Genomic DNA, 42,320 nt, shown 5'->3' with positions numbered 1-42,320 from the left:
CTAGAGTCAGATTCGAATTTCCTGTCCTGCCCGCCCCATCAAGTCTAAACATACAAGCGAATTCATTCGCGAGGCGGCGGTACATCCGGTTGAGATGTGTCGGATGTACGATCGCATCGCGAATGAATTCGCTCCCCCAGAATCAAAAGCGGGTCGGCAGGCGATGGCTGGAAACCTCAGCGCCCCTGGCTCGCCTCCACCCGCAAGTACCGCTCCAGCAGTTTGAAGCCCTGCACCAGCACGAAGGACATCACCAGATAGATCAGCCCGGCGATGAAGAATGTCTGCTCCGGCATGTAGGTGCGTGCGTTGATGGTGCGGGCCATGCCGGTGATGTCGAGCAGGGTCACGGTGCTGGCCAGGGCGCTGGCCTTGAGCATCAGGATGACCTCATTACTGTACGCAGGCAGGCCGATGCGCGCGGCGCGGGGAAGGATGATGTACAGCAGCGCCTTGCCTTTGGACATGCCCAGCGCGCGGGCGGCTTCGATTTCGCCAGGCGGAACGGCCTGAATCGCGCCGCGCAGGATTTCGGCGATGTAGGCCGTGGTGTGCAGCGTCATGGTCAGCGCGGCGCAGAAGAAAGGCTCGCGCAGGTAGGGCCAGAACGCGCTTCGGGTCACGGCGTCAAACTGCGCCAGGCCGTAATAGACGAGAAACAGCTGCACCAGCAGCGGCGTGCCACGAAAGAAAAAGATGTACGCGTAGGGCAGGGCGCGCACGTAGGGGCTGCGCGAGGCGCGGGCGATGCCCATGGGAATCGCCAGGATCAGGCCGAGCACCACGGCGACGGCCACCAGTTCCAGCGTCAGGGTCGCGCCCTGCAGCAGTTTGGGCAGCCATTTGACGACGAATTCCCAACTCATGACGCGCTCCTTGTGAAGCCGACCGAGGCGCGTCGTTCGAGCCAGGCCAAGCCGATCATCGACAGCGCGGTCATCCCTAAGTACATGAATGCCGCGACCATATAAAAGGTGAAGGGCTGTTTGGTGGTCGTGACGGCGATCTGCGCGTGACGCATGACTTCCTCAAGGCCGATCACCGACACCAGCGCGGTGTCCTTCATCAGGATCATGAACAGATTGCCCAGGCCCGGCAGGGCGATGCGCCACATCTGCGGCATGACCAGCTTGATGAAGATCCGCGAGCGCGACATGCCCAGCGCCAGACCGGCTTCGCGATGGCCTTTGGGAATCGACAGCATGGCCCCGCGAAACACCTCAGTGGCGTACGCGCCGAAGCACAGGCCCAAGGCGATCACGCCTGCGGCAAACGCGCTGAGCGACAGGTTGGGAATGCCGAACACATGGCCGATGGCGCGCATCGAGCTGACAGTGCCGAAGTAGATCAGCAGCACCCAGAGCAATTCAGGAATGCCGCGCACCAGCGTCGAATAGGTCCCGCCGATCCATTGCAGGGCGCGATTGGGCGAAGTTTTCGCCAGCGCCCCGAGCAGGCCCAGAACCAGGCCCAGGCACAGGGCTGACAGCGCGAGTTGGATCGTCATCAGCACGCCAGCCGCGAGGGCAGGGCCGAATCCTTGGAGATCGAAATTCATGGCTTTGCTTGGTCACAGATGAGCCCTGCCGCAAGCGTCTCGGCAGGGCGGGTCAGGCAGGTCAGAGGATGCTGAACGGGAAGTACTTGTCGTTGATCTTCTTGTAGGTGCCGTCGGCGATGATTTCCTTCAGCGCCTCGTTCAGCTTCTCGCGCAGGGGGTCGTCCTTGCGCACGGCGATGCCGATCTTGTCGTCGCCCGGCAGGGGTTCGCCCTTGAATTCGAAGGTCTCGCCTTCCTTGCTTTTCAGCCACTCGTAGCTGGCGTATTTGTCGCCCAGCAGCGCGTCGACGCGACCGGAGGTGAGGTCCAGGAAGGCGTTTTCCTGCGAGTCGTACAGCTTGACGGTGACGTCGTCGCCCCAGTTGTCTTCCAGCCAGGTGCCCGACAGCGTGGCGCGTTGGGCGCCGATGGTCTTGCCTTTGAGGGCTTGCTTGATGGCGTCGTTGGTGGCGCCCAGGTTGCTCGCCTTCGGCGCGATGAACTGCAGCTTGTTGGAGTAGTACGGATTGGTGAAGTCCACGGCCTGCTGGCGTTCTTCGGTGATCGACATCGAGGAGATGATGAAGTCGAACTTCTGCGCGTTCAGCGCCGGGATGATGCCGTCCCAGTCGGAGGTGACCACTTCGCAGGTGGTTTTCATCTTGGCGCACAGGGCGTTGCCGATCTCGACGTCGAAGCCCACGACCTGGCCGCTGGCGTCCTTGTTGTTGAACGGCGGGTAGGCGCCTTCGATGCCCATTTTCAGGGTGTCGGCAGCAACGGCGCTGGAAGCGACGACCAGAAGAGCGGTCACCAGGAGTTTTTTCAGGGTCTGCATCGATGTTGCTCCGTTAGCGATTGCTGGACATGAATTGTTTGCAGCGCGCCGATTGCGGGTTGTCGAAGACCTGCTGCGGCGATCCTTGTTCCTCTATCAGCCCTTGGTGCAGGAAAACCACTTCACTGGATACCTGCCGGGCGAAATTCATTTCGTGAGTCACCATCAGCATGGTCCGGCCTTCTTCGGCCAGCCCACGAATCACATTAAGCACTTCCTGCACCATCTCGGGGTCCAGCGCGGACGTCGGCTCATCGAACAGGATGACTTTAGGCTGCATCGCCAGCGTGCGGGCGATGGCCGCGCGCTGTTGCTGACCGCCCGACAGCTGCGCCGGGTAGGCATGACGTTTATCGGCAATGCCCACTCTGGCCAGCAACGCTTCGGCGACTTCAATGGCCTCGGCTTTGCTCTGACCCAACACGCGGCGCGGGGCCTCGATGATGTTGTCGAGCACGGTCATGTGTGGCCACAGATTGAAGTTCTGAAAGACGAAACCGATCTCGCTGCGCAGGCGATTGATCTGACGATTGTCAGCGGCAATCAGTTCACCCTTGCGCGTGGCTTTGAGTTTGAGCGCTTCGCCGGCGACGAGGATTTCACCGTTGTGCGGATTTTCCAACAGGTTGATGCAGCGCAGCAGCGTGGACTTGCCGGAACCGGAGGAGCCCAGGATCGAAATCACGTCGCCATCGCGCGCGGTCAGGGAGATGCCCTTGAGCACTTCCAACTGACCGTAGCGTTTGTGCAGGTTGCGGATTTCCAGGGCGGGCGCGGCCTCGGCCATGTCGGGTCCTCATGTGTTCGGTGCAGATAACGCACGGCAATCGAGCTGACGATGCGCAAAAAGGGCGCGATGGTGCCAGCTTTAAACGCCGTGGGGAAGGGTGTTTCGGCCAGGCTGACGATGGGATGTCGGATTTATGCGCTGAATTGGTGTCGTTTATCGGGGAGTGTGTATTTTCGGTGCGGCAAAACGTCTCTATCCTGTTGCGCTTGGTAACGTTTCTTACAGAAATGGCAAAACGCTATTTTTCTCAAACACTTACCGAACGCCTCTGTCACGGGCATATCCGCGTACGACGTCGCTTTTGAAATATCTTGGCGCACTTCTTGCGTAAAAAATAAATAACAGGACCGTTGTTATCTTTTTACGAATGATCACAAACCGTCCTGATCCGTATAAAAATCCTTAAAGGTTGCTTACATGAGCAGTACCCCAAATTCTTCAAACCTCGACCAAGGGCTCAAGTCGCGCCACATCACCATGCTGTCCATTGCAGGTGTGATCGGTGCGGGCCTCTTCGTTGGTTCCGGTCATGCCATCGCCGAAGCAGGCCCCGCCGTCCTGATGGCTTACGCTGCAGCGGGCACGCTGGTGGTGCTGGTGATGCGCATGTTGGCCGAGATGGCGGTTGCCTCCCCGGACACCGGCTCGTTTTCGACCTACGCCGACCGCGCGATCGGTCACTGGGCAGGCTTCACCATCGGCTGGCTGTACTGGTGGTTCTGGGTGTTGGTGATTCCGCTGGAAGCCAACGCTGCCGCTACGATCCTGCACGCCTGGTTCCCGAACGTGGCCATTTGGGTCTTCACGCTGGTGATCACTCTGGTGCTGACCGCGACCAACCTGTTCAGCGTGAAAAACTACGGTGAATTCGAGTTCTGGTTCGCGCTGATCAAGGTGCTGGCCATCATCGGCTTCGTGATTCTGGGCATTGCTGCGGTGTTCGGCCTGCTGCCAAACAGCCAGGTCAGCGGCGTCAGCCACCTGTGGGACACCAACGGCTTCCTGCCGAACGGCATGGGCGCGGTACTGGCAGCGATGCTGACCACCATGTTCTCGTTCATGGGGACTGAAATTGTCACCATCGCGGCGGCAGAATCGAAGAACCCAGGCCAGCAAATCACCAAGGCCACCAACTCGGTGATCTGGCGGATCTGCCTGTTCTACCTCGTCTCGATCTTCCTGGTCGTGGCACTGGTGCCGTGGAATGACAGCCGTCTGGCGCAGGTCGGTTCCTACCAGACCGTGCTCGACCTGATGGGCATCCCGAACGCCAAGCTGATCGTCGACATCGTCGTTCTGGTAGCCGTCACCAGCTGCCTGAACTCGGCGCTGTACACTGCCTCGCGCATGCTGTTCTCCCTCGGCAAGCGCGGCGATGCTCCAGCCGTTTCCCAGCGCACCAGCAAAGCCGGCACCCCGTACTGGGCCGTGTTGCTGTCGACCGCTGCGGCGTTCGTCGCCGTGTTCGCCAACTACGTTGCGCCGGCTGCCGTGTTCGACTTCCTGCTCGCCAGCTCCGGCGCCATCGCGCTGCTGGTGTACCTGGTGATCGCCGTCTCGCAGCTGCGCATGCGCCGTAAACGCGAAGCAGAAGGCCAGGCCATCGACTTCCGCATGTGGCTGTTCCCAGGGCTGACCTGGGCGGTGATCGTATTCATCGTCGCGGTGTTGACCATCATGCTGTTCCAGGAAGGCCACCGCATGGAAATCATCGCCACCGGCCTGCTGAGCATTCTGGTGGTCGCGGCCGGCTTGATCGTGTCGAGCCGCCGCAAGGCAGTGAAAGCCGGGAAGGTTGTGCTCAATTGATGGGTGATTGAGCTGGCGTTGCCAGTGAGAAAAAACGGCTGCCCTCAGGAGTGAGGGTGGCCGTTTTTTTTGAATTTTGATGTGTTATGCAGCGTTGCTTGAGCAGGAGGGTAAAAGGATTTCTCTAGCGCTGATTCAATAGCATTATCACCAGACGAAAAGGAGATTGGAGATATCTCATGGGTAAAGGTTTGGATGGTTTAGAGGGAGGAGGCTCTTGGGAAGATGACTGGGAGGACGATGAGGCATTGGTTGAACTTGTGAAAGCCCGCCGGGGTGGGCCAACCATCCCTGTAGATATCGAAGCGCTTCTGGCTGAGCTCGAACCGCCAGTTATTACCAGCCAAAATCAGTAATAACGGAATTTTTTATGGGGGCGCCTCTAGGGGTGGGGCTTGAAAGGGGTGACTTCAGCGCATCCGCCCCAACACCGACTTCCCCCGCACCTGATGCATTACCACCGCCGCCAGGTGCAGCGCCACCAACCCCGCCAGAATCGCGCACAGCACGTGATGCAGGTCGTGCAGCTCAGCAAGTGCCATCTTCGAGTGAATCAGTTGTGGCAACGGTATGAGGGCCATGAGCGTCACTGGATGGCTCATCATCAGCACACCCGTGATCAACACCCCTGAAACTGCCGCGTAGATCGCCTTGTGAGCGGCTGAGGCGACGCGCTCCTGCGCCGTGGTGCGTTCACGGACAGAAGTGCTCTTGATGGCCAGCCACAGGCGCCAGGCGAAGAAGGGGATGAACAGGCTGGTGATCTGCGGGTTGAAGGACTCGACCCATTGGCGCAGCGGATCGTTCCGGTCCAGCAGCACGACGCCGAAGCCACTGAAGGTGGCCCAGAGGATGATCGCGGCGGACAGCCAGTGCAGGAAAATTCGGGGTCTGGAGTAACCGCTCGCTTCGTCCGCTACGGGGGAGGATGAAGGGGAGGGGTGATGTGTCAAAACGGTAGCCTTATTGAGAAGGAATTGCATTCTCGTAATGGCGAAAAGCTACCGTCTTGATCGGGGTCATGCAAATTAAAGCGCGTGTGTCAGCGGCGGCCCGCGTCTCGCGAGTTCTTTCTGGTCAAGATGTCCGACGCCTGATTGTAGGCATCCTGGAAGGTATCGCTGCCCAGCCACTCGACGGTTACTTCTTCCTCTTCGTCATGAAAGATGCCGCGGTAGACAATCAGCAAGGCCATCAGGAAGTCGGTGGCCGAGTCTTCCTCTTCCTCTGCGATCACCAGTTCCAGCACCGGGTATTGCAGGAACACGACACACATCGCCAGCAGGCTGATCGACTCGGCAGCTCTCATGGCCTGGAACAGGTCATCGTAGTCCGCAGGCTCGAAGCCGTTTTCCATGATGTCCTTGAAATCGAAGGTGCTGAGGTCGATCGTCACGTCATCGAACGGTTCGTTGACAGACGCGTGGTTCAGCACGGGATGCACGACGCTCGGTTTGCCCTTGCCCGAACGGTTCTGCTTGGCTTTGGCTTTGGCGCGCTGGGCACGTTTGTGCTGTTTGTCTGGGGAGGCCATGCGGATCGGTCCTTTTGCAGGCGAGGGTGACGGTGCGGTGGGTTATTGAAGCGCAGCTGCGAGGATTAACCAAGGGTGGCCGAGCAATGATCGGCCCCGAATCGCGCCCAATAAAAAACCCCTGAATCTTTCGATGCAGGGGTTTTTCGGTATTAGTGGTGCCCAGAGACGGAATCGAACCGCCGACACGGGGATTTTCAATCCCCTGCTCTACCGACTGAGCTATCTGGGCAACGGGGCGCATTAAACGTGTTTTTCAGGAGGTCGTCAAGAAAGTTTTTGAAAAAAAATCGAATTATTTCCTCCGCTTACGTTTGACGCCTTCTGAATGGGGTTATTCGGACGGTGGAACGTAGCCTTCGGCCTTGGCGTATTCCTCGCCCGAAAGGTACTTGTCCATCTCGGTCTGCAAGAATTTACGGTCTTCGGCGTTCATCATGTTCAGGCGACGCTCGTTAATCAGCAGGGTCTGGTGTTTCTGCCAGTCGGCCCAGGCTTTCTGCGAGACGTGATTGTAGATGTCTTCGCCCTTGGCGCCCGGATACGGTGGGCGCTCCAGGCCTGGCAGTTCTTCTTTGTATTTGCGGCACATTACGGTGCGGGTCATGACGACTCTCCTGCATTCAAAACGTCGGCTGCGTTTTTCAGCAGCTTTTTCACCGGGGCGGCGAGGCCCAGGCGCGGCGGGGTGGCGAGGTTATACCAGAGCCAGTCGTCCTCGGCCACGTGATGGGCGGACTCCTCGACCCGAACCAGCCAGGGTTCGATGGTCAGCTGGAAATGGCTGAACGTGTGGATCAGCCCTGGCAGCGCCTGGTGTTGGCCCATCTCCAGCGAATGCTGATCGGCGAGGTGTTGCATGTCGTCGAAGGCGTCCAGCTCTGGCAGGCTCCACAGACCGCCCCACAACCCGGTGGACGGGCGGCGATACAACAGGATTTCGCCCTCTCGGTTGGCGAAGATCGGCATCAGTGTGCGCTTTTGCGGAACGGCCTTGCGCGGCTTGGGCACCGGGTAGCGGGTTTCCTGGCCGAGCATGTGGGCTTCGCAGCTGCGCTCCAGCGGGCAGAGCAGGCAGCTGGGTTTGCTGCGGGTGCAGAGCGTGGCGCCCAGATCCATCATCGCTTGAGTGTAGTGATTGACGCGGCTGTGGGGCGTGAAGCGCTCGGCGGTCGCCCACATCTGCTTGGCCACCTTGGGTTCACCCGGGTAGCCCTCTTGGGCGGTGAAGCGCGCCAGCACGCGTTTGACGTTGCCGTCCAGGATCGGCGCGCGCAGGCCCATGCTGATGCTCGCGATCGCTCCGGCGGTGGACAGGCCGATGCCGGGCAGCTCGGTGAGCTTTTCCACATCGCGGGGGAATTCACCACCGTGCTCGGCAACGACGATCTTCGCGGCTTTTTGCAGGTTGCGGGCGCGGGTGTAGTAGCCAAGGCCAGTCCACAGGTGCAGCACTTCGTCTTCCGGCGCATCGGCCAAGGCCTGGACGCTGGGTAGGGCTTCCATGAAGCGGTCGAAGTAGCCGAGCACGGTGCTGACCTGGGTTTGCTGCAGCATGATTTCCGACACCCAGACGCGGTAGGGCGTGATGTCGTGTTGCCAAGGGAGGTCGTGGCGGCCGTGACGGTCGTACCAGTCGAGGACGGCGGAGGAAAACTGCTCGGGTTGCATCAGTGGTTCCGGACTGTGAGAAGTGGCGCATCAATGTGTGGCAACCCGGAACCACTGTGGGAGCGAATTCATTCGCGAGACGCTCGTACAGTCGATGAATGTTTGTCGTCTGTACTACCGTCTCGCGAATGAATTCGCTCCCACAGAGGCAATGCGGGCTGCCAATATTACCGCTTGAACAATCCCTTGATGGCGTCCTTGAGCTCAGGACTGACCTTGTCCCCCAGCTTTTCGTCGATCTTGTCGCCAATGCGATCAGTGGCGAGTTTGGCGGCGACCTTGCCCAAGCCTTCGTTGTCCAGGCGGCAGGCCTTGGCGCCCAGTTCCAGCGGGCCGCGGCAGAGGATCGGCCATTCGACGCCGACGAAGCGCGGGTTCACCTCGCAGGCCGGGTCCGGCATGTCGCTCTTGTCGCCTTCGATGATCACGCCGACGCGGTAGTTCATGCCCATCACGCGCAGGTCGATGTCACCGTCGCCATTGACTGTCAGGCCCGGCGTGCGGACTTTCAGGTCTGGGTTGCTCGCCACACCGTTGCGCAACACCAAGTTACCGTTGAGCTGCTGGAACGGGGTGTCCTTGCCGCGCGGTTCGCCGCTGAGGGTTTTGCGGTTGAGCACCGAAATCCCGCGACATAGCTGCTGCTCAAGGTTGGCATTGACCAACACGCCGTCGTTCAGCGCGAAGTTGGCCGTGCCGTTGAGGCTTTCCACCAGCGCTTTCTGGCTGTTGCCCTTGGCGGTGACGTCGCTGTTCAGCGTCAGCAAGCCGCGCAGGGGTGGCGTGGTGCCCTGGCTCTGGATGAAATGCTCCACCGGCACTCTGACGATCCGGGTCTGTACGGCAGCCAGCGGCACGTCCGGGCGTACATCGAGGTTGCCCTTGACCTCGAAATTGCCGTTGTAGAGGTTGCCGCGCAGGCTGTCCAGGGTGATCAAGCCACCCTGCGCCGAGGTTTTCAGCGCTGCGTTCTGGATCGGCAGTTTTTCGACCGTCAGCTTGCCGAAGCTCACGTCGGCGTCAACGTCCAGCGTGCGAAGGCGCTCTTGAGGCAGCAGCCGTGCGTCGCTCCAGGCGCCTTGAGTGGGCTGGGTCGGCAGGGGCGAAGTACCCGAGGCAACCATGGCTTCAGCTTCACCGCTCTGTACTTCGGACTTGCGCGCAGCGCCAGCGGCCTTGGCCTGATCGCTTTGTGGCGGACGATAGCGGTCAGCGTCGAAGGTGTCGGCCTTGAGTTGCAGGCGCAGCGACTGCTTGGCGAAGTCTTCCACGGCCAAGCGGCCGGTGAAGGTGCTGTCGTCGAGCCTCAGGGTCAGGTCGTCCAGCGACACGCTGTTCTGGGTGGCGGCGATGCGGCTGACCATTTCCAGTTTCGTCAGGCTGTTGTCGCCCAGGGTGGGGGCGGTCTGGCCGACGCTGTCGAGGAATTCGCGCAGGTTGAATTGGGCGATGGAAATGCCGCCGCTCAACTGCGGCGCCTTGTCCAGGTCGCGCACATGCAGCTCACCCAAGGCGCGCAGCTGGTTGGCCGAGAGCTTGAGGTTGGTCCATTCAGCGACGTTGGCCGACATGTCGGCCAGCAACTGGCCTTGGGCGGAGAAGGTCAGGGTCTTGCCTTGCAGCGGGTCGCCCGCCGCTTCGCCCGAAAAGCGCATGTCGTCGAGTTGATAACGCTTGAGCGCGCGGTCGAAGCGCAGCTTGCCGGTCAGTTCGGTCTTGGTGCGCACGACGGGCTGATTGGTGCTGAGGAAAGCGGTCAGCTTGATCGGGATGTCGGTCGCGTTATGGACGGGGCCGGTGCTCAGCTGAATGCTCTCGGCGGTGAATTGCCGGGCTGTCTGCAGATCATTGAAATCGATCCGCGCGTTGTTCACGGTCAGGCTGTCGATGTCCAGCTTGAGCGGCTGCCAGGATTTTTCCGGCTTGGCGGAGCTGTCGGACCCAGGTGTGGGTGCAGGCGCTGGCGGTTGTGCCGGATCGGTCGCGACGACGGGCTTCTTGCCGATGTCTTCCCAATTGCCGTGGCCGTTCTCATCACGGGTCAGCATCAGGTCCAGGCCTTCGACGCGCACGTCGCTCATTTGCACTTCCTTGCGCAGCAGCGGCAGCACGCGCACGGACAGACCGAGCATCTGCAGGTCAGCGAACGGCTTGGTCGGCTCGGTCAGCGTTGCGACGCTGGCGTCATGCAGCTCAAGGCCCAGCCAGGGGAACAGGCTCCAGCCGATGTCGCCTTTGAGGGTCAGTTCGACGTGCGCCCGGTCGCGGACCAGCTTACGAATCTCGTCTTTGTAGTCGTTGGGATCAAACAGATGGGTCAGGGCAAAGCCGAGAGCCACGATGATCAGCAACAGCCCGAGAATGAATAGTCCCAGGATTTTGCCGAACGCTTTCATGGGCGAGTCCTTGTAATCGAGTCGTTCAAAATGTAGCCCGCGAGTATAGCGTTCTCACGCAGGCGCTGGGCCTGCATCGGCCTTGCGCGGCGCACTGGACGGTGCGCAACAACTGGGACAGCGGGAATTTACGGTCATTCCGGAGTGTTCCTACAGACCGTGTTCCGGATTCATACAATGACAGACGGCATAAAAAAGGTAGTAGCAGAATGCTTCCTGTCACGTAGCAAATGCTAATCTCTCGCCGTTCGCAGTAATACCTGCGTCGAACTGTCACGTTATGAGGCTGTTCTGCCGATAAAACTTCCGATGCTTGCGTGCATTAAGAGAGGTGGCGGAAGCGTTGCCGCAGTTCTTGCGTGACACCACTACAAATAGGGGCAAAAAATAATGACTTCGAGCACTGCTCTGAGCGGTTCTGCTGCTCAGCCTGCGTTCTTGTCCAAAGAGCGCATTATCGCCAAGCGTGGCTTCAATCGCTGGCTGGTTCCGCCTGCGGCACTGGCCATCCACCTGTGTATCGGCATGGCCTACGGCTTCTCCGTATTCTGGTTGCCGCTGTCCAAGGCGATCGGCATCAAGACCGCCGTAGCCTGTCCTGCAGACATGGGGTTCTTCCAGCAGATTTTCTCTTCCGCCTGCGACTGGCCGATCTCGATGCTCGGCTGGATCTACACCCTGTTCTTCATCTTCCTGGGCTGCTCGGCGGCCATCTGGGGCGGCTGGCTGGAACACGCAGGCCCGCGCAAGGCCGGTGTCGTTTCGGCGCTGTGCTGGTGTGGCGGTCTGCTGATCTCGGCGCTGGGTGTCTACACCCACCAGATCTGGCTGATGTGGATCGGTTCGGGCGTGATCGGTGGTATCGGTCTGGGCCTGGGCTACATTTCGCCGGTGTCGACCCTGATCAAGTGGTTCCCGGACAAGCGTGGCATGGCCACTGGCATGGCGATCATGGGCTTCGGCGGCGGCGCGATGGTGGGTGCTCCACTGGCGACCGCGCTGATGAGCCACTTCGCAACCCCTGACAGCGTCGGCGTATGGCAGAGCTTCGTGGCCATGGCGGTGATCTATTTCATCTTCATGATCGGTGGCGCACTGTCCTACCGCGTTCCGCCAACCGGCTGGAAACCTGAAGGCTGGACCGCACCGGTCAAGAAAACCAACAGCGCGATGATCACCAACCGCCACGTACACGTCAGCGTTGCGTGGAAAACCCCGCAATTCCGTCTGGTGTGGCTGGTGCTGTGCCTGAACGTTTCGGCGGGTATCGGCATCCTCGGCATGGCTTCGCCACTGCTGCAGGAAGTGTTCGGCGGCAAGCTGCTGGGCACCGATCAGGGCTTCGCGCAGCTGGACGCTTCGCAACTGGCGGCCATCGCGGCCATCGCGGCGGGCTTCACCGGTCTGCTGAGCTTGTTCAATATCGGCGGTCGCTTCTTCTGGGCGTCGTTCTCCGATTACATCGGCCGTAAAGCCACCTACTTCGTGTTCTTCGCATTGGGCTTTTTGCTGTACGCGTCGGTACCGACTTTGGGCCATCTGGGCAGCGTTGCGCTGTTCGTGGCGGCTTTCTGCGTGGTGCTGTCGATGTACGGCGGCGGTTTCGCGACCGTTCCGGCTTACCTGGCCGACCTGTTCGGTACGCAAATGGTGGGTGCGATCCACGGCCGTCTGCTGACTGCCTGGGCCGCCGCTGGCGTGCTGGGCCCGGTGTTGGTGAACTACCTGCGTGAGTATCAGCTGAGCCACGGCGTTGCCCGTGCCGACGCCTATGACATCACGTTGTACATCCTTGCAGGCCTGCTGGTGCTGGGTTTCATCTGCAACATGCTGGTGCGTCCGGTGGCCGACAAGTACTTCATGACTGAAGAAGAACTGAAGGCCGAGCAGGCCATCGGTCACGATGCCGGCGCTGACCACACCACTTCGCTGGAGTGGAAGGCCGACGCAAGCACCAAGCCTCTGGCGATCCTGGCCTGGCTGGCGGTGGGAATTCCGCTGGCGTGGGGCGTGTGGATCACCCTGCAAAAGACTGCGGTGCTGTTTCACTAAGCCGCTCTCGATGTCGGCCTGATTGGGCCGACATCGAACCCGTAGGAGCGCGCTTGCCCGCGATTGCAATTTGTCTGCCATTGATTGGCTGTCTGACACACCGTAATCGCGGGCAAGCGCGCTCCTACAGGGTTTGGCGTCATCTCGTATGTGCTTGTATGCACATGTCTAACGCTCGCGGCGGCGGATTCAGCCCGTCAGTGATATCGCCCTTCGTGTTTCTGTTTCCCCGCCACACGCCTATAATGTCCGCCTTTTCGCCCAATGATTTTGCGGAGCTGGTGATGGCCGAACGTAAGGCGTTCGTCGAGCGCGACACCCTGGAAACCCAGGTCAAAGCCTCGATCAACCTGGATGGCACCGGAAAGGCCCGATTCAATATCGGTGTGCCTTTTCTTGAACATATGCTCGACCAGATCGCCCGTCACGGGTTGATCGACATCGAACTCGATTGCAACGGCGACCTTGAAATCGACGACCACCACACCGTGGAAGACGTCGGTATCACGCTGGGTCAGGCGTTCAGCAAAGCCATCGGCGACAAAAAAGGCATCCGTCGTTACGGCCACGCCTACGTCCCGCTGGACGAAGCGCTGTCGCGCGTGGTCATCGACTTCTCCGGCCGTCCTGGCCTGCAGATGCACGTGCCCTACACCCGCGCCACGGTCGGTGGTTTCGACGTGGACCTGTTCCAGGAGTTCTTCCAGGGCTTCGTCAACCACGCCAACGTCACCCTGCACATCGACAACCTGCGTGGTCACAACACCCATCACCAGATCGAAACCGTGTTCAAGGCGTTCGGCCGCGCGCTGCGCATGGCCGTGGAGCTCGATGACCGCATGGCAGGCCAAATGCCGTCGACCAAGGGCGTGCTGTAATGCAGACCGTTGCCGTTATCGACTATGGCATGGGCAACCTGCACTCGGTGGCCAAGGCGCTGGAGCATGTCGGCGCAGGCCGTGTGCTGATCACCAGCGACGCTGACGTGATCCGCGAAGCCGACCGCATCGTCTTCCCCGGTGTGGGCGCCATTCGCGACTGCATGGCTGAAATCCGTCGTCTGGGCTTCGATGCGCTGGTGCGTGAAGTCAGCCAGGACCGTCCGTTTCTCGGCATCTGCGTCGGCATGCAGGCGCTGATGGACCGCAGCGAAGAGAACGACGGTGTCGATTGTATTGGCCTGTTTCCCGGCCAGGTGCGTTTTTTCGGCAAGGATCTTCATGAAGACGGCCAGCACCTGAAAGTCCCGCACATGGGCTGGAACGAAGTCACGCAGTCGGTGGATCACCCGCTGTGGCACGGCATTGCGGACAAGGCGCGGTTCTATTTCGTGCACAGCTATTACATCGACTCGCCGAACCCTCGGCAGATCGTCGGTCGTGGTCACTACGGCCTCGATTTCGCTGCCGCGCTGGCTGACGGTTCGCGCTTTGCGGTGCAGTTCCACCCCGAGAAGAGCCATACCCATGGCCTGCAATTGCTGCAGAACTTCGCCGCGTGGGACGGTCGCTGGTAATGAGCAAAAAGAACAAGCCGCCGATCCTGACCCTCACTCCCGAGCAGGAGAGCGAGGCGTGTCACAAGATCAAGCGGTTCATGGAGGATCGCTTCGAACTGGACCTGGGTTCGTTCGAAGCGGCCGAAATCCTTGAATTGTTCACCCGCGAAATTGCCCCGCACTATTACAACCGAGCGATCTTCGATGTTCAGGCACACTTGAAAGAGCGGTTCGAAAGCATCGAAAGCGACGTTTGGGCGCTCGAGAAAAATTAAAGGCAGCCACAAGCCTCAAGCTTAAAGCTGCAAGACCGATTTACGCGTGCCTGCTTGCAGCTTACGGCTTGCAGCTTGCAGCTCTTTTGACGAAGGAAAAAGCATGCTGATTATCCCCGCTATCGACCTTAAAGACGGCGCCTGCGTGCGCCTGCGCCAAGGCCGCATGGAAGATTCCACGGTGTTCTCCGATGACCCTGTCAGCATGGCTGCCAAGTGGGTCGACGGTGGCTGCCGCCGTCTGCATCTGGTCGACCTGAACGGCGCGTTCGAAGGCCAGCCGGTCAATGGTGAAGTGGTCACGGCGATCGCCAAGCGCTACCCGAACCTGCCGATCCAGATTGGCGGCGGCATTCGTTCGCTGGAAACCATCGAGCACTACGTCAAGGCCGGCGTGAGCTACGTGATCATCGGCACCAAGGCCGTCAAAGAGCCTGAGTTCGTTGCCGAGGCCTGCCGCGCGTTTCCGGGCAAGGTCATCGTCGGTCTGGATGCCAAAGACGGTTTCGTCGCCACCGACGGCTGGGCTGAAGTCAGTTCGGTGCAGGTGATCGACCTGGCCAAGCGTTTCGAAGCGGACGGCGTGTCGGCTATCGTTTATACCGACATCGCCAAAGACGGCATGATGCAGGGCTGCAACGTGCCATTCACCGCGGCGCTGGCTGCGGCGACGAAGATTCCGGTCATCGCGTCGGGCGGCATTCATAATCTGGGCGATATCAAGGCGCTGCTGGATGCGAAGGCTCCGGGCATCATCGGCGCGATCACCGGCCGTGCAATCTACGAAGGCACGCTGGATGTCGCCGAAGCTCAGGCTTTCTGCGATTCATACAAGGCTTAACGTGCGCTGATCCTGTGGGAGCGAATTCATTCGCGAGAGGCCAGTACAGCCGATAGAAATTCATCGGCTCTCAAGTCCAATCGCGAATGAATTCGCTCCCACAGGGATCCGGTTTCAAACTCAATATTGATGTCGGTCGCGAGTCCGGCAGTTTTCGGAGAATAGGCCCATGGCCCTCGCCAAGCGCATCATCCCTTGCCTGGACGTCGACAACGGTCGCGTGGTCAAGGGCGTGAAGTTCGAGAACATCCGCGACGCCGGTGATCCGGTGGAAATCGCCCGTCGGTACGACGAGCAGGGCGCAGACGAGATCACCTTTCTCGACATCACCGCCAGCGTCGATGGTCGCGACACCACGCTGCACACTGTCGAGCGCATGGCAAGCCAGGTGTTCATCCCGCTGACCGTGGGCGGTGGCGTACGCACTGTGATGGACATCCGCAACCTGCTCAACGCCGGGGCCGACAAGGTCTCGATCAACACGGCAGCGGTATTCAACCCGGAGTTCGTCGGTGAGGCCGCTGCACGTTTTGGTTCGCAGTGCATCGTCGTCGCCATCGACGCCAAGAAGGTGTCCGGCCCGGGCGAAACCCCGCGCTGGGAGATCTTTACCCATGGCGGTCGCAAGCCGACAGGGCTGGATGCTGTCGAGTGGGCGATGAAGATGGAAGGCCTGGGTGCCGGTGAAATTCTGCTGACCAGCATGGACCAGGACGGCATGAAAAATGGCTTCGACCTGGGCGTAACTCGCGCAATCAGCGATGCGCTGGGCATTCCGGTGATTGCGTCCGGTGGTGTGGGCAACCTGCAACACTTGGCCGACGGCGTGCTGGAAGGCCATGCAAGCGCGGTACTGGCGGCGAGTATTTTCCACTTTGGCGAATACACCGTCCCGGAAGCCAAGGCGTTCATGGCCAAACAGGGCATCGTCGTTCGCTGATGGCTTACACGCTCAATGCACACCCCTAACCTGTGGGAGCCAATTCATTCGCGAGGCGGTGGTACATCCGATGAAAATCTATTGGATGTAAGGGCCAATCGTCGGAATGCCGCCCAGAATGAATTCGCTCCCACAGGGTTTGTGCATGGTTAGGCGATCATTGCGCAATCGCCGTCGCAGACACTTCAAGCCACTTCTGTTCTGAAAGCGACCAACCCCCTCTCTGAACTGGACAACGCCCGGCGTTAGCGGCACTCTCTTGCCGTCGTCAGGATCGGGTGCCAGGGATATGTTCAAAGGTGTTTTGCTTGCGCTGATCAGCGTTGCGACATTGCTCTCGGGCGCCGCTCGGGCAGACGATGCGCCAGCGTATTCGATGGTGCTGCTGACCGAGAATTTCCCGCCTTACAACATGGCCATCGACGGCAAGAACTTCGCTCAGGACAGCAATATCCAGGGCATTGCCGTCGAGATCGTCCGTGAGACTTTCAAGCGCGCCGGGATCGGTTACAACCTGACCCTGCGCTTTCCGTGGGATCGCATTTACAAGCTCGCGCTGGAAAAGCCCGGTTACGGCGTGTTCGTGACCGCGCGTTTGCCTGAGCGCGAGAAGCTCTTCAAATGGGTCGGCCCCATCGGGCCGGACGACTGGATCATGCTCGCCAAAGCCGACAGCCCGATTCAGCTCAACACCCTCGAAGAGGCTCGGCGATACAAGATCGGCGCGTACAAAGGCGATGCCATTGCCGAGGTACTCGGGCGTCAGGGCATGAAACCGATCACCGTGCTCAGCGACAAGGACAACGCGCGCAAGCTGGTCGAAGGCCAGATCGATCTCTGGGCGACGGGTGATCCGGCGGGGCGTTATCTGGCGAGGCAGGAAGGGGTGACAGGCCTCAAGACCGTGTTGCGCTTCAACAGCGCGGAGCTGTTTCTGGCGTTGAACAAGGAGACGCCGGATGAAGTGGTGAACAAGCTGCAGACGGCGCTGGATCAGCTGCGCAAGGAAGGGCTGGTCGATAGCATCCTTGGGAAATACCTCTGACTGCACGCTTGGTTACTTGCCTGGGGTGCTGCTGACCCTGTGGGAGCGAATTCATTCGCGAGAGGCCCTTACAGTCGATAAATCCTCATCGGATGTACCGCCGTCTCGCGAATGAATTCGCTCCCACAGGAAGTCTCAAGCCACTCGACCTACCGATAAACCCCATTCTTCCCATGCCGACCCATGGCCTGGTTGCCACGAAGGCTGATCATGTGGCGCAGTTCGATCCAGTCGATGCCCTGAGCCTTGAGTTTAGGCAGCTCGCGCTCCAGCACGTCCATCGTCACCGGATACGGGTGGCCGATCATCACGGCCGAGCCCTGTTTGTGGGCCAGGCGGATCGCGCTTTGCAGCTGACCGTTGATGGCCTCGGCGTTGCGTTCGTCGTCCAGGAACACATCCCGTGAAACACTCGCCAGACCAATCTTCTGCGCCTCGGCAGCGGCGACGGTCTTGGCGCTGGTGCGGCTGTCGACGAAGAACAGGTGCCGACGCTGCAACTCACCGACCAGCCAGGCCATCGCCACAGGTTCCGCGGTCATGCGGCTGCCCTCGTGGTTGTTGATGCCTGCCGCGTACGGCACTTTCAGCAGCGCGGCATTGAGGCGCGACTCCAGCTCCGGCAGCGGCAGATCCGGCCGCCAGGCATAAGGCCCGGTGGCCGGGTCCATCGGCATGTGCAGCATCACCGTCTTGCCGGCCTTGTGGGCCTGGCGCGCGAAGTCGGTAGCGTGGGGGGTGTCAGGCATGATCGCCAGCGTCACGGGGCCGGGAAGGGCGAGCGCACGGCTGTCCTTCTCGGGGCTTTGGCCGAGATCGTCGATGATCAGGCTGATGTAGGCGACCTTCGCAGGTTTTGCGTCGGTGTCGGAGGTTTCAGCGGGTGCCGCATGGGCAGCACCCGTCACAAGCGCAAGGGCTCCGAGGAGCCTGGTCAACCATAAGCGCATATCAATTGCCGCGCGTCACACTCAATCCCTTGAGCAGGCTGAGGGCCTGGTTCAGCTGGTAATCGTCGTCCTGCGGACGCGCCTTGCCAGCCTTGGACTTGGTGGTCGGTTTGTCCGCGCCGCCGTTGCCATTGCCCAGGTGGCCGAGCAGATCGGCCTCTTTGTAGTTCTCGCCATCGGCTTCGGTAGTGACCTTGGCGCGTTTGACTTCGATGTCCGGGTTGATGCCCTGGGCCTGAATCGAGCGACCGTTCGGCGTGAAGTACAACGCCGTGGTGATCTTCAGCGCGCGGTCGTTGGCCAGAGGCAGAACGGTTTGCACCGAGCCTTTACCGAAGGTGTCAGTGCCCATCAGGATGCCGCGTTTCTGGTCCTGCAAGGCACCGGCGACGATCTCGGAGGCCGAGGCGCTGCCGCCGTTGATCAGTACCACCAGAGGCGCGCCCTCACTGGCGTCGGCCGGGTCTGCCGAGAAGCGCAGTTCGGAGTTGGCGATGCGGCCCTTGGTGTAGACGATCAGGCCCTTGGTCAGGAAATGGTCCGCCACTTCGACCGCTGACTGCAGGACGCCACCGGGGTTGTTACGCAGATCGAGGATCAGGCCGTTCATCTTCTTGCCGTTGTCCTTGCGCAGCTTGGCAAGGGCCTTGCCGACTTCTTCACCGGTCTTGACCTGGAACTGCGTGATGCGGATGTAGCCATAGCCCGGCTCGAGCATCTGCGCCTTCACGCTCTTGACCTGAATGGTCGCGCGGGCCAGCGTCACGTCGAACGGGTTGCCGCCGTCGCGTACCAGAGTGAGGGTGATTTTCTCGCCGATCTTGCCGCGCATCTTGTCGACCGCTTCCTGCATGGTCTGACCCTGGGTTGGCGCGCCGTTGATCTTGACGATCAGGTCGCCCGCCTCAATGCCTGCCTTGGAGGCCGGGGTGTCATCGATCGGCGAGACCACCTTGATGAAGCCGTCTTCGACACCGACCTCGATGCCCAGGCCACCGAACTCGCCGCTGGTGCTTTCCTGCAGCTCTTGGAAGTCTTCCGGGCCCAGGTAGGCAGAGTGCGGGTCAAGGTTGCTGAGCATGCCCTTGATGGCGTTCTCCAGCAGGGTCTTGTCATCCACAGGCTCGACGTACGCAGCCTTGATCCGGTCCATCACCTCGGCAAAGGTGCGCAGCTCGTCGAGCGGCAGCGGCGCCTTGATGTTCGCGGCGTTGGCGGGCGCGGAGGCAGCAGGGGTCGCAGCCGGAGCGGCACCGGCAGCCATGGCCTGCGGAGCACCGATGATCACGGCGAGAGTCAGGGCCAGCGAGGTGAGGCGGGACGAAAACAGCATGTCTTACGAACTCCTGAGTGAGGCGTCGACTTATCCTTGAGTGCGACACCATTGGGCCGGATCACTAGGGCGACCCTGCTGACGAATAGCGAAATACAGCGCCGGAGTGTCCTGACCGCCACCACTGTTGCCCACAGTGGCGATCGCTTCCCCGGCTTTGACAACGTCCCCAGCTTCCTTCAACAGACTCTGGTTGTGACCGTACAGACTCAAATAGCCGTTTCCGTGGTCGAGAATGACCAGAAGGCCAGCGCCGCGCAACCAGTCGGCAAAGACCACGCGACCACCATGCACAGCGCGCACCTGGCTGCCTGCAGCAGCACTGATCATCACGCCATCCCACTTGGTCCGCTCGTCATCGCCGCGGGTTTCACCGAAACGCGCCAACAATCGACCATCGACAGGCCAAGGAAGTTTTCCCTTTGCTTGGTCAAAAGCGCCGCCAAAGGACTGACCCGCGCTGGAAACCATTGCACCCGGAGCCTTTGTCGGCTTGCGAGGGGCTTCATCGCTGTCGTCCTTGCCACGGTTTCTCGCCATCGCCTGCTGCTGCTCGCGCTGGCGTTTCTCGGCTTCCTGCTGGGCCAGCAGCGCTTTCTGACGCGCTTCTTCGGCTTCGCGGGCCTGACGGGCGAGGGTTTCTTCGATGGTCTTGAGGACTTTAGTCAGGTCTGCCTGATCCTGCTGGCGCGCCTGTAGCTTTTGGTCGCGAGCCTTGTAGTCCTGATTCAGCTTGGCCAGCGCGACCTGGCGCTCCTGGCGAACGGTGTCGAGCTGGGACTTCTGGTCATCCAGCGAGCTCTTCTGAACCAGCAGTTGCGCTTGCTGCAGGTCGATGTCCTTTTCGACTTCGGCCAGCTGGCGCAGGGTTTCGTTGAAGTTGCGCAGCTGCTCGAGGCGAGCCTGACTCAGGTAATCGTAATAAGTGAAGGTGCGGGCGAATTTCTCGGGGTTCTGCTGGTTGAGCAGCAGCTTGAGGTATTCCTGGCGGCCACTCTGGTAAGCGGCGCGGGCTTGAATCGCGATCAGTCGCTGTTGTTCAACGCGTGCGCTTTGGAGTTTTTTTTTCTCTTCATCGAGCCGTTGTAGCTCGGTTTCGCTCTTTTTTAGTTCCTTTTGCAGGGCCTCCACCTGCTTTTCCAGCTTGCCCATTTCGGTTTCGGTTGAGCGCAGATCTTTCTGAACGCCGGATTTTTCTTCCTGCAGCTGGCTCAGGGCCTTCTTCAGTTCAGTGATGTCCTGACGCGTGGCATCCAGCTGTTTTTGGGTTTGTGCGCGCTCATCGTCGGCAAAAGCCGGATTGAGCAGACAAATCAAAGCAAGGGCGATCAGGGCGCGAAGCATGGGGTTGGGCGATACCGGGAGTGAGGACGGGCTTAGTATGCCCGCCGGTGGCTGCAAAAAAAACGCTCTGAGGGCGTGGCTTTCAGACATTTCACACAAAAACCGGCCTGTCAGCGCGTGGCAGGCCGGTTTATAGCGCTTACTTGGCGACCAGAATCGATGTGCCGGTCATCTCTTTCGGGATTTCCAGGCCCAACAGGGTCAGCATGGTCGGTGCAACGTCCGCCAGAACGCCGCCTTCGCGCACCTTCAGATCACGCTTGCCGACGTACACGAACGGCACAGGCTCGGAGGTGTGCGCGGTGTGCGGCTGGTGAGTGTGCTCGTCGGTCATCTGCTCGACGTTGCCGTGGTCGGCGGTGATCAGCGCTTCGCCGCCGACCTTTTCCAGCGCCTCGGTGATGCGACCGACGCACACATCCAGGCATTCCACGGCCTTCACTGCCGCTTCCATGATGCCGCTGTGGCCGACCATGTCGCCGTTGGCGTAATTGACGATGATCACGTCGTAACGCTGATTTTCAATGGCGTCCACGATTTTGTCCGTGACTTGCGGCGCGCTCATTTCAGGCTGCAGGTCGTAAGTCGCGACTTTCGGCGAAGGAATCAGGATGCGCTCTTCGCCTTTGAAGGGCTCTTCGCGACCGCCCGAGAAGAAGAAGGTCACGTGGGCGTATTTCTCGGTTTCGGCGATGCGCAGCTGGGTCTTGCCATTTTTGGCCAGGTATTCGCCCAGAACGTTGTCCAGGCTGCCTTTGGTGAACGCCGCAGGCGCGTGAATGGAGGCAGCGTATTGGGTCAGCATCACGAAATCGGCGAGTTTTGGCTGACGTGCGCGGGCGAAGTCCTTGAAATCGTCTTCGACAAACACGCGGGTCAGTTCGCGGGCGCGGTCGGCGCGGAAGTTCATGAAGACCACGGCGTCGCCGTCTTCGACCTTGGCCTGCTCGCCGATGCGGGTGGCTTTAACGAACTCGTCGTTTTCGTCACGGGCATAAGCGGCGTCCAGGCCCGCCTTGGCGGTGTCGGCCTGGAATTCAGACGTGCCGTCGACGATCAGGTTGTAGGCCGATTCGACGCGGTCCCAACGGTTGTCGCGGTCCATGGCGAAGTAACGGCCGATGATCGTGGCCGTACGACCTTTGCCTAGGCGAGCGTAGGCCGCTTCCATGGTGTCCAGATATTGGTGCGCGCTGCGGGGCGGGGTGTCGCGACCATCGAGGAAGGCGTGCAAGTAGATCTTGTCAGCGCCGCGCTTGGCGGCCAACTCGACCATCGCCACCAGGTGGTCTTCATGGCTGTGTACGCCGCCGTCAGACAGCAGGCCCATGATGTGCACGGCCTTGCCAGCGCCCACGGCCTTGTCCACGGCGGTGCAGATGACCGGGTTCTCGAAGAACTCGCCGTCTTTGATCGCTTTGGTCACGCGGGTGAAATCCTGATACACCACGCGCCCGGCACCCAGGTTCATGTGGCCCACTTCGGAGTTGCCCATCTGACCGTCTGGCAGACCGACATCCATCCCGGAACCGGAGATCAGGCCATTGGGCATGGTCTTGTACAGGCGATCGAAGGTCGGCGTCTTCTTGCTGGCGGTCGCTTCGTAGACCGCGTTGCCGTCGTGGCTGTCGCTGTGACCGAAGCCGTCCAGGATGATCAGAACCAGAGGTTTAGGCGTGGTAGTCATGGATCCCACTCTTGGCTAATAAGGTGAAGTAGAAAAAAGATCGACAGTTTAGGGACAAGTTCAAACGGCGTCACTGCCGTACGGGCTTTGGCCGACCTTGGGGGCTGTGTATACTGGCCGACATTTTAACGCCCTGGAACCTAATGATGGTTGATCACCTGATTGCATTTGCCACTAATCACTATTTGATCTCTGGCGCTTTCGTCATCCTGCTGGCACTGCTGATCGCGACAGAACTCAACAAGGGCGGCAAAAGCCTGAGCACCGGTGAACTGACCGCGCTGGTCAACCGTGACGAGGCGGTGGTCATCGATGTGCGTCCCAAGAAGGACTACGCCACCGGTCATATCGTCGGCTCCCTGAACTTCCCGCAGGACAAGGTCATGTCCCGTACTTCGGAGCTTGAGAAGTACAAATCCAAGACCCTGATCATCGTCGACGCCGCCGGTCAGCACGCCGGACACGTGGCCAGCGAGCTGCTCAAGGCCGGTTTCACCGCAGCCAAGCTGTCGGGCGGCGTTTCGTCGTGGCGCGGCGACAACCTGCCGCTGGTGAAGTGAAATGGCCCAGGTCGTCGTCTACTCCAGCGATTACTGCCCTTATTGCTCGCGCGCCAAGTACCTGCTCGAAAGCAAGCATGTCGACTTCGAGGAAATCAAGGTCGACGGCAAGCCACAGATTCGCGCTGAAATGACAAAAAAGGCCGGACGCACGTCGGTGCCGCAGATCTGGATCGGTTCGGTCCATGTCGGCGGCTGCGACGACCTCTTCGCGCTGGAGCGCGCCGGCAAGCTCGACGCCCTGTTGAGCGCCTGAATTCGAACCCTACAAGACCTAAAAGTAAGAAGGATCTGAGATGACCGATCAAACGAATAACGGCGCCACTTCCAATGAAGCCATCGCCAATGAAGAATCACCACAGTTTTCCCTGCAACGCATCTACGTGCGTGACCTGTCCTTCGAAGCGCCGAAAAGCCCGGCGATCTTCCGTCAGGAATGGACCCCAAGCGTCAGCCTGGACTTGAACACCCGTCAGAAGCAGCTGGAAAACGATTTCTACGAAGTCGTGCTGACCCTGTCGGTGGAAGTGAAGAACGGCGACGAGATCGCCTTCATCGCTGAAGTTCAGCAAGCCGGTATCTTCCTGATCAAGGGCCTGGACGCAGGCTCGATGAGCCACACCCTGGGCGCGTTCTGCCCGAACATCCTGTTCCCGTACGCGCGCGAAACCATCGACAGCCTGGTAGTGCGCGGTTCGTTCCCGGCGCTGATGCTGGCCCCGGTGAACTTCGACGCCCTGTATGCGCAAGAGCTGCAGCGCATGCAGGAAGCGGGCGAGACCCCGACCGTTCAGTAAGCCTTGCTGGCTGAGTGGATGAAGAAAAGCGCCTGTGATGGGCGCTTTTTTTTTGAGGTTTGGCTTGGGTTTGGATGGGGTTGGGTGAGGGTGGTTGGCTTGAGAATCTTACTCTGATGCCCTGCGGGCCTGTTCGCCGGCAAGCCAGCTCCTACATTTGTTTAAACGTGCCGCATCCGATAGGCCGAGTTGATAGCCTTTAAAGCAGATCGCGAAATCTCTTGCCAGGCACCAAGGCTGCCAACGCGGTCTGTCAGGCCATGGCACGTTGCAAAAAATGTAGGAGCTGGCTTGCCGGCGAATAGGCCCGCAGGGCATCCATATAGCGATCTCAAGCCAAGACAATCACCGAAACCCCAACTGCCGCCACCCTTCGTAAACCGCGACGGCCACGGTGTTCGACAGGTTCAGGCTGCGGCACCCCTCGCGCATCGGCAGGCGCAGGCGCTGTTCGGTGGTGAGCGGGTCGAGTACTTCGGGCGGCAGGCCTCGGCTTTCGGGGCCGAACAGGAAGGCGTCACCCTCGGCAAACGCGACATCGTGGAAGGGCCGTGAGCCCTTTGTGGTAAAAGCGAACAGGCGCGGATGGTCGATGCTTTCCAGGCAGCTGGCCAGGTCCGCATGGCGGTGCAACGTGGCGTACTCGTGATAGTCGAGGCCTGCACGACGCAGGCGTTTGTCATCCAGCTCGAAGCCCAGCGGCTCGATCAGATGCAGATGGCAGCCACTGTTGGCGCAGAGCCTGATGATATTGCCGGTATTCGGCGGAATTTCTGGTTGAAAAAGGATCACGTGAAACATGCACGGCTCCGAACATAAGGACAGGATGCATTCTACCCCCATCGATGACCCGAGACCGAAGCTATGGCCGCGGTTTTTGGGGTCCATCGCCATTGTGGGGGTGATGGTCGGCTTGATGATTGGTCGGCTGACCACGCCTGACCCGATCGAATTGCAACGTGTCGAGGTACTGCCCGACGGCGTGGCAGTGTGGTTTAACCGCGAGCCTCAGTTGCATGGCGAGATGATCGATGGCGCAGTGGCGCTTCTGTTCAACGCTCAGGGCAATGCGCAATGGGGCGAGTTGAAACTCAACGGAAAGGATGTGCGTTGGAGAATTCAGAAGAGTGACAAGGGATTGTTGCTGAACCTGCTGGCAGCCCGTCCGTTGCACGGTGACTGGCACGGTGCTACTCAGGACGGGCGCTGGAGACTGGAGATCAGTCTCCGGGAGGAATAAAAGAGGGGAATCCCCGGCCTGCCTGTACCAAGGTCCCCAAAACTGGTGATACGTAACTTATTGCAGAGCGCGTGCCAGTTTTCAGAAAAGCCTGTAGGAATTTTCGAAGCAGCGTTCAGAGTCCCGGTTTCAGGCCGTAATGGCGGGGCTCCTGTCTCCATAGCGAGTGATGAGCGTTCGAATGGGCGTTCAGAATTGGTCGTTTCTTGATCGTTTTTGCACGCTATTTGCGCATTTCTGCGGGTGAAAGGACCAAAGTGATGCACGCTCCTGCCCATAATCGCGGAATGCGCCTTGCGAATTCTTCTTACGCCACGCCGGGAAACTGCCTGCAAAGGCAATATTTATTGCGTTTATCTATTGCAAATCTGGACGATAACCGCCTGATTGTTATCCGGTTTTTGAGCTTTTTATGGGGGGCATTCTGAATACGCTCAGACATTCCATTAAAGTTTCAGAGCCTTATCTATGTCTGAGTCAGTCGAATCCCCCCTGTCACAACCCAGCTCACCCGCAAGTCGGCGCTTCAATACGGTTCGCAGCAAAATCCCCCCGTGGCTGGCCAATGCCACACCGGACGTTCATCGCGCGCTTCGACAAGCGGGGGCAGAGCGCCTCTCCTGGTATGAGCAGGCGCGACAGTCCATGCCCGATGTGACTCAAGCGCTGCATCAGGACCACGTGTTGCACTTGGCCTGTCAGCAGGAACTGAGCGAAGCGCTGACAGAGCTCCCGTCGCTCGAAGCCTTTGCCGAGCCGCTGCTGGTGGCCGGCATAAAAGAGCGATTCGGTCTAGACGTGGATGTGCGCAAGACCTGGCTGTTTCACGCACGTCGCATGCAAGTGGACGATTCGTTCGTCAACGCCTCCCGCGACCCGCTCGTTGACTATCAGAAGTCCCTGAAAGCCGCGACGCAGACGCTGTTGCATGCTGCTTTGCAGAACTTCGAGTCCTGGGAAACCGAGCCTGCGGGCATGGATCTGGACGAACGTCAGAAGGCGGCCATCTATGATCGCTACCCTGTCACCGGGCTGGGACTGACGGGTACCGTGCTGGCGATAGCCCCTCACATTTTTGCTGCGCTGTGCCGTGAACTGGACCTGGGCGGCCAGTATCAGAAAAAGGTCGATGCCTTCCTCAACCCGCCGTCCAGCCCCGATAACGCGCCCGATGCAGCGGCTTACAATCGGCGAGGGCTTCTCAAGCGCGTGGAACAGTTCGCCTTTAGGATTCAGATGCATCTGGCCTACCTGAAGGCTGATATCAGCCAAAGCATGTACAACGCGCTGCTGGATATCAGTGGTAACGGCAGGCGTGTCACTTTACAGGGCGAACCGGTGACGGCCAGTTTCCTGCGGCTTTGGGACATTGAGCTGACGGGTATTGTGGCCATCGGCAAGGCGCGAGATAACGCCGATACCGTGCAGAGCGTGGTCGTTTACATTCCGGGTGATCCGGTCTGTCCGCTCAAGGAGTACCCATCCAGCGCGGCCTTCACTCGCACATTGCGCGACAGGCTGTTGCAGGAAGGCTATCTCGCGTTTTTCCAGGGACTGATTCCGGCCCGCCAACGAGCCCAACTGCTGGCAACGCTGGATAAGTGTCTGCGGCCGTTGGTCTGGAACAAGGACCGGGGCTGGTATGAGCAGCAGGTCGACCCCAACGCCAGGCTTCATCTACGTGAGCGTGCTTTTGCCAATGGGATACTGACGGCCATCACTGAGCAAAAAGCCGCTGTGCTCAAGGACGACGCGCTGTTTCACGCAGTGCCCACCGCCGACGAGGACCAGAAAACTTTCGATCAGCGACTGCATTATTTCGAAAGCCTGGCCATGCAGGCCCTCAATGCCGTGGGCTTCGTCGTGCCTCCCGTGGGGGCCGTGATGATGGCCGTGGCTGCCGCTCAGCTGGGGGCGGAGGTGTTCGAAGGCATCGACAGTTGGACCCGCGGCGAATGGGAGCAGGGCTGGGGTTATTTCATGGACGTGGTAGAGAACGTAGCGCTGATTGCCGCGCTCGGTGCCCTCCACGCCGGCAGCGGCACGCCTGTGGTCGAGACGATTACAGTCGAGACGCCTTCCTTCATCGAGGAACTTGAAGAGGTCGAGTTGCCCGATGGTGGGTCTCGCCTCTGGAAGCCCGACATCGCGCCATTCGCTCACGACACGGTTTTGCCTGCGGGTGTGAAGCCCGATGAATTTGGCGTTTATCACTATCAGGACAAGCAATGGATTTCAGTGGAAGGCAAGACCTACTCGGTCGGTCGCACGTCTTCCGGGCAATTGCGCATCGAACACCCCACCAAGGCCATCAGCTATCAGCCGCCTTTGCGCAGCGATGGCGCTGGCGCCTGGATACATCCTGCCGATGAGCCGCTGGAGTGGGAAGGGCTGAAACTCTTCAGACGATTGGGGCACAGCGCTGAGGCGTTTTCCGACGTCACGGCGCGACGCATCCTGCAGGTGAGTGAGACTCACGAAACAGTATTGCGCAGGGCTCTGGCCGAAAATCGGCGTCCTCCCGCATTGCTGGAAGACGAGATGCGTCGTTTCCAGATCGATGAGGACATCCAGCAGCAAACCCAGGGCGCAGCGTCGGGTACCGACAACAAGGCGTTGTTCGAGGCTCGATATCGCGCCGAATCCGTGAGTCGCGAAGCGAATGCTTCGACCATCACCCGCCGTTACCCCGAGTTGCCTAACGCCATTGCCGACGAACTGGTGCGCGCGGCCTCAACAACTGAGCTCCACGCACTGGCCCAGGGGCAGGTGCCCTTGCGAATGGCCGAAGAGGTTCGCGTTTACCAACAGCAGGTCAGGCTGGCTCGGGCTTACGAGGGGCTGTACCTCGAATCGGTGAACAATGCCGACACCGATGTGCTGATTCTTCACGCCCTTGAATCGCTGCCCGGCTGGTCCCCGGAGCTGCGCCTGGAAGTACGTGAAGGGAGGTTCAATGGCGTAACAGTCGATGCTGTCGGTCCAACTGACGCAGCGATTCACAAAGTGCTGGTTCGCTATGCCGATGGCTACGAGGCCTTCGATCACCATGGGCTCGAGCTGCACGGGCGTGACGATATCTTTGCCGCGGTGCTGCATGCGTTGCCTGATACTCAGCGTACTGCGTTAGGTTTTCCCGGCGTGTGGGACGGGCCGAAACTCAAGCTCGCCATTCAAAATGCGCCGCTCCTGTCGCGATCCCGGCTAAGACAGCTCTTGAAGATGCAACCTGCCGCACCGGGCCGTATTTCGCCCATGCGCATGGCCGACGGGCGCGCGGGCTACCCGCTGAGTGGACGGGGCGTGTTGCAGGGGTTCATCGCGCGGGAGACGTTGCTTGATCTCATTCGCACCTTGGGATTGCTGAACGCCAATGTCTCTGCCGAGCAAATGCTCACCGCTCTTGAGAGCACCGGTATGACCCGTCAGCAGATTCATCAGCGTCTGGTCTGGCTGCTCGATGAGCGCATGGCGCTGGACCTGAGTCTGAACGCCTGGGGCGAGCAGTCGGCATCGGTGCCTGATCTTGAAACCCGGCTCATCAGCCGTACGCGCATTCATGAAGCGATTTGGCGTTATTGGGCCGAGACGGCGCTGCCTGAAATTTCGCTGCCCGCAATGGCGTCGAGCACGCCGGCGCTGCGTCTGCAGAACATCGCGTTGAGCGATTTTCCGCCCACGTTACCTGACTTTTTCCAAGTGCGGGTCACCCGGCTTGAGCTGATCGATATCTCGATCAGCCGACCCACCGAGGCCTTGCCGGAGCCCGTGTCCCATTGGGTGGAACAGCGTCTGGCGCTGGAGGTCTTCTTCGCGCGTTTCCCTGAGGTGACGTCCCTTGAGATCAATCGCAGCGCTGCTCCGGGGTTAGGCAATGAGCCGCTTGTCTTCCAGCTGTCGTATCTGATTGCGCAGTCTTTTCCCGCTCTGCGCAGCCTGCGGCTGATCAACCAGAGCGTGTCCATCAGCCAGTTGGAGGTGGAGTCGCTGAGCAGGCTTGAGCACCTGCAGTCACTGGATTTGAGCGGCAATACGGTCAGCTTCATCCCGCCTACCATCCTGACCAGCCTGCCTTTGCGCTATCTGGGGCTGGACAGCATCGGGCTTGAGCAATGGCCTGCCTGGCTTGAAGGTTTGGCGTCTTCAACGATTACCGAGCTGTCGTTGCGCAACAACCGCATCAGCGAAATCCCTTGGGATTTATCGGCCAACCAGACCGTGACTGATCAACCGACCACGATCTCGTTGCAAGGCAACCCGTTGTCTCGTCTGACGATGATGAGAATTCGGATGAATGAAGGTCCCGACAGTCGATTCCGCTTCCATCTGGACCTTCCCCCACATCTGGCCGCACAAATCGCGTTGCTGCAGCAAGAGCGTCTGCAATTGCGTGAAGCTATCGACGGCTGGGCCCAAGCATCGAGTTCGTCACGCCCCTTGAGTGAGGAGACGGTCGAGGTCCGGCGAGTGATCGGCGAAGTCCTGCTTGAATTCTGGCGAACCTACAGCGAGGGTCAGACCCAGTCAGTCCTCACCTTGCAGGGCATCTCGCTGGAAGATTTCCCCCGTCGGCTACCTGCCTTCTTTTATATGCGCGTTCGCAACCTGCAGCTGATTCGGGTCAGTGCCGATGCCACCCGCATGAACACCTTCCTGTTGAGTTTTCCTCAACTGACCAGCCTGGAGTTGACCGGGCAGGTTCAGCCGATAGCGCCGTTGCCGACCGCGCTGCGTCAGTTGGGCTGGCTCACCACCTTGAGCGTGCGGGATCAGGGGCGGCTGATCGATCCGCAGGCGATGGCGTTTTTCGCCGGGCTGCCTCGTCTGGAAGCGCTGGATCTGAGTGGCAACGTATTGGGAGAGATCACCAGTGCTCCTTTTGCACGAGGGCGTCTGCGCTGGCTGTCGCTGGACAACACCGGCCTGACGCAATGGCCGAGTTGGGTAGACGCCTTGCTGCCAATGGAAGGGCTGACGCTGGATAACAATCAGCTGACCGAGCTGCCGGAGCACATCCTGCAGAATCCGCGCAATGACGTCGGGCAGACCGAAATCGCCCTGCGGGGCAACCCGTTGACCCACGAAACCATGCGCAGGGCTCATGTTTCGGAGCGTTACCACGGCTCCTATTCCTTCGCCATGGACCTGCCGGACGACATCCTGCAATTGTCGCCGGAGCGGCACTACTCCGATTCAGATGCCGACTCGGACGACTATGTATCCGACTCGGATTCTTCCGGTGCGCTGCACAGCCCCGTTGCCGCACCACCACCGGAAGAAGTGCCGGACGTCGAGCAATGGCTGTTGGGTTCGGTGGACGAAAATGGGCAACATCAGGCGCTGTGGCAACGTCTCGATGAGCGCGGCGATGCGTCGAACCTGATGGCGCTGATCGGGCGCCTGACGCAATCGGCGCCTTATCGCGACGCGCTGACTCGGGTTGGTTTTTCAGAGCGCGTCTGGCGCGTGCTTGAAGCCGCCGATCAGTCCGAGGAAAACCGCCTGCTGTACAACGGCATCGCCCAAGAGGCTCTGGTGCAACCGCGAACCGGCTTTCAGACCTGCCATGACGGTGCCTGGCTGGTGTTCAACCAGATCGAAATCCAGATGTTCATCGAGCAGTCCCTGAGCCAGGTGCCCGTCGAGCTGCGCGGGCAGTCGCTGTATCGGCTCACCCGTCGCCTGTACCGATTGCATGAGCTTGACGCCGCCGCCCGTGAGCAAGCGGACGGTCGTGACGAGGCCGAAGTGCGCCTGGCCTATCGCCTGCGCTGGGCGTCCGAGCTGGACCTGCCATTGCCGCCGAGCAACATGCTGTATCAGGTACACGCCAGCATTCGCCCCGGTGAGTTGAATGCTGCGCTGGCGCGGGTGCAGCAGGGCGAACACGGCGAACCGTTCATGCGTTATGCCGCCGAGCGCGACTTCTGGGTGGGATACCTGAGAGAGACGTATGCCGAGCGGTTCGAGGCGTTGAAGGAAGACTATCTGGCGCGCGTGGTGGCGCTTCCGGATCGCTTCCCCGGTCAGTCTATCGATGAGTTGGGCGACGAGTTTGCGGCGTTGAAGCGCGAGTATGAGGCGCAGGAACTCCAGCTGATTCGCGAGCTGACCTACCGCGAAGGGTTCGATCAGAACTGATCCTGTCATTACCCCTCTGCCGACGGGCGCCGAAATCGGGTCGGTCAGCAGGGGGGCTTTCAGAACAATCTGCAGCGTTTGTCAGAATGGTGCGTCGCCCAGAATCGTTGCGCGATGCATCACTCGGCGTTGCGGCCGATAGTCATCCACGGCGTAGTGCTGGGTCACGCGGTTGTCCCACATGGCCACGTCGTTTTCCTGCCAGCGCCAGCGGATGGTGAACTCCGGCCGCGTCGCGTGGGCGAACAGCAATTTCAGAATCGCCTCGCTTTCGGCAGGCTCCAGTTCGTTGATCCGCGTGGTAAAACCGTCGTTGACGAACAGCGCCTTGCGCCCACTCACCGGGTGCGTGCGAATGACCGGGTGCGACAGCGGCGGATTCTTGCGGCGGGTTTCTTCCCAGCGCGCCATGTCTTGAGCGGTGGTGCCGAAGCGTTCGAGAGGAAATGAACGGGTGAAGTCGTGGGTGGCTGTCAGCCCGTCGAGCAGGGTTTGCAGCGGCCTGGACAACGCCTCGAACGCAGCGATGCCGCTGGCCCACAGGGTGTCGCCGCCGTACGCCGGCAACTGCTTGGCGCTGAGCACCGCGCCCAGCGCAGGCGTTGGCAGAAAGGTCACGTCGGTGTGCCAGATGGCGTTGTCGCGCACGTCAGTCAGTGCGGTGTCGAGCACCATGATTTCGGGCTGCTCGGGCACATTGGGGTAGATCGGGTGAACGTGCAGATCACCGAATTGCGCTGCGAAACGCACCTGCTGCTGCGGGTTGATCGGCTGCTCGCGGAAGAACAATACCTGGTGTTTGAGCAGGGCCTGTTCGATAGCGTTGCGTTGATCGGCAGTCAGGTCCCGGCTCAGGTCGACGCCGCTGATCTGCGCGCCCAATGCAGAACTGAGTGGGGTAATGTGAAGGCTCATACGAATTCTCGCCCTGTGCGCCGAATTGTCGGCGTAGTCAGTGTTTGTCGTGTCTGATCAGTGATTCTGGCCGTGCCACGGCACGAGTTTGCGTTGCAGGGCGCGCAGGCCCATTTCCAGCGCGAAGGCGATAAAGGCGATGACCAGAATCCCGAGCACCACGACATCGGTCACCAGAAATTGCGCCGCCGACTGCACCATGAAGCCCAGGCCGCTGGTGGCGGCGATCAATTCGGCGGCAACCAGGGTCGACCAGCCCACACCCAGACCAATGCGCACGCCGGTGAGGATGTCGGGCAAGGCGCTGGGCAGGATCACGTGGCGAATCAGCTGCCAGCGCGTGGCACCCAACGACTGCGCGGCACGCAGCTTGGCGCTGTCCACGGTGCGCACGCCGGTCGCGGTGGCGATGGCAATGGGCGCGAAGATCGCCAGATAAATCAGCAGCACCTTGGAGAACTCGCCGATGCCGCACCAGATCACGATCAGCGGCAGGTAGGCCAATGGCGGAATCGGGCGGTAGAACTCGATCAGCGGGTCAAAGATGCCTCGGGCGATGCGGTTTTGACCGATGGCGATGCCGATCGGGATGGCGGTCAGCACGGCGAACAACAGGCCCAGGCCGATGCGCTGCAGGCTGGCGCCCAGATGCTGCCAGAGCGTGGACTCCATGTAGCCCTGCGTCATCAGCAACCAGGCTTTGCCCAGCACGGCCGAAGGTGGCGGCAGGAACAGCGGTTCGATCCATTCGAATGCCGTCACCAGCCACCAGGCGGCGAGCAATGCCACCAGGGTGAGTACGCTGATGCTGCGCGTGCTCAGTGACGGGCGCGAGGAGGGGGCTTTCACTTGAGGCGCCGAGGGCTGGACGAGTGCCTCGGTCACGGGAGGTGACTGGAATTTACTCATGCCCGTTGCTCCGCAATGGCCTGGCGCTGTGAAAACACGCGGGCCAGGACGTGCTCGCGGGTTTCGATGAATGTGGGATCGGACTTGATCGCCCGTGCCGACTCGCCGGCGCTGTAGCGATGGCCGAAGTCCAGCTTGAGGTGTTCGACGATCTGCCCGGGGTTGGGCGCCAAAAGAATCAGGTCGGTGGCCAGGAACACCGCTTCTTCGATGTCATGGGTGATGAGGAACACCGGCTTGGCGCTACGCTGCCAGACCTGCAACAGCAGTTCCTGCATCTGTTCGCGGGTGAAAGCATCCAGCGCGCCGAACGGCTCGTCCATCAGCAGCACGCGAGGGTCGGCGGCCAAGGCGCGGGCCAGGCCCACGCGTTGCTTTTGTCCACCGGACAACTGCCAGATGCGGCGCTTCTCAAAACCGGCCAAGTCGACCAGCGCGAGCATTTCCCGAGCCTTGGCTTCACGCTGTTGTCGAGCTACGCCTGCCAGTTCCAGGCCGAAGGCGACGTTGGCGAGGACGTCCTGCCAGGGCAGCAACGCATCGTCCTGAAACACCACGCCGCGTTCAGCGCTCGGTCCTTTGACCGGCACGTTATCCAGGGTAATGCGTCCGGCGCTGGGCTCGACGAAACCTGCGATCAGGTTCAACAGCGAAGTCTTGCCACTGCCGGAAGGGCCGAGGGCAACGAGCAGCTGTTGCGGGCCCAGACTCAGGGAAATATCCGACAACACAGGTTCCGCCGCACCGGGATACTGTGCGCAGATGCGCTCCAGTTGTAACAAGGCCATGGCGATGACTCCGCTTCTAGCTTCTATATAAAGGGGTACGGGTGACGCACTACCTGTGGGAGTGAATTCATTCGCGAGAGGGCGGTACATCGAATGTACCTACGCATCGCGAATGAATTCGCTTCCACAGGGAGGGTGTCAGTCCCACCGTTATCGATTACTGAGCAACAAACTTCGCGCTCACATAGGGCGTGTAATCCGCCAGCACTGCGTCGACCTTGCCTTGTTCCTTGAGGAACGCGGCAGTCTTGCCAATCGCTTCGGTGGTCGGCGCGCCCAGTTCTTTCACCTGGTCAGCGGCCAGCGGGTAGACATTGCCTTCCAGCAGACCAGGAATGTCGGTCGGTTTGGCGCCGGACAGCTTCACCAGCTTGTCGACATTGCTGGCGTTGGCGATCCACGCAGCAGGGTCTTTGCGGTAATCGGCGTAGGCGTCGAGGGTGGTCTTGGCGAAGGCTTTGACGATTTCCGGATGTTTATCAGCGAAGTCTTTGCGCACGATCCACGCATCGAAAGTTGGCGCCCCCACCTTGGCCAGCTCACCGGAGGTGATCAGCACCTTGCCGGTCTCCTTGGCGACACCCAACGCCGGGTCCCAGACGTAAGTGGCATCGATGTCACCACGCTTCCACGCTGCGGCAATCGCAGGCGGGGCGAGGTTGAGGATGGTCACTTTGGCCGGGTCGATGTTCCAGTGCTTCAGCGCTGCCAGCAGGCTGTAGTGACCGGTGGACACGAACGGCACCGCGATTTTCTTGCCGATCAGATCCTGCGGACCGTTGATGCCAGCGCCGTTGCGGGCGACCAATGCTTCGGCGGCACCGATCTGCGTGGCGATGAGGAAGGTTTCCACCGGCACCTTGCGGGTAGCGGCGGCGGTCAGCGGGCTGGAGCCCAGGTAGCCGATCTGGACGTCACCGGAGGCAATGGCAGTAATGACGTCCGCGCCGTTATCGAACTTGCGCCAGGCGATTTTCGAGCCGATGGCCTTTTCATAGGCGTCATCGGCCTGAGCGACTTTCGCGGGATCAACGGTGGTCTGATAGGCAACGGTGAAGTCTGCGGCTTGCGCCAGCAGGGCAGAGCCGGCCAGCGACAGGGCCGCCAGCAGACGCAGAGGTTTAAGCAGTTTCATGATGGGGCTCCGGATCAGGGCAGGCCGAGGACTGAATGATGCGAAGCGTAAATGATCTAAGAAAGTACAAATAAATAACTTTTTTGCATGAGCTTAGAGAGGATTTCCAACCATCACAGGCAGCGACACGCTTCATGCCAAGAAAAACGCAGTATCGATGTGACCATTCATCGAAATGTCACATTTTGTAAATAGGATCTGCACGCTCGCCCAAGGGATGCTTTTGCCTGTCACGCGTGACCGCCCTTCAAAGGCTGTTGGCGGGGGACGATCAAGGATTTTTGAAACGCAAACCGCGTAGGTCGCTTAACCCGTTAACTGACAAGTGTGCCCCGCACTCCTCGAAAAAACAGACGGATAGCAGGGTGACAACTGTAACAATGTCGTCTACCTAAATGTCATGTTCTTAATTTTCAAAGAGTTAGGTCTGTAATTCTCATCCTGTTTCACAGCGAGACCGTGACTCATCGGTCGAGTTCCGGTCGTACGATGTGCTGAAACGGAACGATCTGACGAACGGAACCGAAATATTTTTTGGGAATTAGACAAAGACGCCGATACACTCCGCATCGGACGGCTGAAACGGCTTGTGACATATAACTGCGCGGTATAAAAGCAGGTCAAATAAGTCTTTTTAGGTTTAAAGGATTTCCCTTACCTTGCAGCCAACTGTAAACGCGGTCTAGTCAATTAGTCTTGGGGCCATTGACTCACCGAGTCAGGTCCAGCGCTAATCGCGCATCCGCGGTCTTGAGCCTTCGGTCTCAGTTCCAAGGAACTACAAAAATTAGATTCAAGAGGAGCGAAACACAATGAAGAAGTCCACCCTGGCCTTGGCCGTATATGCAGGTGTAATGGCCACTCAGGCTGGTGCAGCTGGTTTCCTGGAAGACAGCAAGGCAACCCTCAGTTCCCGTACCCTTTACTTCGAACAAGACCCACGTGAGCCGTCGTCGACTGGTGCTAAAGGCCAGGATCAGCGTCAGACCACTCAGGGCTTCCTGTTCAACTTCATCTCGGGTTACACCCCTGGCACCGTGGGCTTCGGTCTCGACGTGCAAGGCATGTACGGTATCAACCTGAGCGGCGGTATCGACAACCGTGCCGCCAACGGCAGCACTGCCAACACCGTTTCGCCGACCAGCTCCGACGGTACTCCGGAACACGACTGGGCGCGTGCCGGTGCCAACGCCAAGGTCAAAATCTCCAAGACCGAGCTGAAAGTCGGTAACGCTCTGCAGCCTAACCTGCCGATCCTGGTATCGAACGACGGTCGTCTGCTGCCGCAAACCTTTGAAGGTGGCATCCTCACTTCCAAGGACATCGACAGTCTGACCCTGACCGCCGGTAAGCTGACCAAGGCCGCTGGCCGTGCTTCCACCAACTACGACAACCTGTCGGTTTCGGGTGGCACCAAGGGCTCCAACAACTTCCAGTTCGCGGGCGCTGATTACAAGGTCACCAAAGACCTGACCCTGCAGTACTATTACGCCAACCTGGAAGACTACTACAAGCAGCACTTCTTCGGTTTGCTGCACGTTCTGCCAATCGGTGAAGACCAGTCGTTCAAATCCGACCTGCGTTACTTCCACAGCACTTCCGATGGCAAGAACGGCCAAGCCAACAACGTTGGCTACCGTCTGACCGGCAACGGTTACTCGGGTACCGGTAGCGACACCGGCGAGATCGACAACGATCTGTGGACCGCAATGTTCACCTATACCTTGGGTGGCCACGCGCTGATGCTGGGTTACCAGGCATCGAGCGACAGCGGCGCCATGCCGATCATCAACAACGGCAGCGTAGTTGACGGCCGTGGTCGTAACGAAGGTGAAGGCGGTAACTCCGTTTACCTGTTCACCGACAGCATGATCACCAACTTCACCCGCGCCGGTGAGAAGACCAAGTTCGGTCAGTACTCGTACGACTTCGCACGCGTTGGTATTCCAGGCCTGAAAGCTGCGATCGCCTACCTGTACGGCGATCAGATCCGCACCAGCGCCACCGGTGGTCGTGGTACTGAGTGGGAACGCGACATGCGTATCGACTACGTCTTCCAGGACAGCTTCCTGAAAGGCTTTGGCGTTACCGTTCGCCGCGCCAGCCTGCGTTCGGACTCCGATCTGTATGCTCTGCAGCAGAACGTCGACCAGACTCGCGTTATCCTCAACTACACCTACGCTTTCAAATAAGTGTGATGGGTTGAAAAGAGAGCCCCGCTTCGGCGGGGCTTTTTTATGCCTGAAGTAAAAGAATGTGCAGTCTTTTTATAGCAAAAAGAGCAGTCGACATGACCACTCGGTCTTTCAGTTTCAACTTTTTCGCAGGCACAGTATCGACATAACTCTCATACCAAAGGAGCTGACTGCATGAGCCTCAAACTTGGCGACATCGCCCCCGACTTCGAACAGGATTCCAGCGAAGGCCGTATCAAGTTTCATGAATGGCTGGGAGACAAGTGGGGCGTGCTGTTTTCTCACCCTGCCGACTTCACTCCGGTGTGCACTACCGAGCTGGGTTTTACCGCCAAGCTCAAAGACGAGTTCGACAAGCGCAACGTGAAAGCCATCGCCCTGTCGGTGGACTCGGCCGAGTCCCACGTCAAATGGATCGAAGACATCAACACGACCCAGAACACCATCGTCAACTTCCCGATCCTGGCGGACGCTGATCGCAAAGTGTCGGACCTGTATGACCTGATCCACCCCAACGCCAGCGAAACCCTGACCGTGCGCTCGCTGTTCGTGATCGACCCGAACAAGAAGGTGCGCCTGACCATCACCTATCCGGCCAGTACCGGGCGCAACTTTCACGAGATCCTGCGGGTGATCGATTCGCTGCAGCTGACCGACAGCCACAAGGTGGCGACGCCGGCGAACTGGAAAGACGGCGATGACGTGGTGATCGTGCCTTCGATCAAGGACGAGCAAGAGATCAAGGAACGCTTCCCCAAAGGCTACAAGGCCGTCACGCCTTACCTGCGCCTGACGCCACAGCCCAACCGCTGAGCAACCCTGTTTCAACCACGACATTAGGGCCGATTTATCGGCCCTTTTTTTTGTCCCCCGTGCAGTCGCATCACCGCAAACCTGTAGGAGACGTCGGAGGTTACGACGGCAGCGAGGCGGTGGATCAGATAAACATGTGTCGCCTGACACACCGCTTTCGCTGCCGTCGTAACCTCCGACGTCTCCTACGGGGTTCTTTAGCGGGCTGCTAATCCAGTCGAATCTCGTATATTCAGTTTGGTGCTAACCAAATGAATAAATATGATTTTAGAGAATAACAAAGCCCTGATATGGTCTCTCCGTCCCGACCCTTTCGTCGGCAATGAATCCCATCAACACCTTACTTGCCCGCCATCGGCCAAGCAGGTGCCACCTAAAAGCTACAAGCAAAGGAGCGTGCCATGCGCACTGTCATTTTGCGTCGAGGCCTGGTCGCTCTGTTTGCTGCGGCGGTGTCCTTTGGCGTTTTCACACAAGCTCAAGCCGACACTCTGCGCATCGGCTACCAGAAGTACGGCACATTGGTGCTGCTCAAGGCCAAAGGCTCGCTGGAAAAGAAACTGGCCGAGCAGGGCGTGCAGGTGCAATGGACCGAATTCCCCGGCGGCCCGCAGTTGCTGGAGGGCCTGAACGTCGGCTCCATCGACTTCGGCGTGACTGGCGAAACCCCGCCTGTGTTCGCTCAGGCCGCTGGCGCCGATCTGCTCTACGTGGCTTCCGAGCCGCCAGCGCCGACCAGTGAAGCGCTGCTGGTGCCCAAGGATTCGCCGATCAAATCGGTGGCTGACCTCAAGGGCAAGAAAGTCGCCCTCAACAAAGGCTCCAATGTTCACTACCTGCTGGTGCGTGCGCTGGAAGAAGCGGGCCTGAAATACTCCGACATCCAGACCATATTCCTGCCACCGGCCGATGCCCGTGCAGCGTTCGAGCGCGGCGCTGTCGATGCCTGGGTCATCTGGGACCCGTACCAGGCCGCCGCCGAGCAACAGCTGCAAGCGCGTACCTTGCGCAATGGCACAGGCATCGTCGACAACAACCAGTTCTACCTGGCCACCAAGCCTTACGCACAGCAGCACCCGAAAGTGATCCAGACCCTGGTCGAGGAAGTCCGCGCCGTGGGCGATTGGTCCAAGGCCAACCCGGATGAGGTCACCAAACAGGTCGCGCCACTGCTGGGCCTGCCCGAAGACATCACCAAAATTTCGGTGAAGCGCCAAGGCTACGGTGCGCTGTTCATCACCCCGGAAACCATCGCGGCACAACAGAAAATCGCCGACACCTTCTATCAACTGAAGTTGATCCCCAAACCGCTCAGCATCGCCGATGTGATCTGGACGCCACCTGCTGCTGTCGCGAAAGCGCAGTAAGCCCTGGCATTAAGAGGAGACAACTCCATGAGCGTGGAAAAATTCACTCACAGACTGGCGCCCTGGCTGCTACCAGTCTTGTTGCTGGCGATCTGGCAACTGGCGGTCAGCGCCGGTTGGCTGTCCACTCGAATTCTGCCGGCACCAAGCGCGGTGATCGAAGCCGGCGTGACGCTGGTACGCAATGGTGAAATCTGGACCCACCTGGCTATTAGCGGCTGGCGTGCCGGGATCGGTTTTGCCATCGGCGGGGGCATCGGCCTGACGCTGGGCTTCATCACCGGCCTGTCGAAATGGGGCGAACGCCTGCTCGACAGCTCGGTGCAGATGATCCGTAACGTGCCGCACCTGGCGCTGATTCCGCTGGTGATCCTGTGGTTCGGCATCGATGAAAGCGCGAAGATTTTCCTGGTAGCACTGGGCACGCTGTTCCCGATCTACCTGAACACCTACCACGGCATCCGCAACATCGATCCGGCACTGGTGGAAATGTCACGCAGCTATGGCCTGTCGGGTTTCGCGCTGTTTCGTCACGTGATCCTGCCGGGGGCGATGCCTTCGATTCTGGTCGGTGTGCGTTTCGCCCTGGGTTTCATGTGGCTGACGCTGATTGTGGCTGAAACCATCTCGGCCAGTTCCGGCATCGGTTACTTGGCGATGAACGCTCGAGAGTTTCTGCAAACGGATGTGGTGGTGCTGGCAATCGTTCTGTACGCCGTTCTCGGCAAGCTGGCGGACCTTGCAGCACGCGGTCTGGAACGGGTCTGCCTGCGTTGGCACCCGGCGTATCAAGTGGCAAAAGGTGGCGCACGATGAGCACTCTCCAACAACCGGCAAACCTGTTGCGCGGGATCCCCTTGCAAGTCCGAAAACTGAAGAAAACCTTCGGCTCTCGGGAAGTCTTGAAAGACATCGATCTGCACATTCCGGCGGGGCAATTCGTCGCTGTGGTCGGTCGCAGTGGCTGTGGCAAAAGTACGCTGCTGCGTCTGCTGGCGGGCCTGGATAACCCCACCAGTGGTCAATTGCTGGCTGGCAATGCGTCACTTGCCGATGCCCGGGAAGACACACGTTTAATGTTCCAGGAAGCGCGCCTGCTGCCCTGGAAACGGATTATCGACAACGTCGGTCTCGGCCTCAGCGGTGATTGGCGTGGCAAGGCCCTCAAAGCGCTGGAAGCGGTGGGCCTGGCTGAGCGCGCCAATGAGTGGCCAGCTGCGTTGTCGGGTGGGCAGAAGCAACGCGTGGCGTTGGCCCGCGCGCTGATTCACGAACCACGTCTGCTCTTGCTGGACGAGCCGCTGGGTGCGCTGGATGCCCTGACCCGTATCGAGATGCAGCAACTGATCGAAGATCTGTGGCTCAAGCACGGCTTCACGGTGCTCCTGGTGACTCACGACGTCAGCGAAGCGGTCGCCATCGCTGATCGCGTGTTGCTGATCGAAGAGGGCCGCATCGGCCTGGATCTGCAGGTCGATCTGGTGCGTCCGCGGGCTCGCGGCTCGTACCATCTGGCTGCGCTGGAAACCGAAGTCCTCAACCGCGTGCTGGCGATCCCTGGCAGCCCGCCTGAACCCGAACCCACTACACCGCTGCCCACGCAACTGCGTTGGGCCAACTAATTCAGGTGCAATGTCGCATCTGGCACTGATCTCAAAAAGGAAGCCATACCATGACTATCAAAGCCATCAACGTTCGCAACCAATTCAAAGGCACCATCAAGGAAATCGTAACCGGCGACGTGCTGTCCGAAATCGACGTACAGACCGCTTCCGGCATCGTGACGTCTGTGATCACCACCCGTTCGGTCAAGGAGCTGGAGCTGGTCGTGGGCAGCGAAGTGATCGCGTTCGTGAAATCCACCGAGGTGTCGATCGCCAAGTTGTGATCGATGCGTTGTGACCAACCCCGAAGGGTGCGAGCCCTTCGGGGTTTTTGCTGTGTGGAGTTTGATGGGTATGAACATGGACTCGGCACGTAGGAGCGCGCTTGCCCGCGATGGCGGTGTTTCTGTGTCAATGATGTCGGCTGGCACACCTCAATCGCGGGCAAGCGCGCTCCTACAGGGTGACGTGAGAGTGCCTGGGCAGGAACGGCGGCAGATAAAGCCCCAGATACGCATCAAATACGCGTTGGCCTTCTTCAGCCATGCGCGGGGTGATGGTGTCGTGCAGTTGTATCGAGCGGGCGTACACGCGATCTGCCAGCTCCAGTGCCAGGGCGAAGACATCGACGTCATCCGGCAGGGCGGGCAGTTGGAAGTGCTTGGCGAACAGCTCGTGCATGAGGTTGCCCAGCTCGATGTCGTGCTGGCGGTCGGCCTGGGTGACTTCCGTCAGGCCATGCTGCGCGAGGATCAACTGGCGGGCTGCCGCGTCGTCGCTGTAGATCGTGAGCATGCGCGTTTCGACCAGTCGTGACAGGTCATGCCAGCTGTTGAGCCGGGCGTGATCGATGGGCTGCTGCAGGCTCTGGCGAAAGGCTGCGTGAACGTCTGCGGTCAGGGCTTCAAGCAAGGCCGGGACGCTGGCGAAGAAGTGATACACGGACGACGGCGGGATCTCTGCACGTTCAGCCACGCTGTAGATCGACAGGCTCGCCACGCCGTCTGCAGCCAGCAGGGTACGCGCGGCATCGAGGATCGAATCGATCCGGGCCTGACTGCGTGCGCGGGGTTTGCGGGGAGTGGCGGGGCGGGTCATCGAAGCGTCTCGGCGTTGAAGTCTGGCGCATTGTACGCCAGGCCAGGCTTGTGGCGCCCGCGCGGTCCCCATCGCGAATGAATTCGCTCCCACAGGGGATCTGCATGTGCGAAGAATCGCGGTGGCGCCACGGTCGGTGGAGCGAATTCATTGGCTCTGTCTGCGTAAAGTGTTGCTGGCAGCTAAGCTTGTAAAGTCGACATTCGTTTTCGGAG

The 42,320-nt window shown here is 59.9% G+C and carries 40 protein-coding genes and 1 tRNA gene; 21 read left to right on the top strand and 20 right to left on the bottom strand.

Annotation, left to right across the window (positions count from 1 at the left end):
• Nucleotides 1–176: 176 nt before the first annotated feature.
• The 4 genes from AC07V9_RS28025 to AC07V9_RS28010 form a co-directional block, all read right to left on the bottom strand.
• The gene (locus tag AC07V9_RS28025) at nt 177–866 is read right to left on the bottom strand and encodes an ABC transporter permease (protein ID WP_495018865.1); all 690 of its coding nucleotides are present in this window, start codon (nt 864–866) and stop codon (nt 177–179) included.
• On the bottom strand, nt 863–1,558 hold the full coding sequence (locus AC07V9_RS28020) for an ABC transporter permease (protein ID WP_495018864.1): 696 nt from the start codon (nt 1,556–1,558) through the stop codon (nt 863–865). Before AC07V9_RS28020 ends, AC07V9_RS28025 begins: the two co-directional genes overlap by 4 nt.
• A gap of 61 nt (nt 1,559–1,619) precedes the next feature.
• Complete coding sequence (locus tag AC07V9_RS28015) at nt 1,620–2,378, bottom strand: ABC transporter substrate-binding protein (RefSeq protein ID WP_495018863.1); 759 nt, start codon at nt 2,376–2,378, stop codon at nt 1,620–1,622.
• Between the two features lie 13 nt (nt 2,379–2,391).
• Nucleotides 2,392–3,165: an ABC transporter ATP-binding protein gene (locus tag AC07V9_RS28010; protein WP_495018862.1), complete on the bottom strand. Its 774-nt coding sequence runs from the start codon at nt 3,163–3,165 to the stop codon at nt 2,392–2,394.
• A 420-nt stretch (nt 3,166–3,585) separates the two neighbouring features.
• Here AC07V9_RS28010 and gabP point away from each other — a divergent pair, with 420 nt between their 5' ends.
• A complete protein-coding gene (gabP, locus tag AC07V9_RS28005; protein WP_495018861.1) occupies nt 3,586–4,977 on the top strand; it encodes a GABA permease in 1,392 nt (463 codons plus the stop codon).
• 179 nt (nt 4,978–5,156) lie between these two features.
• Nucleotides 5,157–5,333 carry a hypothetical protein gene (locus AC07V9_RS28000; protein WP_495018860.1) on the top strand — a complete coding sequence of 59 codons (177 nt, stop codon included), beginning with the start codon at nt 5,157–5,159 and terminating at the stop codon, nt 5,331–5,333.
• Between the two features lie 54 nt (nt 5,334–5,387).
• Here the strand turns inward: AC07V9_RS28000 and AC07V9_RS27995 are convergent, their stop codons facing one another.
• From AC07V9_RS27995 to AC07V9_RS27970, 6 genes are all read right to left on the bottom strand, one after another.
• Nucleotides 5,388–5,930 carry a cytochrome b gene (locus tag AC07V9_RS27995; protein ID WP_495018859.1) on the bottom strand — a complete coding sequence of 181 codons (543 nt, stop codon included), beginning with the start codon at nt 5,928–5,930 and terminating at the stop codon, nt 5,388–5,390.
• Between the two features lie 89 nt (nt 5,931–6,019).
• Complete coding sequence (locus AC07V9_RS27990; protein WP_495018858.1) at nt 6,020–6,511, bottom strand: hypothetical protein; 492 nt, start codon at nt 6,509–6,511, stop codon at nt 6,020–6,022.
• Nucleotides 6,512–6,667: 156 nt separating this feature from the next.
• Nucleotides 6,668–6,743, bottom strand: a tRNA-Phe gene (locus AC07V9_RS27985).
• Between the two features lie 102 nt (nt 6,744–6,845).
• Nucleotides 6,846–7,118 (bottom strand): oxidative damage protection protein, encoded by a 273-nt coding sequence (locus tag AC07V9_RS27980; protein ID WP_166594215.1) that lies wholly within the window; start codon nt 7,116–7,118, stop codon nt 6,846–6,848.
• Nucleotides 7,115–8,182, bottom strand: coding sequence for an A/G-specific adenine glycosylase (gene mutY, locus AC07V9_RS27975; protein ID WP_495018857.1), 1,068 nt, complete (start codon nt 8,180–8,182; stop codon nt 7,115–7,117). Before mutY ends, AC07V9_RS27980 begins: the two co-directional genes overlap by 4 nt.
• A 167-nt stretch (nt 8,183–8,349) precedes the next feature.
• Nucleotides 8,350–10,578 carry an AsmA family protein gene (locus tag AC07V9_RS27970; RefSeq protein ID WP_495018856.1) on the bottom strand — a complete coding sequence of 743 codons (2,229 nt, stop codon included), beginning with the start codon at nt 10,576–10,578 and terminating at the stop codon, nt 8,350–8,352.
• A gap of 390 nt (nt 10,579–10,968) precedes the next feature.
• Here AC07V9_RS27970 and AC07V9_RS27965 point away from each other — a divergent pair, with 390 nt between their 5' ends.
• The 7 genes from AC07V9_RS27965 to AC07V9_RS27935 all read left to right on the top strand — a co-directional run bounded on the left by AC07V9_RS27965 (nt 10,969) and on the right by AC07V9_RS27935 (nt 17,229).
• Nucleotides 10,969–12,630 carry an OFA family MFS transporter gene (locus AC07V9_RS27965; RefSeq protein ID WP_495018855.1) on the top strand — a complete coding sequence of 554 codons (1,662 nt, stop codon included), beginning with the start codon at nt 10,969–10,971 and terminating at the stop codon, nt 12,628–12,630.
• Between the two features lie 284 nt (nt 12,631–12,914).
• Nucleotides 12,915–13,508, top strand: coding sequence for an imidazoleglycerol-phosphate dehydratase HisB (hisB, locus tag AC07V9_RS27960; protein WP_495018854.1), 594 nt, complete (start codon nt 12,915–12,917; stop codon nt 13,506–13,508).
• On the top strand, nt 13,508–14,146 hold the full coding sequence (hisH, locus tag AC07V9_RS27955) for an imidazole glycerol phosphate synthase subunit HisH (RefSeq protein WP_495018853.1): 639 nt from the start codon (nt 13,508–13,510) through the stop codon (nt 14,144–14,146). Before hisB ends, hisH begins: the two co-directional genes overlap by 1 nt.
• Nucleotides 14,146–14,403, top strand: coding sequence for a DUF2164 domain-containing protein (locus tag AC07V9_RS27950; RefSeq protein ID WP_081563619.1), 258 nt, complete (start codon nt 14,146–14,148; stop codon nt 14,401–14,403). Before hisH ends, AC07V9_RS27950 begins: the two co-directional genes overlap by 1 nt.
• Before the next feature lie 103 nt (nt 14,404–14,506).
• A complete protein-coding gene (hisA, locus tag AC07V9_RS27945) occupies nt 14,507–15,244 on the top strand; it encodes a 1-(5-phosphoribosyl)-5-[(5-phosphoribosylamino)methylideneamino]imidazole-4-carboxamide isomerase (RefSeq protein ID WP_495018852.1) in 738 nt (245 codons plus the stop codon).
• Between the two features lie 169 nt (nt 15,245–15,413).
• Nucleotides 15,414–16,184 carry an imidazole glycerol phosphate synthase subunit HisF gene (gene hisF, locus AC07V9_RS27940; RefSeq protein WP_495018851.1) on the top strand — a complete coding sequence of 257 codons (771 nt, stop codon included), beginning with the start codon at nt 15,414–15,416 and terminating at the stop codon, nt 16,182–16,184.
• A 289-nt stretch (nt 16,185–16,473) separates the two neighbouring features.
• On the top strand, nt 16,474–17,229 hold the full coding sequence (locus AC07V9_RS27935; protein ID WP_495018850.1) for a substrate-binding periplasmic protein: 756 nt from the start codon (nt 16,474–16,476) through the stop codon (nt 17,227–17,229).
• Nucleotides 17,230–17,378: 149 nt separating this feature from the next.
• Here AC07V9_RS27935 and AC07V9_RS27930 read toward each other — a convergent pair whose 3' ends face one another.
• The 4 genes from AC07V9_RS27930 to gpmI form a co-directional block, all read right to left on the bottom strand.
• Nucleotides 17,379–18,179 carry a divergent polysaccharide deacetylase family protein gene (locus tag AC07V9_RS27930; protein ID WP_495018849.1) on the bottom strand — a complete coding sequence of 267 codons (801 nt, stop codon included), beginning with the start codon at nt 18,177–18,179 and terminating at the stop codon, nt 17,379–17,381.
• A gap of 1 nt (nt 18,180) precedes the next feature.
• Nucleotides 18,181–19,512 carry a S41 family peptidase gene (locus tag AC07V9_RS27925; protein WP_495018848.1) on the bottom strand — a complete coding sequence of 444 codons (1,332 nt, stop codon included), beginning with the start codon at nt 19,510–19,512 and terminating at the stop codon, nt 18,181–18,183.
• 30 nt (nt 19,513–19,542) lie between these two features.
• Nucleotides 19,543–20,856, bottom strand: coding sequence for a murein hydrolase activator EnvC family protein (locus tag AC07V9_RS27920; protein WP_495018847.1), 1,314 nt, complete (start codon nt 20,854–20,856; stop codon nt 19,543–19,545).
• 139 nt (nt 20,857–20,995) lie between these two features.
• On the bottom strand, nt 20,996–22,543 hold the full coding sequence (gene gpmI, locus AC07V9_RS27915; RefSeq protein WP_495018846.1) for a 2,3-bisphosphoglycerate-independent phosphoglycerate mutase: 1,548 nt from the start codon (nt 22,541–22,543) through the stop codon (nt 20,996–20,998).
• A gap of 146 nt (nt 22,544–22,689) precedes the next feature.
• Here gpmI and AC07V9_RS27910 point away from each other — a divergent pair, with 146 nt between their 5' ends.
• From AC07V9_RS27910 to secB, 3 genes are read left to right on the top strand one after another with little or no spacing between them, the layout of a single operon-like run.
• Entirely contained in the window at nt 22,690–23,103 is a 414-nt protein-coding gene (locus tag AC07V9_RS27910; protein WP_120127971.1) for a rhodanese-like domain-containing protein, read from the top strand.
• A 1-nt stretch (nt 23,104) separates the two neighbouring features.
• Nucleotides 23,105–23,359 (top strand): glutaredoxin 3, encoded by a 255-nt coding sequence (grxC, locus tag AC07V9_RS27905; protein WP_495018845.1) that lies wholly within the window; start codon nt 23,105–23,107, stop codon nt 23,357–23,359.
• Nucleotides 23,360–23,399: 40 nt separating this feature from the next.
• Nucleotides 23,400–23,900, top strand: coding sequence for a protein-export chaperone SecB (gene secB, locus AC07V9_RS27900; RefSeq protein ID WP_495018844.1), 501 nt, complete (start codon nt 23,400–23,402; stop codon nt 23,898–23,900).
• 345 nt (nt 23,901–24,245) lie between these two features.
• Here secB and trmL read toward each other — a convergent pair whose 3' ends face one another.
• Nucleotides 24,246–24,701, bottom strand: coding sequence for a tRNA (uridine(34)/cytosine(34)/5-carboxymethylaminomethyluridine(34)-2'-O)-methyltransferase TrmL (trmL, locus tag AC07V9_RS27895; RefSeq protein ID WP_495018843.1), 456 nt, complete (start codon nt 24,699–24,701; stop codon nt 24,246–24,248).
• On the opposite strand from trmL, the gene AC07V9_RS27890 reads away from it, so the two are divergent.
• From AC07V9_RS27890 to AC07V9_RS27880, 3 genes are all read left to right on the top strand, one after another.
• Nucleotides 24,700–25,140, top strand: a complete 441-nt coding sequence (locus AC07V9_RS27890; RefSeq protein WP_495018842.1) for a hypothetical protein — start codon at nt 24,700–24,702, stop codon at nt 25,138–25,140. The genes trmL and AC07V9_RS27890 overlap by 2 nt on opposite strands.
• 260 nt (nt 25,141–25,400) lie before the next feature.
• Nucleotides 25,401–25,568 carry a hypothetical protein gene (locus AC07V9_RS27885; protein ID WP_495018841.1) on the top strand — a complete coding sequence of 56 codons (168 nt, stop codon included), beginning with the start codon at nt 25,401–25,403 and terminating at the stop codon, nt 25,566–25,568.
• A gap of 217 nt (nt 25,569–25,785) precedes the next feature.
• Nucleotides 25,786–31,281 (top strand): dermonecrotic toxin domain-containing protein, encoded by a 5,496-nt coding sequence (locus AC07V9_RS27880; protein WP_495018840.1) that lies wholly within the window; start codon nt 25,786–25,788, stop codon nt 31,279–31,281.
• 81 nt (nt 31,282–31,362) lie between these two features.
• Here AC07V9_RS27880 and tauD read toward each other — a convergent pair whose 3' ends face one another.
• The 4 genes from tauD to tauA form a co-directional block, all read right to left on the bottom strand.
• Nucleotides 31,363–32,196, bottom strand: a complete 834-nt coding sequence (tauD, locus tag AC07V9_RS27875; RefSeq protein WP_495018839.1) for a taurine dioxygenase — start codon at nt 32,194–32,196, stop codon at nt 31,363–31,365.
• A 57-nt stretch (nt 32,197–32,253) separates the two neighbouring features.
• The gene (gene tauC / locus AC07V9_RS27870; protein WP_495018838.1) at nt 32,254–33,105 is read right to left on the bottom strand and encodes a taurine ABC transporter permease TauC; all 852 of its coding nucleotides are present in this window, start codon (nt 33,103–33,105) and stop codon (nt 32,254–32,256) included.
• Nucleotides 33,102–33,893 (bottom strand): taurine ABC transporter ATP-binding subunit, encoded by a 792-nt coding sequence (tauB, locus tag AC07V9_RS27865; RefSeq protein ID WP_495018837.1) that lies wholly within the window; start codon nt 33,891–33,893, stop codon nt 33,102–33,104. The genes tauC and tauB overlap by 4 nt, the downstream gene beginning before the upstream one ends.
• A gap of 157 nt (nt 33,894–34,050) precedes the next feature.
• Nucleotides 34,051–35,028: a taurine ABC transporter substrate-binding protein gene (gene tauA, locus AC07V9_RS27860; protein WP_495018836.1), complete on the bottom strand. Its 978-nt coding sequence runs from the start codon at nt 35,026–35,028 to the stop codon at nt 34,051–34,053.
• Between the two features lie 812 nt (nt 35,029–35,840).
• On the opposite strand from tauA, the gene AC07V9_RS27855 reads away from it, so the two are divergent.
• From AC07V9_RS27855 to AC07V9_RS27830, 6 genes are all read left to right on the top strand, one after another.
• The gene (locus tag AC07V9_RS27855; RefSeq protein WP_495018835.1) at nt 35,841–37,220 is read left to right on the top strand and encodes an OprD family porin; all 1,380 of its coding nucleotides are present in this window, start codon (nt 35,841–35,843) and stop codon (nt 37,218–37,220) included.
• A gap of 177 nt (nt 37,221–37,397) precedes the next feature.
• On the top strand, nt 37,398–38,036 hold the full coding sequence (locus tag AC07V9_RS27850) for a peroxiredoxin (protein WP_495018834.1): 639 nt from the start codon (nt 37,398–37,400) through the stop codon (nt 38,034–38,036).
• Nucleotides 38,037–38,437: 401 nt separating this feature from the next.
• A complete protein-coding gene (locus AC07V9_RS27845; RefSeq protein WP_495018833.1) occupies nt 38,438–39,403 on the top strand; it encodes a sulfonate ABC transporter substrate-binding protein in 966 nt (321 codons plus the stop codon).
• A gap of 27 nt (nt 39,404–39,430) precedes the next feature.
• Nucleotides 39,431–40,219, top strand: a complete 789-nt coding sequence (gene ssuC, locus AC07V9_RS27840) for an aliphatic sulfonate ABC transporter permease SsuC (protein ID WP_495018832.1) — start codon at nt 39,431–39,433, stop codon at nt 40,217–40,219.
• Nucleotides 40,216–41,025, top strand: coding sequence for an aliphatic sulfonates ABC transporter ATP-binding protein (gene ssuB, locus AC07V9_RS27835; RefSeq protein ID WP_495018831.1), 810 nt, complete (start codon nt 40,216–40,218; stop codon nt 41,023–41,025). Before ssuC ends, ssuB begins: the two co-directional genes overlap by 4 nt.
• Nucleotides 41,026–41,075: 50 nt before the next feature.
• On the top strand, nt 41,076–41,291 hold the full coding sequence (locus tag AC07V9_RS27830; RefSeq protein WP_062379390.1) for a TOBE domain-containing protein: 216 nt from the start codon (nt 41,076–41,078) through the stop codon (nt 41,289–41,291).
• A 172-nt stretch (nt 41,292–41,463) separates the two neighbouring features.
• Here the strand turns inward: AC07V9_RS27830 and AC07V9_RS27825 are convergent, their stop codons facing one another.
• Nucleotides 41,464–42,105 (bottom strand): TetR/AcrR family transcriptional regulator, encoded by a 642-nt coding sequence (locus tag AC07V9_RS27825; protein WP_495018830.1) that lies wholly within the window; start codon nt 42,103–42,105, stop codon nt 41,464–41,466.
• Nucleotides 42,106–42,320: the final 215 nt, after the last annotated feature.

The organism is Pseudomonas sp. GW821-FHT02A11 (assembly GCF_059421985.1).
This window is presented reverse-complemented; position numbering and strand designations above follow the sequence as displayed.

Bases quoted from the DNA above. Each gene is read 5' to 3' on its own strand.
- AC07V9_RS27885 (WP_495018841.1), top strand. From the start codon at position 25,401: ATGCACGCTCCTGCCCATAATCGCGGAATGCGCCTTGCGAATTCTTCT.
- AC07V9_RS27930 (WP_495018849.1), bottom strand. From the start codon at position 18,179: ATGCGCTTATGGTTGACCAGGCTCCTCGGAGCCCTTGCGCTTGTGACG.
- grxC (WP_495018845.1), top strand. From the start codon at position 23,105: ATGGCCCAGGTCGTCGTCTACTCCAGCGATTACTGCCCTTATTGCTCG.
- hisB (WP_495018854.1), top strand. From the start codon at position 12,915: ATGGCCGAACGTAAGGCGTTCGTCGAGCGCGACACCCTGGAAACCCAG.
- tauA (WP_495018836.1), bottom strand. From the start codon at position 35,028: ATGAAACTGCTTAAACCTCTGCGTCTGCTGGCGGCCCTGTCGCTGGCC.
- hisF (WP_495018851.1), top strand. From the start codon at position 15,414: ATGGCCCTCGCCAAGCGCATCATCCCTTGCCTGGACGTCGACAACGGT.
- AC07V9_RS27950 (WP_081563619.1), top strand. From the start codon at position 14,146: ATGAGCAAAAAGAACAAGCCGCCGATCCTGACCCTCACTCCCGAGCAG.
- trmL (WP_495018843.1), bottom strand. From the start codon at position 24,701: ATGTTTCACGTGATCCTTTTTCAACCAGAAATTCCGCCGAATACCGGC.
- AC07V9_RS27890 (WP_495018842.1), top strand. From the start codon at position 24,700: ATGCACGGCTCCGAACATAAGGACAGGATGCATTCTACCCCCATCGAT.
- AC07V9_RS27935 (WP_495018850.1), top strand. From the start codon at position 16,474: ATGTTCAAAGGTGTTTTGCTTGCGCTGATCAGCGTTGCGACATTGCTC.
- AC07V9_RS27910 (WP_120127971.1), top strand. From the start codon at position 22,690: ATGGTTGATCACCTGATTGCATTTGCCACTAATCACTATTTGATCTCT.
- AC07V9_RS27965 (WP_495018855.1), top strand. From the start codon at position 10,969: ATGACTTCGAGCACTGCTCTGAGCGGTTCTGCTGCTCAGCCTGCGTTC.
- AC07V9_RS28020 (WP_495018864.1), bottom strand. From the start codon at position 1,558: ATGAATTTCGATCTCCAAGGATTCGGCCCTGCCCTCGCGGCTGGCGTG.
- AC07V9_RS27845 (WP_495018833.1), top strand. From the start codon at position 38,438: ATGCGCACTGTCATTTTGCGTCGAGGCCTGGTCGCTCTGTTTGCTGCG.
- AC07V9_RS27920 (WP_495018847.1), bottom strand. From the start codon at position 20,856: ATGCTTCGCGCCCTGATCGCCCTTGCTTTGATTTGTCTGCTCAATCCG.
- AC07V9_RS28010 (WP_495018862.1), bottom strand. From the start codon at position 3,165: ATGGCCGAGGCCGCGCCCGCCCTGGAAATCCGCAACCTGCACAAACGC.
- ssuC (WP_495018832.1), top strand. From the start codon at position 39,431: ATGAGCGTGGAAAAATTCACTCACAGACTGGCGCCCTGGCTGCTACCA.
- tauB (WP_495018837.1), bottom strand. From the start codon at position 33,893: ATGGCCTTGTTACAACTGGAGCGCATCTGCGCACAGTATCCCGGTGCG.
- hisH (WP_495018853.1), top strand. From the start codon at position 13,508: ATGCAGACCGTTGCCGTTATCGACTATGGCATGGGCAACCTGCACTCG.
- mutY (WP_495018857.1), bottom strand. From the start codon at position 8,182: ATGCAACCCGAGCAGTTTTCCTCCGCCGTCCTCGACTGGTACGACCGT.
- AC07V9_RS27825 (WP_495018830.1), bottom strand. From the start codon at position 42,105: ATGACCCGCCCCGCCACTCCCCGCAAACCCCGCGCACGCAGTCAGGCC.
- AC07V9_RS28025 (WP_495018865.1), bottom strand. From the start codon at position 866: ATGAGTTGGGAATTCGTCGTCAAATGGCTGCCCAAACTGCTGCAGGGC.
- AC07V9_RS27830 (WP_062379390.1), top strand. From the start codon at position 41,076: ATGACTATCAAAGCCATCAACGTTCGCAACCAATTCAAAGGCACCATC.
- AC07V9_RS28000 (WP_495018860.1), top strand. From the start codon at position 5,157: ATGGGTAAAGGTTTGGATGGTTTAGAGGGAGGAGGCTCTTGGGAAGAT.
- hisA (WP_495018852.1), top strand. From the start codon at position 14,507: ATGCTGATTATCCCCGCTATCGACCTTAAAGACGGCGCCTGCGTGCGC.
- AC07V9_RS27855 (WP_495018835.1), top strand. From the start codon at position 35,841: ATGAAGAAGTCCACCCTGGCCTTGGCCGTATATGCAGGTGTAATGGCC.
- AC07V9_RS27880 (WP_495018840.1), top strand. From the start codon at position 25,786: ATGCCCGATGTGACTCAAGCGCTGCATCAGGACCACGTGTTGCACTTG.
- AC07V9_RS27970 (WP_495018856.1), bottom strand. From the start codon at position 10,578: ATGAAAGCGTTCGGCAAAATCCTGGGACTATTCATTCTCGGGCTGTTG.
- AC07V9_RS27980 (WP_166594215.1), bottom strand. From the start codon at position 7,118: ATGACCCGCACCGTAATGTGCCGCAAATACAAAGAAGAACTGCCAGGC.
- ssuB (WP_495018831.1), top strand. From the start codon at position 40,216: ATGAGCACTCTCCAACAACCGGCAAACCTGTTGCGCGGGATCCCCTTG.
- secB (WP_495018844.1), top strand. From the start codon at position 23,400: ATGACCGATCAAACGAATAACGGCGCCACTTCCAATGAAGCCATCGCC.
- gpmI (WP_495018846.1), bottom strand. From the start codon at position 22,543: ATGACTACCACGCCTAAACCTCTGGTTCTGATCATCCTGGACGGCTTC.
- tauD (WP_495018839.1), bottom strand. From the start codon at position 32,196: ATGAGCCTTCACATTACCCCACTCAGTTCTGCATTGGGCGCGCAGATC.
- AC07V9_RS27850 (WP_495018834.1), top strand. From the start codon at position 37,398: ATGAGCCTCAAACTTGGCGACATCGCCCCCGACTTCGAACAGGATTCC.
- gabP (WP_495018861.1), top strand. From the start codon at position 3,586: ATGAGCAGTACCCCAAATTCTTCAAACCTCGACCAAGGGCTCAAGTCG.
- AC07V9_RS28015 (WP_495018863.1), bottom strand. From the start codon at position 2,378: ATGCAGACCCTGAAAAAACTCCTGGTGACCGCTCTTCTGGTCGTCGCT.
- AC07V9_RS27990 (WP_495018858.1), bottom strand. From the start codon at position 6,511: ATGGCCTCCCCAGACAAACAGCACAAACGTGCCCAGCGCGCCAAAGCC.
- tauC (WP_495018838.1), bottom strand. From the start codon at position 33,105: ATGAGTAAATTCCAGTCACCTCCCGTGACCGAGGCACTCGTCCAGCCC.
- AC07V9_RS27925 (WP_495018848.1), bottom strand. From the start codon at position 19,512: ATGCTGTTTTCGTCCCGCCTCACCTCGCTGGCCCTGACTCTCGCCGTG.